General features: G+C 41.5%; 42 protein-coding genes, 2 tRNA genes, 6 pseudogenes and 1 riboswitch. Of the genes and pseudogenes, 41 read left to right on the top strand and 9 right to left on the bottom strand.

Annotated features, from left to right (window positions below):
• The first annotated feature begins 32 nt into the window (after window positions 1–32).
• The 11 genes and pseudogenes from MFLO_RS16020 to MFLO_RS08865 all read left to right on the top strand — a co-directional run bounded on the left by MFLO_RS16020 (window position 33) and on the right by MFLO_RS08865 (window position 8,673).
• The gene (locus MFLO_RS16020) at window positions 33–236 is read left to right on the top strand and encodes a hypothetical protein (RefSeq protein WP_036097583.1); all 204 of its coding nucleotides are present in this window, start codon (window positions 33–35) and stop codon (window positions 234–236) included.
• 218 nt (window positions 237–454) lie between these two features.
• Window positions 455–1,840, top strand: a complete 1,386-nt coding sequence (locus MFLO_RS08825) for an amino acid ABC transporter substrate-binding protein/permease (protein ID WP_241433603.1) — start codon at window positions 455–457, stop codon at window positions 1,838–1,840.
• Entirely contained in the window at window positions 1,837–2,565 is a 729-nt protein-coding gene (locus MFLO_RS08830) for an amino acid ABC transporter ATP-binding protein (protein ID WP_036097585.1), read from the top strand. Before MFLO_RS08825 ends, MFLO_RS08830 begins: the two co-directional genes overlap by 4 nt.
• 223 nt (window positions 2,566–2,788) lie before the next feature.
• Entirely contained in the window at window positions 2,789–2,935 is a 147-nt protein-coding gene (locus tag MFLO_RS15840; RefSeq protein WP_173400578.1) for an Lmo0850 family protein, read from the top strand.
• 172 nt (window positions 2,936–3,107) lie between these two features.
• Window positions 3,108–3,880 (top strand): annotated as a pseudogene (locus tag MFLO_RS08835) (hypothetical protein).
• A gap of 84 nt (window positions 3,881–3,964) precedes the next feature.
• Window positions 3,965–4,523, top strand: a pseudogene (locus MFLO_RS08840) (TetR/AcrR family transcriptional regulator).
• Between the two features lie 14 nt (window positions 4,524–4,537).
• On the top strand, window positions 4,538–4,873 hold the full coding sequence (locus MFLO_RS08845; protein WP_036097587.1) for a DMT family transporter: 336 nt from the start codon (window positions 4,538–4,540) through the stop codon (window positions 4,871–4,873).
• Window positions 4,873–5,193 (top strand): DMT family transporter, encoded by a 321-nt coding sequence (locus MFLO_RS08850; RefSeq protein ID WP_036097588.1) that lies wholly within the window; start codon window positions 4,873–4,875, stop codon window positions 5,191–5,193. Before MFLO_RS08845 ends, MFLO_RS08850 begins: the two co-directional genes overlap by 1 nt.
• 203 nt (window positions 5,194–5,396) lie before the next feature.
• The gene (locus tag MFLO_RS08855; RefSeq protein WP_036097589.1) at window positions 5,397–6,509 is read left to right on the top strand and encodes a D-alanine--D-alanine ligase; all 1,113 of its coding nucleotides are present in this window, start codon (window positions 5,397–5,399) and stop codon (window positions 6,507–6,509) included.
• Window positions 6,510–6,569: 60 nt separating this feature from the next.
• On the top strand, window positions 6,570–7,943 hold the full coding sequence (locus MFLO_RS08860) for a UDP-N-acetylmuramoyl-tripeptide--D-alanyl-D-alanine ligase (RefSeq protein WP_036097591.1): 1,374 nt from the start codon (window positions 6,570–6,572) through the stop codon (window positions 7,941–7,943).
• Window positions 7,944–7,983: 40 nt separating this feature from the next.
• Window positions 7,984–8,673 (top strand): alpha/beta hydrolase, encoded by a 690-nt coding sequence (locus MFLO_RS08865; protein ID WP_036097592.1) that lies wholly within the window; start codon window positions 7,984–7,986, stop codon window positions 8,671–8,673.
• Between the two features lie 45 nt (window positions 8,674–8,718).
• Here MFLO_RS08865 and MFLO_RS08870 read toward each other — a convergent pair whose 3' ends face one another.
• On the bottom strand, window positions 8,719–9,552 hold the full coding sequence (locus tag MFLO_RS08870; protein ID WP_162148152.1) for an ROK family protein: 834 nt from the start codon (window positions 9,550–9,552) through the stop codon (window positions 8,719–8,721).
• A gap of 160 nt (window positions 9,553–9,712) precedes the next feature.
• Between MFLO_RS08870 and MFLO_RS16025 the strand changes: the two genes are divergently transcribed.
• Window positions 9,713–9,985 (top strand): MurR/RpiR family transcriptional regulator, encoded by a 273-nt coding sequence (locus MFLO_RS16025; protein WP_206538326.1) that lies wholly within the window; start codon window positions 9,713–9,715, stop codon window positions 9,983–9,985.
• Window positions 9,966–10,460, top strand: coding sequence for an SIS domain-containing protein (locus MFLO_RS08875; protein WP_206538327.1), 495 nt, complete (start codon window positions 9,966–9,968; stop codon window positions 10,458–10,460). The genes MFLO_RS16025 and MFLO_RS08875 overlap by 20 nt, the downstream gene beginning before the upstream one ends.
• On the opposite strand, the gene MFLO_RS08880 is transcribed toward MFLO_RS08875, so the two are convergent.
• Window positions 10,457–11,812, bottom strand: coding sequence for a PTS sugar transporter subunit IIC (locus MFLO_RS08880; RefSeq protein WP_036097593.1), 1,356 nt, complete (start codon window positions 11,810–11,812; stop codon window positions 10,457–10,459). The two genes, MFLO_RS08875 and MFLO_RS08880, sit on opposite strands and share 4 nt — an antisense overlap.
• Window positions 11,812–13,269: pseudogene (locus tag MFLO_RS08885) on the bottom strand (glycoside hydrolase family 1 protein). The gene MFLO_RS08880 and the pseudogene MFLO_RS08885 overlap by 1 nt, the downstream one beginning before the upstream one ends.
• A gap of 540 nt (window positions 13,270–13,809) precedes the next feature.
• Here MFLO_RS08885 and cshA point away from each other — a divergent pair.
• A complete protein-coding gene (gene cshA / locus MFLO_RS08890) occupies window positions 13,810–15,303 on the top strand; it encodes a degradosome RNA helicase CshA (RefSeq protein ID WP_036097594.1) in 1,494 nt (497 codons plus the stop codon).
• 103 nt (window positions 15,304–15,406) lie between these two features.
• Window positions 15,407–16,802: pseudogene (gad, locus tag MFLO_RS08895) on the top strand (glutamate decarboxylase).
• Between the two features lie 49 nt (window positions 16,803–16,851).
• On the opposite strand, the gene MFLO_RS08900 reads toward gad, so the two are convergent.
• The 4 genes from MFLO_RS08900 to MFLO_RS08910 form a co-directional block, all read right to left on the bottom strand.
• Window positions 16,852–17,580 (bottom strand): DUF981 family protein, encoded by a 729-nt coding sequence (locus tag MFLO_RS08900; protein ID WP_051993576.1) that lies wholly within the window; start codon window positions 17,578–17,580, stop codon window positions 16,852–16,854.
• A 157-nt stretch (window positions 17,581–17,737) separates the two neighbouring features.
• The gene (locus tag MFLO_RS08905; RefSeq protein ID WP_051993577.1) at window positions 17,738–20,128 is read right to left on the bottom strand and encodes a YhgE/Pip domain-containing protein; all 2,391 of its coding nucleotides are present in this window, start codon (window positions 20,126–20,128) and stop codon (window positions 17,738–17,740) included.
• On the bottom strand, window positions 20,061–20,417 hold the full coding sequence (locus MFLO_RS14680) for a YhgE/Pip domain-containing protein (RefSeq protein ID WP_241433604.1): 357 nt from the start codon (window positions 20,415–20,417) through the stop codon (window positions 20,061–20,063). The genes MFLO_RS08905 and MFLO_RS14680 overlap by 68 nt, the downstream gene beginning before the upstream one ends.
• 103 nt (window positions 20,418–20,520) lie before the next feature.
• The gene (locus tag MFLO_RS08910; protein ID WP_241433602.1) at window positions 20,521–20,934 is read right to left on the bottom strand and encodes an RrF2 family transcriptional regulator; all 414 of its coding nucleotides are present in this window, start codon (window positions 20,932–20,934) and stop codon (window positions 20,521–20,523) included.
• Window positions 20,935–21,106: 172 nt separating this feature from the next.
• Window positions 21,107–21,153, top strand: a riboswitch (PreQ1 riboswitch).
• A gap of 7 nt (window positions 21,154–21,160) precedes the next feature.
• Here MFLO_RS08910 and MFLO_RS08915 point away from each other — a divergent pair.
• Window positions 21,161–21,640 carry a QueT transporter family protein gene (locus MFLO_RS08915; RefSeq protein ID WP_036097596.1) on the top strand — a complete coding sequence of 160 codons (480 nt, stop codon included), beginning with the start codon at window positions 21,161–21,163 and terminating at the stop codon, window positions 21,638–21,640.
• Between the two features lie 269 nt (window positions 21,641–21,909).
• Here the strand turns inward: MFLO_RS08915 and MFLO_RS16845 are convergent, their stop codons facing one another.
• A complete protein-coding gene (locus MFLO_RS16845; RefSeq protein WP_149023011.1) occupies window positions 21,910–22,008 on the bottom strand; it encodes a type I toxin-antitoxin system Fst family toxin in 99 nt (32 codons plus the stop codon).
• Between the two features lie 262 nt (window positions 22,009–22,270).
• The gene (locus MFLO_RS08920) at window positions 22,271–22,768 is read right to left on the bottom strand and encodes a hypothetical protein (protein WP_036097597.1); all 498 of its coding nucleotides are present in this window, start codon (window positions 22,766–22,768) and stop codon (window positions 22,271–22,273) included.
• A gap of 120 nt (window positions 22,769–22,888) precedes the next feature.
• Between MFLO_RS08920 and MFLO_RS08925 the strand changes: the two genes are divergently transcribed.
• The 25 genes and pseudogenes from MFLO_RS08925 (at window position 22,889) to MFLO_RS09045 (ending at window position 43,014) form a co-directional block, all read left to right on the top strand.
• Window positions 22,889–23,371, top strand: coding sequence for a PH domain-containing protein (locus MFLO_RS08925; protein WP_036097598.1), 483 nt, complete (start codon window positions 22,889–22,891; stop codon window positions 23,369–23,371).
• Window positions 23,364–24,848, top strand: a complete 1,485-nt coding sequence (locus MFLO_RS08930) for a PH domain-containing protein (RefSeq protein ID WP_036097600.1) — start codon at window positions 23,364–23,366, stop codon at window positions 24,846–24,848. Before MFLO_RS08925 ends, MFLO_RS08930 begins: the two co-directional genes overlap by 8 nt.
• Window positions 24,849–25,086: 238 nt before the next feature.
• Window positions 25,087–25,881, top strand: a complete 795-nt coding sequence (locus MFLO_RS08935) for an amino acid ABC transporter substrate-binding protein (protein WP_036097602.1) — start codon at window positions 25,087–25,089, stop codon at window positions 25,879–25,881.
• Window positions 25,868–26,575: an amino acid ABC transporter permease gene (locus MFLO_RS08940; RefSeq protein WP_077913205.1), complete on the top strand. Its 708-nt coding sequence runs from the start codon at window positions 25,868–25,870 to the stop codon at window positions 26,573–26,575. The genes MFLO_RS08935 and MFLO_RS08940 overlap by 14 nt, the downstream gene beginning before the upstream one ends.
• An 11-nt stretch (window positions 26,576–26,586) precedes the next feature.
• On the top strand, window positions 26,587–27,333 hold the full coding sequence (locus MFLO_RS08945; RefSeq protein WP_036097603.1) for an amino acid ABC transporter ATP-binding protein: 747 nt from the start codon (window positions 26,587–26,589) through the stop codon (window positions 27,331–27,333).
• Between the two features lie 114 nt (window positions 27,334–27,447).
• Window positions 27,448–28,842 (top strand): protoporphyrinogen oxidase, encoded by a 1,395-nt coding sequence (gene hemG / locus MFLO_RS08950; protein ID WP_036097604.1) that lies wholly within the window; start codon window positions 27,448–27,450, stop codon window positions 28,840–28,842.
• The gene (gene acpS, locus MFLO_RS08955; RefSeq protein WP_036097605.1) at window positions 28,835–29,212 is read left to right on the top strand and encodes a holo-ACP synthase; all 378 of its coding nucleotides are present in this window, start codon (window positions 28,835–28,837) and stop codon (window positions 29,210–29,212) included. The genes hemG and acpS overlap by 8 nt, the downstream gene beginning before the upstream one ends.
• A pseudogene (alr, locus tag MFLO_RS08960) lies at window positions 29,212–30,334 on the top strand (alanine racemase). Before acpS ends, alr begins: the two are co-directional and overlap by 1 nt.
• A 215-nt stretch (window positions 30,335–30,549) precedes the next feature.
• A complete protein-coding gene (locus MFLO_RS08965) occupies window positions 30,550–30,828 on the top strand; it encodes a CopG family ribbon-helix-helix protein (protein WP_036097607.1) in 279 nt (92 codons plus the stop codon).
• 4 nt (window positions 30,829–30,832) lie between these two features.
• Complete coding sequence (locus MFLO_RS08970) at window positions 30,833–31,177, top strand: type II toxin-antitoxin system PemK/MazF family toxin (RefSeq protein ID WP_036097608.1); 345 nt, start codon at window positions 30,833–30,835, stop codon at window positions 31,175–31,177.
• A 280-nt stretch (window positions 31,178–31,457) separates the two neighbouring features.
• A complete protein-coding gene (locus tag MFLO_RS08975) occupies window positions 31,458–32,300 on the top strand; it encodes an RsbT co-antagonist protein RsbRA (RefSeq protein WP_036097609.1) in 843 nt (280 codons plus the stop codon).
• Window positions 32,301–32,304: 4 nt separating this feature from the next.
• Entirely contained in the window at window positions 32,305–32,661 is a 357-nt protein-coding gene (locus tag MFLO_RS08980; RefSeq protein WP_036097610.1) for an STAS domain-containing protein, read from the top strand.
• 2 nt (window positions 32,662–32,663) lie between these two features.
• Window positions 32,664–33,074, top strand: coding sequence for an anti-sigma regulatory factor (locus tag MFLO_RS08985; protein WP_036097611.1), 411 nt, complete (start codon window positions 32,664–32,666; stop codon window positions 33,072–33,074).
• Between the two features lie 13 nt (window positions 33,075–33,087).
• Window positions 33,088–34,104, top strand: coding sequence for a PP2C family protein-serine/threonine phosphatase (locus tag MFLO_RS08990; protein WP_036097612.1), 1,017 nt, complete (start codon window positions 33,088–33,090; stop codon window positions 34,102–34,104).
• A 57-nt stretch (window positions 34,105–34,161) separates the two neighbouring features.
• Window positions 34,162–34,506: an STAS domain-containing protein gene (locus MFLO_RS08995; RefSeq protein ID WP_036097613.1), complete on the top strand. Its 345-nt coding sequence runs from the start codon at window positions 34,162–34,164 to the stop codon at window positions 34,504–34,506.
• Window positions 34,490–34,963, top strand: a complete 474-nt coding sequence (rsbW, locus tag MFLO_RS09000) for an anti-sigma B factor RsbW (RefSeq protein WP_036097615.1) — start codon at window positions 34,490–34,492, stop codon at window positions 34,961–34,963. Before MFLO_RS08995 ends, rsbW begins: the two co-directional genes overlap by 17 nt.
• Complete coding sequence (gene sigB / locus MFLO_RS09005) at window positions 34,941–35,723, top strand: RNA polymerase sigma factor SigB (protein ID WP_036097617.1); 783 nt, start codon at window positions 34,941–34,943, stop codon at window positions 35,721–35,723. Before rsbW ends, sigB begins: the two co-directional genes overlap by 23 nt.
• 2 nt (window positions 35,724–35,725) lie before the next feature.
• Window positions 35,726–36,328 carry a PP2C family serine/threonine-protein phosphatase gene (locus MFLO_RS09010; RefSeq protein WP_036097619.1) on the top strand — a complete coding sequence of 201 codons (603 nt, stop codon included), beginning with the start codon at window positions 35,726–35,728 and terminating at the stop codon, window positions 36,326–36,328.
• An 80-nt stretch (window positions 36,329–36,408) separates the two neighbouring features.
• A pseudogene (locus MFLO_RS09015) lies at window positions 36,409–38,584 on the top strand (Tex family protein).
• Window positions 38,574–39,044, top strand: a complete 471-nt coding sequence (locus MFLO_RS09020) for a SprT family protein (RefSeq protein WP_036097620.1) — start codon at window positions 38,574–38,576, stop codon at window positions 39,042–39,044. The pseudogene MFLO_RS09015 and the gene MFLO_RS09020 overlap by 11 nt, the downstream one beginning before the upstream one ends.
• 109 nt (window positions 39,045–39,153) lie before the next feature.
• A tRNA-Asn gene (locus MFLO_RS09025) sits at window positions 39,154–39,229 on the top strand.
• A gap of 9 nt (window positions 39,230–39,238) precedes the next feature.
• Window positions 39,239–39,329 (top strand) — tRNA-Ser (locus MFLO_RS09030).
• Between the two features lie 158 nt (window positions 39,330–39,487).
• Entirely contained in the window at window positions 39,488–40,798 is a 1,311-nt protein-coding gene (gene der / locus MFLO_RS09035) for a ribosome biogenesis GTPase Der (RefSeq protein WP_036097621.1), read from the top strand.
• A 24-nt stretch (window positions 40,799–40,822) separates the two neighbouring features.
• Complete coding sequence (locus MFLO_RS09040; protein ID WP_036097623.1) at window positions 40,823–41,839, top strand: NAD(P)H-dependent glycerol-3-phosphate dehydrogenase; 1,017 nt, start codon at window positions 40,823–40,825, stop codon at window positions 41,837–41,839.
• Window positions 41,840–42,024: 185 nt separating this feature from the next.
• Window positions 42,025–43,014, top strand: coding sequence for a tyrosine-protein phosphatase (locus MFLO_RS09045; protein ID WP_036097625.1), 990 nt, complete (start codon window positions 42,025–42,027; stop codon window positions 43,012–43,014).
• The last annotated feature ends 91 nt before the right edge of the window (window positions 43,015–43,105 follow it).

Genomic DNA, 43,105 nt, shown 5'->3' on the forward strand with positions numbered 1-43,105 from the left:
AGTTGAAGTAGAGAACGCTACTCTCATCAAAAGTGATTGCTGAACGGATTGATAAAGCTTATGAGGAGAAGCAAAAAGCCTTTTATACAGAAGCCAAAAAATATTTGGATACTTTTCTCGGACAATTGATTGAAGAAGAAAACTTTACTGGGCGCCGTTTATTTCAAGTTCAGACAGAAAAAAATCAATTTCAAAAAAAGCTATCAAAACCCATATTCAGTGGAAGCGATGAATAATCGCCATTTTTTGACAGTTACTTCGGTAGCTGTTTTTTTCTACTTTAAAATAGGCATTCGCAAGCGGTTGCAAAAACTTATCGTAAATAATTATGGTCAATAACCTTGCCTTATGGTAAAATGCTAAAGGTGAAGTTTTTGAAACTCACAATGTAATTTTTCTAGATAGAACAGGGGAGAGAATAGTGAAACAATTTAAATTTTTAGTACCATTACTTGTGCTCGCTGCGATTTTGTTAGGCAGTTTCAGTTCGCCTGTAAACGCAGCAGCAAAGCATTATGAAATAGCGACAGACGAAACTTTTGCACCGTTTGAGTTCCAGAACAGTAAGGGTGATTTAATCGGTATCGATATGGATATCTTAAAAGCAATAGCGAAAGATCAAGGCTTTACATATACAGTCAAACCAATGGGTTTCAATGCAGCTGTTCAAGCACTTGAGGGTGGACAAGTTGATGGCGTAATCGCCGGTATGAGTATTACGGATGAACGTAAAAACAAGTTTGACTTTTCAGAGCCTTATTTTGATTCAGGTGTTGTTATGGCGATTAAAAAAGATAATAACAGCATTAAATCATATGAAGACTTAAAAGGTAAAAAAGTGGCTGTAAAAACAGGAACAGAAGGCTATGCATTTGCTGAAAAAAATAAGGATAAATATGGCTATACACTAGTTCCGTTTGATGATTCTGCGAGCATGTATGAAGATGTAAAAGGCGGAAACTCAGCGGCTTGTTTCGATGACTATCCTGTTTTAGCATATGGTGTGAAACAAGGAAATGGGTTAAAAATCGTAACTGAAAAAGAAAGTGGAGGTCAGTACGGTTTCGCGGTTAAAAAAGGTGAAAATAAAGAGCTACGCGAGGCATTTAATAAAGGTCTTGTCAATATCAAAAACAGCGGTGAATATGAAAAAATCTTAGACGAGTATATTGGTTCAGATACGAAGGCAGATACATTTTGGGATACACTAATGGCGAGTATGCCATCACTCCTTCTTGGACTTTGGAATACGATCAAACTGACTGTGATCTCTCTCGTCTTTGCAGCAATTCTCGGACTTTTGTTCGGGTTCCTTAAAGTAAGCCGCAGTAAGTGGCTCCGAGGAATCGCAACCGTTTATGTAGATGTTTTCCGAGGTATTCCACTAATTGTTTTAGCCTTTTTCATCTACTTTGGTATTCCGCAAGCATTCAATTTCCGAATGGATCCAAGTGTGGCGGCAGTTATCACGCTCAGTCTTAATGCAGGAGCCTATATCACTGAAATCATCCGAGGAGGTATCCTTGCGATCGATAAAGGGCAGATGGAAGCGGCGCGCTCGCTAGGTCTCCCGTATGGCACTTCAATGCTGAAAATTATTTTACCACAAGCTGTCCGGGTGATGGTTCCGTCATTTATCAACCAGTTTGTTATTACGCTAAAAGATACATCAATCATGAGCATCATTGGGATTGTAGAGCTCACACAATCTGGAAAAATCATCATTGCTCGTACCTTTGAAACATCCGGCATTTGGCTAGTTGTTGCGATTATGTACCTGATTGTTATCACAGCACTTACAAAACTTTCGAATGTCCTTGAAAGGAGACTCGGCAAATGACAAAATTAAAAGTAGCAAATCTCAAGAAAAATTTTGGCACAAATGAAGTGCTTAAAGACATAAATCTAGAGGTTTCAGAAGGCGAAGTCGTCTGTCTGATCGGTCCGTCCGGCTCTGGGAAAAGTACGTTTTTGCGATGCTTAAATCAGCTCGAGGAGATTACCGCCGGTGAAGTAATTGTTGACGACTACAATTTAACAGACAAAAAAACCAACATCAACAAGGTTAGGGAAAATATTGGAATGGTCTTCCAACACTTTAATCTCTTTCCACACAAAACGGTGCTTGAAAACATTATATTTGCTCCGGTCGAACTAAAAAAGCGCTCAAAAGAGGAAGCTCGTGAACTTGGAATAAAACTTCTTGATCGAGTGGGATTGAAAGAAAAGGCCGACAGCTATCCAAGTGAACTTTCGGGCGGACAAAAGCAACGTGTTGCTATTGCGAGGGCGCTTGCAATGGGACCAGATATCATGTTATTTGACGAACCAACATCTGCTCTTGATCCTGAAATGGTAGGAGAGGTCTTGAATGTAATGAAAGATCTTGTAAAAGAAGGAATGACAATGCTTGTTGTCACACATGAAATGGGATTTGCTCGTGAGGTTGGGGATCGTGTAATCTTTATGGATGGCGGCTACATTGTTGAAGACGGGACGCCAGATGAAATTTTTGACCGTCCAACTCATGAACGAACAAAGAGCTTTTTAGATAAAGTGCTATAAAATTTGACCTGTTTTAGAAAGCAGGTTTTTTTTGTATGTTTAATTGATTTTTGATCAAAAGTAAGGGTTTTCTTTATTCTGAGTTATTTAATCAAGATTAATCAAATAATATGTTAAAAAAAGGTATTTTTATAGTAAGTTTTATGTTAAAGTAAGTGTAAAGAGAGAAAACGCTTCAACAATTGAATGAAAACTAATTTCTTGAAACGGAGTGATTGAGAAGATGAAGGAAAACCGAAATGAGATGGATAAGGTTATTCAAAATCTCAAGTTGGAAGGAATTACTGTTGAAAAGACAAAGTCGCGCAAGGAGATTTGGCAAAAACTTCAGGTTAAGCCAATGCCGAAAGTGGAGCTTAGTCTGCGTTAATAAAACAAAGGGTCTCTGAGGGAGCAAATTGCCTCTGAGGCCTTTTGTTTTGCTTGTCATCAGAAAGTAATTAAGTTTTGATTTTATTGTTATACAATTCAGTACAAAATGGTGTATGATAAAATATATAGCATTTTAAAGCAAAATTTGTGAGAAAAATGAGGCAGAGTTGATGAAAAGAGAACCATTAAATCAAAAGTCGATCTACATTCATATGGATAGCGTGATTAATAATGTCGTGACGAGCGGCATTACTTTTTGCGATTTTATGCAAGGAGTTCCAGCTCCGCCAGATAATATTTTATTAATCAAGCATAAATTCAAGGACACATCTTATAATGCGCACACAGCATTTCACTACTTGGACTCGAGCGATTTAAAAAATGCTTCGAAATGCACCACTTATTAAATTTCAAAATTTTTTGTTGGATTGATTTTGAAGATCTTGAGCTTGTGAATCAGCTGTCTCCTCAAGAAGTGGCAGAATTGCTTTATCTGGCGCACACTGGGAGACATTTACGATCGCCGTTTTATTATAAGCTTCAAAATAACTTTGTCTATTTAACAAAAAAAGACGGACGCTATAATAAAGTTTATTATCGTAATATGAATCATTTCTATACAGTGCTAGGACAGACGATTGCAAGAAAAACAGAAGAATTGATTAACGAAAAATCATTTTTGTCTCTGAATCGTAAAAAAGCAGTTGTTGCACCGCCAAGTGATCTTTTAAAGAAGTTGGCTCCTTATTTTAAAGAAGGTGCATGCATCGCTTTTGCTCATGCTGAGAAAACACGCACTCAAATTAAAGTTCCAATCGGTATTGATCTCGAAGAAGACATGTCGGAACTTGAAATTTCATTGGAAGATTTAGACTATCGTAAGGTTGTTGCCGAACTTATTTATGATTTAAAACAATCTGGGTGGATATACATTGAGAAATAGATCAAAAAAGGCTTTACATTTGATCTATTTTTTGTTATATTTAACCTAACGAACGTTAGTTAATTGATCTGAGGAGGTCATTAGATGTCTAAAGAAAGCTTGAAACAAGCGGCATTGATTTTGTTTTCTGAGAAAGGCTACGATGGAACAGCTTTATCTGAAATTGCGAAACAAGCGGGAATCAAAACCCCTTCAATCTATGCACATTTTGAATCAAAAGAGGCTCTCTACCTGACGATATATCGGGAAGTCATTCAGACTGAATTAGCGAATTTAAAACACAAGAAGCGGGAAGACTACGATACAACTGAAGATTATTTAAAAGCTTTTTTTTATGAAGCAACTGATTTTGAGAAAAATCCTGAAATCCGGCGTTTCTTTCAGAGGTCAATCTATTATCCACCCGTTTCGCTGAAAGAAAAAATGATCGAGGAAATGAAAAATTATGAGCAATTGACATTTGATAAGATTGGTACGTTGCTCGATGAAGTAACGCAAGACGAGACAAAAAAAAACACGCTGGATTAATGTGTTTTACGCTTTACTTGATGGCCTTGGAATTGAACACGATCTCTACGATCTAGCTGAATTTGAAAAAAGAAGAAATTCAGCTTTTGAAACATTAGTTTTACTACTAAAATAAAGGAGAAGATGACAATGGCTTGGTTTTATTTAGTTTTGGCCGGACTTTCAGAAATCGTCTGGGCATTTGGTTTAAAAGAATCGCATGGTTTCACTATTCACAGTTACAGTTTGCTTACAATCGTTTTCTTGATTATTAGTTTTGGTTTGTTCGCAAAAGCAATGAAGGCTATCCCAATTGGAACGGCCTATGCTGTTTTTACTGGAATTGGAGCGGCAGGAACCGCTGTTGTCGGAATAGTATTTTTACATGAACCGGCAGGCTTATTTAAAATTATCTCACTTATTGTACTGGTTTCAGGAATTATTGGATTGAAACTTGCAGATGATGGAAAGGAAGGGGAAAGCTAATGGCTTGGGTATATTTGATTATTGCTGGTCTTTGTGAAATGAGTTTCGTTGTCACAATGAAGCTGTCTCATGGGTTTAAAAAGTTAGGCTATTCAATCATTACGATTTTATTTATGGCCTGTAGTTTCTTCTTATTATCACATGCGCTTAAAACGATCCCGATTGGAACAGGTTACGCGATTTGGACAGGAATAGGGGCGGTTGGAAGTGTTCTGATGGGCATGTTTTTCTTTAAAGAAAAGAAAAGTGTCATGAAAATTTTCTTTATTGCAATGATTGTGGCTGGTGTAGTTGGTTTGAAATTAACTTCTGGTGCTTAATGAAAAGAGCGCGGCAAAAGCAGTTTTGATGTGGGACAAAAAAGTCTCTTCCAAAAAAAGTTTTTGCCACGCTCTTTTTTTGTTCGAATTTCGTTCAAAGCACATATTTTTCTTCAAACCAGATTTTTATATAGAAATTCCTTTTAATCTACTGGAAACATGGTAAAATAGACTACAGAAATGCAAGAATCCGGAGGGATATCATGAAAACTAAATTAGTTTTACTTTACGGCGGAAAATCTGCTGAACACGAAGTTTCGCTTCAAACAGCGCTTTCTGTCATTAATGCACTTGATTTAAATAAATTTGAAGCTCTGCCCGTTTACATAACGAATGACGGTGAGTGGGTTCAAGGCCCAGAAATTACTCATAAATTAGAGTTTGCTGATCAGTTGCGTTTTTCTGCGGAAGATAAATTTCAATTGGCAGAAAAAGTGGAGGAAGTTTCAACTGGTTTTGGAATCAGTCCAGCAGAAGTTACAGAAAACCATGAAAATACAGTGGTATTTCCATTACTTCATGGTCCAAATGGTGAAGATGGAACCGTACAAGGGTTGCTTGAAGTTTTGAATGTGCCTTACGTAGGGAACGGTGTACTTGCTTCGGCTGCTGCGATGGATAAAATTGTGATGAAAAAAGTTTTTGCAGATGCGGGGATTCCGCAATTGCCGGCTGTAGCAGTACGTGCGATTGACTGGCGCAACTATCGCGATGAAATGGTTGCTGATATGGAAACTGCGCTTGAATATCCTATGTTTGTCAAACCGGCAAATCTGGGTTCGAGTGTCGGTATCGGTAAAGCCGAAAATCGGGATGGACTTTATGCGGCTATGGATGAAGCCTTCCTCTATGATCGGCGTGTGGTGGTAGAGCAAGGGGTTGTCGCTCGCGAAATTGAACTTGCTGTACTTGGAAATGATATGCCAGTTTGCTCAGTTCCTGGGGAAATTCTTCCGAAGGGTTCGAAGGCAGTTTTTTATGATTATAAGGCGAAGTACCAAGATAATGATACGACGCTTGTTATTCCGGCTGAGGTTAGTGAAGAAGTGGAAAATAAATTGAAAGAATATGCAGTGCAAGCCTTTTTGGGACTAGATGCAAGCGGTCTTGTTCGTGCAGATTTCTTTGTGACCGATAAGAATGAAATTTATTTGAATGAAGTGAACACGATGCCGGGCTTTACGCCTGTCAGCATGTATCCACTTCTTTGGCAAGCAAGCGGTTTGCCGTATGATAAATTGATTGAACAGCTGGTAGAACTTGGGCTGGAACGTTATGAAGCGAAAAGCCATCTCAAATATCGCTTAGAAGATTAAATACAAGAAAAGTAGTTTGATTCAGTTCAAACTGCTTTTTTCTGGAAAGTAGGAACGAAATTGAAGAAAACGCTTTTGGAAATCGCACAACTCGTTTCCGGTACATTGAATGATGTTTTGTTTGGCGAAACGGAAATTACTGGAGTTTGTTTTGATACGCGTCAGCTTGAAGACGGTGACTTATTTATTCCATTTGTAGGAGAAACGCGGGATGGGCATTCGTTTGTTAGGGGAGCTGTTGATGGGGGCGCGGCTGCAAGTTTTTGGCAAGCCGATATCCCGAATCCGCCAAGCGATATTCCGCTTGTGATTGTTGAAAATAGTGCGCTTGCGTTCGAGACATTTGCTGCAAAATATTTGGCTGAGGTAGCGCCGAAAGTGATTGCGATTACTGGGAGCAACGGGAAAACAACGACGAAGGATATTACACGGGCAATCATTGGAAGTCGCTACAAGGTGCACGCGACAAGTGGAAATTTTAATAATCATATTGGGCTTCCGTACACAATTTTGTCGATGCCAGATGATACTGAGGTTGCGATTCTTGAAATGGGAATGAATCACCGACATGAAATTGAGAAATTGACGCGGATCGCGGAGCCAGACTTGGCGATTATTACGAATATCGGCGAGGCGCATATTGAATACCTTGGTTCAAGAGAGGAAATTGCGAAGGCGAAACTTGAAATTACGCTTGGATTGAAACAAGATGGCATTTTAATTTATCCACAAGATGAGGTGTTGATTGAACGTCATTTGCCAAATGGCGTCAAAACGGAAACTTTTGGAAAAACGGGCGATGCGGATATTTATCCGCTTGAAATTCATACAGAGATTGAAGGGACTCGCTTTATCAGCAGTCTAGATCCAGATACGGAGCTTGTGGTACCGATTATTGGGGAACATAATGTGTATAATACGATGGCAGCGCTGCTTGCAGCGCGTGAGCTGGGTATTGATGTGAAAATGGCAGCTACGGCACTTACGGGAATGGAACGTTCGAAAAATCGGTTAGAATGGCTCAAGGCTCCTCGAGGAACGCGCATTTTAAATGATTCCTACAATTCCAGCCCAACCGCTTTAAAAGCGGTTTTAAACACCTTTATGCATATGGACGCGAAGGGGCAGAAAAAAGTGGCTGTAGTAGCAGATATGCTTGAGCTCGGTAGCGATTCGGAGCGGTATCACCGTGAATCAGGTGCTGTTCTTGAAGCTCGGAGTATAGATGAAGTATTTGCATATGGGGAAGCAATGCACGCTTTTGTGGAAGCGGCAGCAGCAAAAATCGGCGCGGAGCACGTGCACTATTTCAAGACAAAGGACGAGCTTGAAACTGCGCTTTTAAATAATCTAACTGGAAATGAATGGGTTCTTTTTAAAGGTTCTTACGGAATGGGCTTGAAAGATGTCGTAGAAAAACTTATGATAGGGTAATAGCAGTTGATTGATTATAAAACAGGAGTTGACTATCAGAATGGTTGCATGTTTGTGTATACATGGCTATACGGGCACGCCGGATGAAATCAAACCGCTTGCAGACTACTTACGGGCACATACGGATTGGGATGTATTAACGCCGACTCTTCCCGGGCATGATAATCCGCATCATCTTCGTAACGCTACGTATGAAGATTGGATTATTTTCATGGAAAGTATTTTGACGCAATTGCTTAAGGAAGATGAGGAAGTTTATTTGATCGGCTTTTCGATGGGCGGGCTTCTCGCAGGATGGCTGACGCGTCATCATCCTGAAGTGAAAAAACTGGCGCTTTTAAGTACATCTGTCAATTATCTTGACTGGCCGAACCTCGTTGTAAGTAAGGAACAGTTGTTTGTTGAAGTAAAGGATGACAGCTTAGAAAATAGTTCGGTATTTGGACGTTATTTTAAGAAGTTTACGGATGTCCCAAAGCAATCTAAGGCACAGCTTGCGAAAATGGTTGCACAAGCTAAACCTGTTTTTGAACATATTGAAATTCCAACTTTTATCGCACAGGGCGGTATGGATGCAGTTATCCCTCCGAAACAAAGTATTGATTTCTTGATGGATACGATTCCAGCGGCAAAAGAGCTGTTTGTGCTGGAAGAAGCCGGACATTTAATTTGTCAGGATAAGGATAATCAAATTTTGTTTGAAAAATTGTTAGCTTTTTTGAAGGAATAAAGAAACTTTGAAAAAACCGAGCGGGCTAGGATGCCGCTCGGTTTTTTAGTGAGACTGAAAATTTAAGTAGTGGTGGTAAGCACCAAGCAAGTTGGCATTGTTCCCAAGGCTACTAAGTGTCACATTCGGTTGCACGGTTTCAAGCAATTCTTCGAGCGGTTTAAGCGGAGTTGTCAATTTGTTAAGGCTCCTCTGGATATAGTCAAGCAACACAGATTGACTGCTTATTCCCCCGCCGATTACGATTTTTTCAGGGTCAAGAATAGCTTGGATGTTCCAGATTTGTGCAGCAAGCGCATCGGTGAAGTTTTGTAAGATGGTCGAGGCATCGGGATCGTCATTTTGAATCGCTTCGAAAAAGGCTTCGCCGGAAGTCTCATTCAGCGAAATTTGTTTTGCGGCGGCGAAGGGCCGCAAAAGGGCTTCAATGCCATTTTTGACGGCAAGGAAGTCAGGTGTTTCTAAATCTGTACTTGTTTTTATGAGCGATAATTCGCCAGCTGAATGGTGGAAGCCGGATAGAATTTTTCGACCGATCATGACGGCACCGCCAACGCCCGTTCCAAGGACGATCATTGCGGCGCTTTGTTCGGTTTTCAGGTTGCCGCAAAACATTTCTCCGGCAAGTGCCGCTTTGGCATCGTTTTGCACGGCAACGGGCACTCCAAAAAAGGAGCGGTAAAGTTCTAGGACACTTTGACTGCGAATAAAGCGTAGCGAACCGCCGTGAAGCGCAAAGCCGGAAGCTTCATCAATTACTCCAGGCATAGACACGGCAACACCCGCAATTTCATCAATTTGGTTTAGGTAAATTCTAACGAGTTCTTCCTGAAAAGCGTTTAAGGTTTGAGGGGTTTTAATTTTTTTTGACGGGCCCAAGTTCGCCGCCACAGACAACACCATATTTGATAAAAGTGCCGCCGATATCGAATGTGAGAATGTTTGTAGTCATTGGTAGTCCCTCCTTTTGGAACGGTTTACTTCTTTTTGTATTTCCACTATAATGAATGGAGTAATTTTGACAGGAGACGGTTTAAACATGCTTGAAAAAATAGCAACGATTAGAAATTTATCGGATTCTGATGAAGCTTTGCGGAGTTTTGTGTTTAAATATCCGGAAAAGGCATCGACCTGCTCGGCACGCGCGATGGCTGCTGCAATTCCCTGTTCGCCTTCTACGGTAACTCGTTTCGTAAAAAAATGTGGTTTTCATGCGTACCATGATTTTCAGCTGTACATTAAAAATGAAGTGAGTGAAATAATGGAGAGCAGTATGACGGGTCACGTTTTTTTTGGAACGGATTTTTGTTGATCAAGTTTTTGACGGAAATATTTATAAAGATATCGGACGTGTCAATGAAGCCTTTTTAAAAGCGGATTGGATTTGTTGTATTGGAATGGGTTCGTCTGGAATTATAGCGGATTATGCTGCACGTAAATTGAATACAATCGGTTTTAAAGCGATTTCTTCCAACGAACCGTATGCACCGATTTTAAGGCGGCAAATCAATGAGCCGAATAATGTGCTGCTGCTTTTTTCGACATCTGGCGAAACGCGAGAATTGATTGAACTTGTTCGGCTTTTAGAGCCGTATCAAAAGACTGTGATTAGTATGACGAATTCAAAGGAAAATACGCTTGCCAAGCTTTCGACGATTAATTTATCTTACTACACGGCCAAGCAGCGTCTAACGTATAATTTTGATTTGTCTTCGCAAATTCCAGTGGTTGCATTGATTGAATATTTGATTGCTTATTGCTATAATTCGCAAACAGCAGAGGATTAATCCTCTGCTGTTTGTGTGTTTTCGCGGGCAAGTTCTTGTTCGGTTTCATATTCTTTGCGATCTGCAACTTTAAAGAACGGATACCATGTCAGGATATTGATAATCAGCAGCACGATAAAGACTATCAAGAAATTAAAACCGCCTTTTAGGAACATTACGATTGGTGCCGGAGTTGTAAAGGGCATTGCGATCAGCGGATTGTAAGCTGAGAAATCAAGGAACGACATCATTGCCCAAGCAGTTCCGCCCATCAAAATCGGCGAAATAACCATCGGAATGAAGAAATACGGATTCAGCATGAGCGGCATCCCAAATATCAATGGTTCGTTAATGTTGAATAATACGGGCGGACCAGCAAGTTTCAAGAGCTGTTTATAGCGGGCAGATTTGGCTCGGAACATTGAAATTGCAAGTCCATATGTCGCGCCTTGTCCGCCGAACCCATTTCCACAGACGTAAGAAACAATAGCCATTGCCAGGTACGGTAGCTCTTGATGATGCTGAAAAGCTACCATGTTTGCCGTCATATTCGCTGTCAGCATTGGCATGACAACACCATAAACCATGTTCGGATGGATACCGAAGAACCAAAGCAGATTGGCGATTGTAAAAATAAGGATGATCGCAATCGGCGAAGCAGTCAGGTTTTGCAGTGGAAGCTGAACGAGCGTGGAAATAAAGGTGAAGATACTTTCAAACGGTGTGTAAGAGAAAAGAACTCGTACGATGAAAAAGATGGCCAAGATAATGCCTGAAAGTATAGCTGGACTAAGTGATTCTGATACGTTTTTTGGAACGGAGTCTGGCATTTTGATCGTAATATTTTTCTTGACGAGGAAGCAGTACAGGAGGCCAACAATATAGCCGACTAAGATGGCAACGAAGAGACCGGAACCTCCTGTATAAAGGGTTTGAAAAGCTTCGATATTTGTACTGGATTTGATAAGAGCTTTGGCTGGAAATTCGGTGACATTTTTGCCAAGTACAAAAGTTTGAATTGATTGCGGCATGAGTAGGAAAAACGAAGCAATCCCAAGCAAGCCAGCAGGAAGCGGATCACGACCGTCTTTTTTGGCATAGACGTAAGCAAAGTTAAAGGCAACGTAGACGGAAAGTAGATTGATTGTTGCTCCAAGTGCGGCATTGAAATGCGCAGTCAATCCTGTTTTCGCAAGCAAATTAATCCAAGCAGGAATCGGGAAGTTGCCGATAATCATCAAGAGGGCAACGCCAAGTGTGATCGGAGTTGTTCGCATGAAAGCTTCTGCAAGAGCACTGAAAAACTTGCTGCGGTTCATTCGAGAAGCGACTGGGCCAATAAATTTATTTAAAAATCGTTCAAGTGTTTCCATTAGTCATTCTCCTTTTTTGTTAAGCTAGCGCCATTTGTGTCAATTACATGCTGATACCAATAAAAGCTGTCTTTTTTATAGCGGGCGAGTTGTTTTTTTCAGAAGTTTCATCTCGATCCACATAAACGAAACCGTAGCGTTTTTGATAGCCGTTCAGCCAGCTAAGCAGATCGGTAAAGCTCCACGAGCAGTAACCTATGACGCGTACGCCATCTGTGATCGCTTCCTGTACTTGAATCAAGTGTTGTTTTAAATATTCAATCCGGTAAGCGTCATGAATTTCGCCGTCTTCAAGCTTATCATACTCACCAAGTCCGTTTTCGGTAATCAAAACGGGAAGGTTGTAGCGGCTTTCGATAATGCGAAGCGCGTGCCGAATGCCGACTGGGTCGATCGTCCAATCCCAGTTGGTTTGTTCAAGGTATGGATTTTTAACAAACTTGGATATAAATGGGATTTCTAGCTGCTTGCTTGTACCTTTTTTGCCGGAGGTATTCATCTCGACACTCCCTTTTAAAACAGCGTCACTACTTTTTTTTTACGGTTGACGATTGGTAGTAATTGAGCCCGATAAAGTCTGGTTTTCCAGAGGCTAAAAGAGCATTGTCAGCTTCACTCGGATTTTCCATCCTATTTTCTTCAACAAGTCGCTTTAGGACGGTTCGCGGATAGCTTCCTTTTGCATAGACATCAAGCCAGAAGTATGCCATCAGTTCTTCTGTATCCAGTTTTGCAATGTTATTTTCGGGATCAGAATTATAGGCGTAAACGGGACCGAAATTAAAACTTGGACCGATCATTCCTGGGTAATTACCTTCTCGAAAAGTGGCAATGGCTGAAGCATTTGCAAGGTTAGCATGATGGTTTGCGAGAAGCATTCGTTTGCGGTCCTTTACTGCAGGCGGATGAAGGCCAAGCAAGTATCCATGAGTAATGAACACGTTTTGCTCATTTAAAGATACCCAGTATTTTACACGGTCGCTATATGCATCAAACAGCACTTTCGCATATGCTGTAAAATCAGCTATGATGCGGCGTGATTCAAATCCGTTGTATTCGTCTTGCAAGGCTTGCGGCAAGTCCCAATGATAAATCGTTACCACGGGTTCAATGTTGTGTTTCAGCAGTTCGTCAATTAGTTCGCTGTAAAAATCTAAACCGGCTTGGTTCACTTCGCCATTTCCATCTGGAATAATACGCGACCATGCGATCGAAAAACGATAAGCCTTCAAGCCTTGCTCGGCCATTAGCGCTACATCTTCGCGAAAGCGGTGATAGTGATCGACAGCGATATTACCGTTTGTATTTTTGAAAGTTGTGCCTGGTTCTTTGACAAATTCATCCCAAACGGACGAGCCTTTTCCGTCTGCTTCATGTGCGCCTTCAACTTGGTATGCAGCTGAGGCGCTTCCCCAAAGAAAGTCTTGCGGAAAATTGTCCAATTTACTATGTTTCATCGTAATTCCTCACTTCGTTGATTTTTAATACACGTTCATCATAGTCGATAGGGAAGTAAAATGTAAGCGCTTTTCTTGTTTGTGCAACGCGTTTCAGAAAGATGAAACAGTCTTTTGCCGTTTGAATAAATAGAACTCTATTTTTTAAAAAATTAAAGTTTTTGTGGATTTCCGTATGTTTGAATACGCTTTCTTATTTTTATTCGCAAAAACATTCTAAAAATCGGCTTTTCAATTTGAAATCAATTCTTAGTCATGTTATTATGAGTAGTGGATGTTTATTAGGTTTTGATAGCTAGCCTAGTGAGAATGAGGGCTTTTTTTTATTTTATGCGTCGGAATTGTGAGTTTCATTACGATTTTGGAAGATGCACATTGGTGAGTGGTTCGCGTGCGAACTGCAATTTATTAGCCAAATAAAATGAAAGTGACGAATTCATTTTCATTTTTTATTAGGTCATTAAAGATTCATTATGAAAGCGTATGATGAAGAATAAAGCTCTCCTGCCAAAACTTTTAAAGAATAAAGGAGAAATGACATTGACAAAGTTTTCAGAGTTTGGTCTGGACGAAAAAATTGTAAAATCAGTTAAACGAATGGGGTTTGAAGAGGCAACACCAATTCAAGAAAAAACGATTCCGATCGGTCTTGAAGGAAAAGACTTAATCGGGCAAGCACAAACTGGTACTGGTAAAACTGCTGCTTTTGGATTGCCGATGATTCAAAAAATTGATCAAAAAAATCAAAACGTGCAAGGCTTAATTATTGCACCAACACGTGAGTTAGCCATTCAAGTTTCAGAAGAACTTTACAAATTAAGTTATGACAAGCATGTTCGCGTGCTTGCAGTTTACGGCGGATCTGATATTAGTCGTCAAATTCGTTCGCTTAAGAAAAAACCACAAATTGTTGTAGGTACACCAGGACGAATTCTTGATCATATTAATCGCCGTACGTTGAAACTCGATCATGTTGAAACGCTTGTACTTGACGAAGCGGATGAAATGCTTAACATGGGCTTCATTGACGATATTGAATCAATCTTGAAGGAAGTTCCTGATGAGCGTCAAACATTGCTGTTTTCAGCGACAATGCCTGATCCGATTCGTCGCATTGGTGAACGTTTCATGCACAATCCAGAACTCATCCGGATTAAAGCAAAAGAAATGACGGCTCTTCTAATTGAACAATTCTTCATTAAAGTTCATGAAAAAGAAAAATTTGATGTATTAAGCCGTTTGCTTGATGTACAATCCCCAGAGCTTGCAATTGTATTTGGACGGACAAAACGTCGTGTTGATGAGCTTTCACGAGCTCTTGATATGCGCGGATATGTTGCAGAAGGAATTCACGGTGACTTGACACAAGCGAAACGGATGAGTGTACTGCGTAAGTTTAAAGAAGGAAAAATTGATGTTCTTGTAGCAACTGATGTTGCTGCGCGTGGACTTGATATTTCTGGTGTGACACACGTATATAACTATGATATTCCACAAGATCCTGAAAGTTATGTTCACCGAATCGGTCGTACAGGACGTGCAGGAAAAGAAGGCATGGCAATTACTTTTGTCCAACCGCGCGAAATGGGATACTTGCGTACTGTTGAACAAACAACGAAGAAAAGAATGCAGCCGCTTAAGCCGCCGACTTGGGATGAAGCTTTTGCTGGACAACTGCGTGTTGCAACAGAAAAAATCACTGAAATTATTACAGAAGAAAATCTAGCTGATTATAAAGCGGTGGCAAGTGAGCTGCTTGAAAATTATGATGCATCGGATATTGCAGCAGCAATGCTTAAGATGCTTGCAAAAGAACCGGATCAAACACCAGTTCATATCACAGAAGAACGTCCGCTTCCTGCGCGTTACGGCGGTAAAGGAAAAGGCGGCGGTGGCGGCAACTATCGTGGTGGAAAAGGCGGCGGATACCGTGATCGCAACAATAGTGGCAAAGGTCGCCGCGGTTCTGGCAGCGGTTCGAGAGATCGTCGCGGAAATGGCGGAAAAGGCAACTATTCGAAGAAATCGAAATAAGTATGGTGAAAAACCGTTCCAACTTTAGTTGGGAGGGTTTTTTTTGTTTGGAAGAACGTACAAATGGGGTAAGGAATGCTAGATATAGAAAGAAGGGGATTTTATGCTTTATGGAGAAAATGATAAGAAAACTAGCCAAAACTACTCGGTTCCAATTTTCGGTTCAGCAGAAGAAAACCGCGATATTCCTAAATATCGACTAGGAGAAACATCCGTCGAACCACGAATTGCTTATCAGCTGTTAAAAGACCAGCTGATGGATGAAGGGAATGCCCGGCAAAACCTAGCTACTTTTTGCCAGACATACATGGAACCAGAAGCGCGGCGTTTGATGGAAGAAACACTTGAAAAAAAATGCAATCGACAAATCGGAATATCCGCAAACAGCTGAAATTGAAAATCGTTGTGTGAATATTCTAGCGGATCTATGGCATGCGAAGGAAAATTATATCGGAACCTCAACGGTTGGATCAAGTGAGGCTTGTATGCTTAGCGGGATGGCACTCAAGTTTAGATGGCGTCATTTAGCGGAAGCGAGGGGAATCAATGTAAACAAGCAAAAACCAAATCTTGTGATTTCATCGGGTTATCAAGTGTGTTGGGAGAAATTTGCCGTCTATTTTGATGTTGAGTTACGGGAAGTGCCAGTTGATCCGAGACACTTAAGTTTGAATCTAGAAAAGGTTTTGGATTTCGTGGATGAATACACGATCGGAATTGTTGGGATACTGGGTATTACATATACTGGGAAATTTGATGATATTAAAGCGTTAGACCGTTTGGCTGCAGATTATAATGCTCAGCACGAGCATCAGCTCGTGATCCATGTGGATGCAGCAAGTGGGGGAATGTTTGCACCGTTTACGAATCCCGAGCTCGAATGGGATTTCAGGCTCGAAAATGTAGTTTCCATTAATACTTCTGGACATAAATACGGACTGGTTTATCCAGGCGTCGGTTGGGTGGTTTTTCGGGACACCAAATTTTTACCGCAAGAATTGGTTTTCAAGGTGAGCTATCTCGGAGGCGAAATGCCGACAATGGCCATCAATTTTTCACGCAGTGCCAGTCAAATTATTGGGCAGTATTATAATTTTATTCGGTTCGGGAAGGCCGGGTACAGAGAAATTCATGAACGGACGAGGAGTGTGGCACTGTTTCTTGCGGAGGAATTGCGGAAAACAGGATTGTTTGAGGTCTTGAATGATGGCGAAAACTTGCCGATCGTTTGCTATAAGCTGAAAGAGACGAGCCATGTTAAATGGACGCTTTATGACCTTTCGGACCGTCTTTTAATGCGAGGCTGGCAAGTTCCGGCCTATCCGCTTCCGCATGATATGGAAGAGGTCGTGATTCAGCGCTACGTGTGCCGAGCAGATCTCGGACACAATATGTCGAGCGAGTTTGTTGCGGATTTGCATGAAGCGATTAAGGAACTTGACCAAGCGCATATTTTATTCCATGATGGGGATGTAAAAACATATGGATTTACACATTGATAAAAAGCAGCATTCGGAGGTTTAGAAAAACTTCCGGATGCTGCTTTTATTAGTTCATTGTATGAACGATCAAACCGATATGAGTAAAGTAATTCATCACGCCGAATAGAACAAAGATGATTCCAGCAATCAACCACAGTATTTTGACCGTTTTTACAAGGCCTAGTGGTGGTGATTTTTTGAGAATGAACGGGAAAAGTGTAGCTCCGATACCGGTTATGGCATAGAGCAAGGAAATGAAGCTTGCTTCGACCATTGGATAGTCGGCGAGGAGACCGGAAATCGGTTCTTCTTTAGGTGCAGCGAAGAGCTGGAAGGTAACGCCTGCGATACCAATTGCGATCAAAGCAAGTCCCATCGCGGCACCGAAATAGGAAATCGGTTTAAGCAGCCCAGGTAAATCTTGGCTGAGACGTTCGGAAATCAATTTCTCGTTTTTAACATCGAGTTTTTCTTCTCGCAGATAAAAGCTATTGCGGCGGTGAAGCAAGTAAGCAGCGGCAAGAAGCAGGATACCGAAGGCGAGAACGGGTTCGCCAAAAATAATATCGTCGAACGGGAAGCCAATTTTTGAAAGCGGCCAAGTAAGCGTCATATGAGCGCCGGTTAATGTCAAAATAATCCCCGGAATAGCGAAGCCGACAACCCAGCTATCTAAATACCCAATTTCTCCTTTTTGTAATTTTTTACCAAACTGCAGAATCAAAAGAAGTGCAATCCCTGTTGCAACAGACATGATCGTATTGTAGACGGCTGTATGAGACCAATCAATTGTCATTTCTGTGAATCCCCCTTTTTCATGTATTCGCTTACAACTATAGCACCGTCTGTGAGAAAAAGCTGTGCTTCTGTTTTGAGAAGGCAAATTAGTTGAAATGAAAAACGACCCGATTCGGCTTTTCTTACCAAATCGGGTCGTGAAATTTGATTTCGTTTTATTCGCTAATCAGCGTTTGATTATCGACTTTGAAGCGTTTGTTGCGACGCAGATACATCGTTCCGATCAAGAGTCCGTTAACAACCACGAAGATCAAGAAGAGAATGAGTGAGCTATGCGTGTAAACAGAAGTTCCGATACCAGATGAGATTGCTTCTCTAAATCCGTAAACCGAATAGCTCATCGGCAAGAACGGATGAAGCGCGTTAAAGAAGCTGTTTGTAAGAGGCATTGGGAATGTTCCTCCTGCTCCGCCGAGTTGCAAGACGAGCAGAACCATTGCGATGAAACGGCCTGGGTTTCCAAAGCTCATGGCAAGGAACATGACGATGAACATGTAGGCGAGCGATGTCAGGATGGAAATCAAGATGAATTCAGCCATGTGATCGACACCAAGTCCTAATAGAAGCATGATTCCGTCAAGGATGAGAGCTTGGAGCACTGCTGCGACAAATCCGATTGAGAATTTGCTGAACCACCAAGCAAGTCCGCTTGTCGGCGTCATCGAAGGACGGCGAATTGGGAAGATGAAGTTGAATACAAGAGCACCCACATAAAGACCAAGTGAAAGCACATAAGGAGCTAAACCATGCCCGTAGTTAGGGACTTCGCTCAATTTTTCTTCCGAGAGCTTCGTTGGACTTGCGAACATCTCATATGTCTTGTCCGAAGCTTTTGTATCGTTCACTTGATCCGCTCCGTCTTTTAGTTTACCGGAAAGTTCATTTGCTCCGTCATTAACTTTTTCAAGACCTGTTCCAAGTGTAGTTGAGCCATCAGCCAGTTGTGATGCTCCGTCGCTGATTTGACCAGCTCCGTTAGCAAGAGCAGGTGCGCTACCGTTTAATGTACTTAAGCCATTTGCAAGCGCATTTGTACCGCTACTTAACTGTGGCAACTTACCAGCAAGTTGATTTAGTCCGCCATTTACTTGAGCGGCACCATTTGCAAGTTTACTGCTTGCTCCGTTTAACGCATTGTTATTTCCAGAAAGCGTTTGGAGTCCGCCGTTTAAGCCGGTAAGTCCATTGCTTACTTGTTTTGAACCATCATAAAGTGCACCGACACCGCTTGAAAGAGCAGGAACAGAAGCTTTTAGCTGACCTGAACCAGCAAGCAGTTTGCTACTTCCGCTTTGAAGCTCGCCGAGTGCCGCAGAAATTTGATTGAATTTTGTCAAAGTAGCTCCAGTTTTATCGATTAGCGTGTTCGTACCATCCGCAAGAGCAGGTACTCCAGCATTAAGCTCGAAAATAGCAGCAGCAACATTGTTTGTACTTGCTTTCAGTTGTGTAATACCAGCTGTAATTTGATCAAATGCAGCCGTTTGCTTGTCACTGACTTGTTTTGCTCCGCCTTTCGCACCAGCCTTAGCGACCGCAATAATTTGTTGTGCTTCCTGAGAAGATGTATTGATTCCGGCTTGTTTTATTGCTGCATCAACGCCGGCATCAATTGCTTGGTCATAAGACGCATTGCTTGCTTCTAATGCTGAAACACCTTTTTGTAAACTTTGCAGTCCTTGAGTTAAGTTGTTTTGATCAATATTTTGTGTTGAAGTTACAGAAGAGTTCACCTTGCTGTTAAGCTCGTTTAGTGAAGACTCTACCTTGTTAATACCATCTCTTAGATCTTTCAAATTTTTCTGTTGCTGAGGAGTACTGCTTTCTTTAATACCGGCATCAACGCTTGCTTTCAATTGTTTAAGGCCAGAATCCAACTGTGAAAGCCCGCCGTTAAGCTGAGTTACCCCCGATGAAAGCGCAGGAACTTTACTTTGAACAGCCGCAAGACCTTCTGTCACTTGACTAGATCCCGGAGCAAGTTTTGAAGCTCCATCAGCAGCTGAACTTACACCGTTTGTATAAGTTTGCAGTTTCGAGTTGAACAAATTTTCACCGCTGCTTAATGTCGCAGTACCGCTCGCAAGTTGGTTCGTTCCCGAAACAGCCTGACCGACAGCTACATTAATTTCAGAAGCACCGTTGTCGAGCTTGCCGATAGCATCTGTAGCCGTTTTTGCACCGTCTTTAAATGTTAATGTGCTGGATGCAAGTTTGTTAAGACCTTCTGAGATCGTCGTATTTCCATCTTGCAGTTTTTTCGTTCCATCGTCGAGTTGTTTTGCACCGTTTGCTGCTGTAGTCATTCCTTTACCGACTTCTTTTATTTGTGAAAAGACCGTCTTCGCGTATTCTTGTGTCACACTGGTTGCCACTTGCGATTTTAGTTTGTCGGCACCTTGCTGTGTAACCACCTCACCGATGTAGTTTTGTGAAGGGTTGATTTTGTAGGATAAATTCATTTTTTTCGGATTGGTGTCAAGCAGAGTTGAAGCGTTTTTTCGAAAAGTCTTTTGGAATTGTAACGACCATGAAATATTTTCCATCGTCAAGTCCTTTTTCCGCATCGCTTGCTTTTACAAAATGCCAATCTAAATCTTTATTTTCCTTCAGGTTTGAAACAAGTTCATTCCCAACATCAAGCGTTTTTCCGGAGTAATCGACTTTTTCATCTTGATTAACGACAGCAACAGGAAGATCTCCTGTTTTGCCATAAGGATCCCATACCGATTTTAAGAAAAATGCTCCATATAAAATCGGAATAAATAAAATAACAATCGAAGAAATCAGCAGGATTTTATTATGTGCCAACCGTTTCCATTCGTTTTTTAGCATGTTCACTGTTTAATCATCACCAATCTAAAAATGTATTTCTGGATGAGCTTCATTCCAGTTTGTAAGCGGAAGCTCATCTTGACCGAGCGTCTCAAGAAGCAGATCAGCCACAGTCTGTTTTTTTAAGTATTTTTTTCCAAGCATTATCAGCCTCAGAAAAAGCATTGTTTACAATTTTCTCTCCCTTTGAAGCCATGCTGCCTTCGTGAATATCCGCGAAGACTGTTCTAATCAACCCCGTGTTTGGGTATGACGCCAGATCGCTTTCGACCGCTTCGACAATTTCAAGCAGGGTAATGTCTTTAGGATTTTTGGCAAGAGAGAACCCGCCATTGTTGCCTGAAACCGACCGAATAATGTTTTGCACAACTAATTTGCGCATAATCTTCTTAAGGTAAGAAGAAGAGACTTGAAGGCGCTGGCTAATCGCATCTGAGGCAAGTGGTGCCATATTGTCTTGCGTCGAAAGCAGCGTAATAATACATACAGCTTGTTCCAAACTCCTAGTCAGTTTCATCCAATTCACCTCGCTTTTATGACTAGCGTTTTCTTTAGAGATAGCAATTATCTATTATGGACATTTATTGTCTATGTTGATTATAAACCTATTTCATGAAAATGCAAGAAAAAAAATTTCAACAAAGAGACTTTTCTTTCTGAGTAAACTAAGCTATAATAATATGATTTTAAAAAACGTAGTTCGAAACCATCCTACGTAAAAAAAAACTAGGGAGAGATTAATAATGAAAATGAAATGGATTACAGTGAATGCTATTGTAGCAGCGCTTTATGTGATTCTTGGCTTTTTAGTGCAGCCGATAGCTTTTAGTGCAATACAATTTCGCATTCCAGAACTTTTTAACCATCTGATTGTCTTTAACAAAAAATACTTTTGGGGCATTATTCTTGGCGTTTTTATCACAAACTTATTTTCGCCGCTCGGCTGGTATGACCTTGTATTCGGTGTAGCGCAGTCCGCTGTGTCAATTGCCATTATGTTTGTTGTAATGCGCTATGTGAAGGGAACCATACCACGCATGATTGCCAATACGCTTGTGTTCTCGCTAACGATGTTCATTATCGCTTACGAACTTCATCTTGCTTTCGGATTGCCATTTTTCCTCAGTTGGCTGACTTGTGCTATAGGAGAAGTCGTAGTGATGGGAGTTGGCATTCCAATTATGTATGCGATCAATAAACGTTTAAAGCTTGATTCAATATAATAAGTACGAGCAGGAATCCGAGAAGAGGATTTCTGCTTTTTAGTTTGACACTTTTCGCTTGATGAAGAAAAAATGCATCGTTATAAAATTGGGAAATATTGTCGCTTCTGAATATGCCTTTAAGAAAACCAACGACTTTCCCATTTCAGTTGCCTTTCCTCCTCCCAACTGTTATAATGTAACTAGGAATATTAATCAATTTGACGCAAGAAAGCCCCGAGTCCGCTCAAGAATCTCGGGGCTTTTATTATGGTTAGAAATGATGTCGTCTAATTTTTATTGCTGCGATTTTCTAACCAGTACTTGTAAGTAACTAAAATAGTGCCGACAAGAATCGGAGCAATAAGGCTGGAATAAAGTATAATCAATTTGACACACCTCCCCTCATACTAGAACGATACAAATCATTCCTCTGAGGCTTGACGACATGCTAAGTATAACAGGCGAAAATAGGGGAGTAAACAAGAATCGGCAAAATAGTATTTTTCTCATATTTAAAGGATTTTGAAGACGTAATCAAGGAAATATCTATCTAAAAGCTACTTTAACGTGAAAAAATTAACCGAGCATTTGAAATAATCGTTTTACATCAAAAAAGCAGAATTCTATCATTAGAATCCTGCTTTAAACTTAGTCGTTATCGGTTTGTTTAATATCACGAATTGGTGCTAAAACTTTGAGCCGCACGTGTGAAATTTTTTTTTGAGGCTTTCCGGGATGAAGGCCTGATACTGTGATGATTAGTGATACTGTTGTTTTATGTCCACTTTCATCAATGGCTACTAGCCTCAATGAGTTTTCACCATTTGAAAGGTCGTCCAAAAAGATTCGGTGTTGTTCACTATAATCTGTTTGATGCGCTTTTCCATTCGAAGCTGTATAGTAGATTGAGCTCATTGTGCTTGTTTCAAAAGAAAGTTCAACTTGGTTGTGTTCGTTCACAACGACAAGTGGTGTTGAGATAGTATAGTCATCAAGCAAAAACAAACCTGATAAATCATCTGAATCTTGATTCGTACTCACAACTTCTATTTCAGGTGTAGCACTTGCAAAAGCAAGTGGCACTAGCAGATTTGATGCTGCTAAAATCAGCATCGCAACGATTAGTTTAATCCATTTTTCTCGCATTTAACCGCCTCCGCACTTCTTATTAATTCTATCTTACCACGAAATTATGAACAAAAGATGAACTGAAACCATTTTCTTCTGCAAAAAAATAAAGTATGATAAATGAAAAAGGAGGACATTATGGAACTTACAAATTTAGAAAAGAAACTCCCTGAAAAAATCAAAATTGTTTGGCGGATTTCTTACGGTATTACTGGATTGATACTCCTTTTGTTTGCAATCGGTCTTGCGATCACCTTTGCAGTAACAAAAGTCAGCTTATGGTTTAGTACAATTGGTTTTGCGCTCGTATTAGTCTATTTTATCTTTATATATGCCTTTATTATTCCATTTCGTTGGAAGCGTTGGAGCTATCAAATCCGTCATGATGAAATTGAAATCCAGCATGGTATTATTTTCAGGAGTCGCGTGTTAATCCCGATGATTCGCATCCAACATATCGAAACTTCGCAAGGACCGTTATTAAGACGTCAGAATCTCGTAGAACTTTCGATCACGACTGCGGCTGGCGCGAAAGTGATTGAAGCCGTTGAGGCCACGGAATCCGATGAACTGCGTGAACATATTCTTGAGCTTGTAAAGGTGGCGAAAGAAGATGTATGAAGAACGTAAACTTCACCCGATCGCTTTAGTCAAAGAGATCGTTGTCAATTTTCGCAAAAATGTGATTCCGATAATCGTTGTGTTGTTTTCGATTTTTCAAGGCTTGCGACAAAGTGCGATGCTCGGAATGTGGCTTTTGCCGATTTTGGTTGCGTTGTTAATTTTGCTGATCCTTGCACCAGCAGTAATTAAGTACTTGACGTACCGCTATAAACTTGATGAAAAAGGGCTGCGTGTAAAATACGGCTTATTTTTCCGTAAAAATATCTACATACCATATGAGCGTATCCAAACCGTGCAGCAAAAACAATGGTTTTTCTATGTACCGTTTCACGTTGTTCAAATCTTGGTTGAAACCGCAGGAACAAGCGGAAAAGCCGAAGCCGATCTTAGTGCTGTTCCAACGAGTACGGCTAAAGAACTTAAAGACTTGCGAGATGGAAAAAAAGCCGAGATTGAAAAAACGTCTGAACCAGACTTGGCGAAATCGGACCCGTTTGCTGTTCCGAAAAAAGACGAAGATGCTATCCGAACGATCGAGTTGAAAACAAAAGAGCTGCTTTTAATGGCTGTCACATCGGGCGGAGTATTCGGTGGTTTTATCATCCTGATAGGTGTCTTGTCGCAATATCAAGAGGCAATTCCGCGTGAATGGCTTGAAGAAGGAATCAATCAAGCCATCCGCCTTGGCATCGTGTTATTCGTAATCGCCGCAATCCTGCTTCTCCTCATTCTATGGGGTATCTCGATTCTTGCGACATTATTCCGCTTTTTCCAGTTCAAGCTGAAGCAATTCGATGACCACCTTGTGATTGAAAAAGGGCTGTTTGAACGCAATACGACGACAATCAAATTCGATCGCATCCAAGGCGTCGTTTTGATAGAATCGCCATTTCGCCAAATGTTGAAACTAGCGAGTATCAAGCTGATCACTGCTGGGAGCTCAGGCGACAGAGAACAATCAGGCGACATTCTCCTGATTCCAATCATGAAAAAACAAGCAGCCATCGAAACATTGCATCAAATCTTACCGAACTATCACTTCGAAAGAGAAACGATCCAGTCACTGCCCAAAAAGAATCGAGCCAGATTTCTTTTCATCTACTTGGTGTGGACAGTCTTGCCATTTCTTGCCGCTACGCTTTTATTTTTCCCATATGGTTTAATTGCTGTCATTTTGCCGATTTTAGGGGGATTGAAAGCTGTAGCAAGCTTTCGTGCAACAGGTTACAGTTTTAGCGAACAAACACTCCTGCTGCGTTCGCGTCCTGCTTTTTCAAAGACTACCTATTTAATTCGGAAAGAACGAATCCAGTCAATGAATGTGAAGCGAAGCATTTGGATGGAGCGTACGAAAACCAACCACCTTCATGTGGCTTTGAAATCTGGAAACTCCAGTTCCACACCATTTTTACGCTATTTAACCGGATCGGGAGCGAAAGAGTTATATGATTGGTATCGGCCGAATCACGATTAACTGTCTGCAACTGCAGGCAGTTTTTTTGTCTTCGCAAAAATAAAAAATAGTGCGAATATAGTGACTTACCCAAAGTAAGCATGTTGCTTGCAAAAAAACAGCTTCTCCCCTAAAATAGACAAAGCATAGCAGGTGCAGCAAAATTCACATGTTGCGGCTATTAATCCTTCTTAATTCATCGGAATAATGCGTTTTGGTGGGTTTTGAGGAAAAAACGAAATAAAAGGAGAACAAAAACATGAAAAAGATACTAGCTCTTTTACTGACGTCGGTGATCGCGGTGGTGCTTGCGGCCTGCTCGAGCGGAGATTCAAGCTCATCTAAAGAGAATGAGATGACGAAAATTGAAAAATCAGGAACGATTACGGTTGGGACAGAAGGTACCTACCGCCCGTTCACATTTCATGATGAAGATACGAATAAATTGACAGGGTTTGATGTAGATGTTGTTACAGAAATTGCAAAACGCCTTGATTTGAAAGTTAAATTTGAAGAAACACAATGGGATTCAATGTTTGCAGGGCTGAATGCCTCTCGCTTTGATGTGATTGCCAATCAAGTTGGAATTAACAGTGAACGTGAAAAGAAATATGATCTCTCGGAACCATATTCTACAAGTACAGCTGTCATTGTAACGGCAAAAGACAATGATAAGATCAAAACGATGGCGGACTTGAAAGGCGTAAAGGTTGCACAAAGTTTGACAAGCAACTACGGGAAAATCGCCCAAGAAGCAGGGGCTGATATTCAATCGGTTGACGGTTTGTCACAATCACTTACGCTCATTAAACAAGGACGGATCGACGCAACGGTGAACGACAAACTTGCGGTACTTGATTATATGAAGGAAACGGGCGATACAAGTGTTAAAATTGCAGCTGAACTGGATAAAGAAACAAGTAGTAGCGCATTTGCTTTCAGAAAAGATACAGGAATTAAAGCGAAGTTTGATAAAGAATTGACAGCAATGAAAAAAGACGGGACGCTGAAGAAAATTTCCGAAAAATGGTTCGGACAAGATGTTTCTAAATAATTCTCTTTTAATCGGCGCGGTTTCATTTAATAATTTGAACTATGATGTGCTGAAAGAAGCGTTTTGGCCCATGGTGAAAGGCGGGATCATGTATACGATCCCGCTTACACTTTTATCCTTTGTTATCGGGATGGTGATTGCGCTTGTGATTGCACTTTTCCGTCTTTCAAGTTCAAAAATTGTGCGTGGAATCGGCCGCTTTTATGTTTCGATTATTCGCGGGACACCTCTTATTGTGCAGCTATTTGTGATTTTTTATGGGCTTCCAACGATCGGACTTAAATTTGATCCGTTTCCGGCAGCGGTGATTGCCTTCTCGCTTAATGTAGGTGGTTATGCAGCTGAAATTGTACGGGGATCGATTCAATCGGTGCCAAAAGGACAATGGGAGGCTGGCTATACGATCGGGATGAATTATTCGCAGGTCTTGTTTCGGATTATTTTACCGCAAGCAGCACGGGTTTCAGTTCCGCCGCTTTCTAATACGTTCATCAGTTTGATCAAAGATACATCGCTTGCCTCGCTTGTGCTCGTTTCTGAACTCTTTCGGAAAGCACAGGAAATCGCGGCTACAAGTTATGAGTTTTTGCTTGTTTATGTGGAAGCAGGGCTCTTATACTGGCTTGTCTGCATGCTGCTTTCGGCTGTTCAAGGACGGCTTGAACGGAGACTGGATCGCTACATTGCGAAGTAAGGAGGAAAATCATGTATCTTGAAGCAAAAAATATTCAAAAAACCTTTGACGGGAACCATGTGCTAAAGGGCATTGATTTACAAGTGGAAAAAGGGACAGTAACTGTAATCATCGGACCATCTGGTTCAGGAAAAACGACGTTCCTTCGTTCTCTAAACGCGCTTGAACTTCCAGAAGCCGGTAGCTTAAATTTTGATGATCTTGAAATTGATTTCGCAAAACAAATCACGAAAAAACAAATTGCGGCACTGCGGAAAGAATCGACCATGGTTTTCCAAAACTACAATTTGTTTCCGCATAAAACGGCGCTTGAAAATGTGATGGAAGGTCCGGTTCAGGTGCTTAAAATGCCGAAAGAAAAAGCGCGTCAAGAAGCGCTTGAACTGCTTCGGAAAGTGAATCTCGGCGAGCAGAGCGAGCTTTATCCGTATCAGCTTTCCGGCGGGCAGGAGCAGCGTGTTGGGATCGCGAGAGCACTTGCAATGAAGCCGAAATTAATTTTGTTTGACGAGCCTACTTCGGCGCTTGATCCGGAGCTTGTCGGCGAAGTGCTAAAAGTAATGAAGGACCTTGCAGCTGAAGGCTGGACGATGATCGTTGTGACGCACGAATTGAAATTTGCCGAGCAGGTGGCGGATGAAGTCATTTTTATGGATGACGGCACGGTCTGCGAATCTGGCAAACCAGAACAAATTTTTACAGCACCTAAGGAAGAACGAACAAAGCAATTTTTAGAACGAATTTTGGACCCGATTTGATGCAAAAAGAATCATGCGGCGGCAGGAAAGCTGAACTTTTTTCTGTTTCTGTAGGATTCTTTTTTTTGTGCTAAAATGGAACTACGAAATGGGACAAGGAGAGGAGCTTCAACTGTGAAACGAATACTAATTATCGGTGGTGGACTTTCAGGTCTTGCTGCTGCTTACACACTTCATAAACGTGCAGCAAATGACATTCAATTTGATCTTTATGAAAGCGAAGCAGATTTTACTGGGAAGTTTAATACGATAAAGCGCGATGGGTTTTTAATTGAAAAGGGTCCGGATTCTTTTCTTGCGAGAAAAACGGCAGGTATTGATCTGATCGCAGAACTGGGGCTCACAGATCAGCTTGTGGCGAATGCGACTGGGCGCTCTTATATTTATAATAACGGCGGGCTTTTCCCAATCCCAGAAGGATCAGTCATGGGAATTCCAACCGACGAACAAGCCCTTCTTGCGAGCAAATTGATTTCAGAAGCAGGGAAAGAGCGAGCGGTTTTGGAGAAAACACTGCCCTATCATGCCTATAAGAACGATGTTTCGCTTGGCGAATTTTTTGAGGCTCGTTTTGGTCTTGAACTTGTCAAAGGTTTGATTGAGCCACTTTTGTCGGGGATTTATGCCGGAGATATCTATAAGATGAGTTTGCGCGCTACTTTTCCGCAGTTTGAAAAAGCGGCAGAACAGGCGGGAAGTTTAATGCAAGGTCTTGCTATCCCTAGTCAAGTCAACATGCAAACCACAGGTACCAAAAATACAATCGGCGCTTTCCGTACGCTTCAAAATGGTCTATCCGAGTTTCCAAAAGCAATTGCGGCAGCTCTTCCACTTGAACGACTTCACGCAGGAAAACGAGCTATGACGATTCAAAAACATGGATTCACCTATCAAGTTAAATTTGCAGACGGAACAACGGAAGAAGCGGATGCCGTCTTAATTGCCGCCGCGCATGATACAGCGGTTCAGTTGCTGGATAAGGGTACGGCGGCTCCCTTTAGAGACCGGCCACTTTCTACACTTGCTACCGTCTCCTTAGCTTATGAAGATGCCGAACGTGCCAACTTGCCTGAAGGAACCGGCTATCTCGTTGCACGAACGAAAAACTACCGGACAACGGCCTGCACTTGGGTGCATAAAAAATGGCCACATATGGTTCCAGAAGGAAAAATGCTTTTGCGCGGCTTTGTCGGCAAAGCAGGTGAAAACTGGATTGAGCAGAAATCGGATGAAGAAATAACTGAAATCGTGTTAAAAGATTACAAAGAAATGATGGGACTATCTGAAACACCGCTTTTTGCTGAAGTAAGCCGAATGCCGAATGCCATGCCGCAATACGATGTCGGGCATCTCGAACGGCTTCAAGTGTTTCGAGCAAATTTACATGCGGACTATCCACGCGTTCAAGCAGTCGGAATGAGTTATGAAGGCGTAGGAATACCTGATTGCATCCGAACAGCAAGAGTTGCTGCTGAAAAGCTTATAAGTGAGGTGAGGGCTCTTGATTAAAGGGATTGGGTTAGATATGATCGACCTTGGCCGAGTCAAACAAGTACTTCTCCGAAATCCGCGATTTATTGACCGCATTTTAACACCAGATGAGCAAAAACTTTTTGCGAAATATCACGGTAGCCGCCAAGTGGAATTTTTGGCAGGACGTTTTTCGGCAAAAGAAGCATATGCCAAGGCGAGCGGTACGGGCTTTGGACAAGCCCTAAGCTTTACCGACGTTGAAATTTTGACCGGCAAAAGCGGCGAGCCACATTTTGTAAAACCGATCAGACCAGGCGAAACGGTTTTTGTCAGCATCACCCACACGGGTCGCTCCGCCGCCGCCCAAGTCATCATCGAAACTTATGAAAAGGAGAATGAAGTATGATGAAACTTGAAACTTATACGGGAGCACATCGCCCTACGTGGATTGAAGTGGACTTAAATGCTATCCGCGCGAATATCAGAAATGAAAAAGCGATTTTGCCTGATACGGCTGAACTATTCGCAGTTGTAAAAGCAAACGCATACGGCCACGGCATTCTTAAAGTAGCGAGAGCAGCAATTGAAGCAGATGCGACGGGGCTTTGCGTTGCTATGCTTGATGAAGCTCTTTATTTGCGCGATGCAGGTTTCACATGTCCGATACTTGTTCTCGGAGCCACTTTACCTGAAGATGCTCATTTAGCGGCTTCAAAAAAAAATCTCTTTGACCGTATTCAACGATGAGTTCCTAGAAGCCCTTGAACTTTCAAGCGATACAGCACTTTGTCTTCATATCAAAGTGGATACTGGCATGGGAAGGCTCGGCTATCGTGAAGCGAAAGATGTGCTGCGTGCCGCAGCACAGATTGAATCCCATCCAAGTTTGGTTTTTGAAGGAATATATACACATTTTGCCACTGCTGATCAAAAGGATACCAGTTATTTCGAGGTTCAGCTGAACAAATTCCGTGAGGTTCTCTCCCAGTTAAACGAACACCCGCGTTACGTCCATGCGGCTAATTCAGCGTCTTCACTTCTTCACGATCAAGCGGACTTCAATATGATTCGCTTTGGCGTTGCGATGTATGGTATGCCGCCATCCGAAGAAATTATCGACATTCTACCTTATAAACTTAAGCCGGCGCTTTCGCTTTATACAAAAATAACACAAGTAAAAATGCTCCATCCAGGTGATCATGTCAGCTACGGAGCGACTTATGAAGCTGTTAAGCCGGAATGGGTTGCGACGCTTCCGATTGGTTATGCAGATGGGTGGATTCGCCATTTTAGCGGTTATGAAGTGTTAGTTGATGGGTATCCTTGCGAAATTATCGGACGGATCTGTATGGATCAAATTATTATCCGCTTGCCGAAGCGATATGAGGTTGGAACAACTGTCACTCTGATCGGGAATAGCGGGGTAGCAGAAAAAACCGCGACAGAAGCAGCGGCTTATCTTGATACAATCAATTATGAAGTGACTTGTCAGCTTTCAAGTCGGGTGCCAAGAAAATATCTTCATTAAATCCGCTTTGCGTGCTTTTCTTATGAAAGACGTTTATAATAAAGATGCAATTCAAATTAACTACTTCTAGGACGTTTGGGTCGCAGCTCCTCTAGGTCTAAAAGCTAAATTCTGCTTTTTTGCTTGGAAATGAAAGGAAAACTCTTTTCTAAAATGCCGCTGAATGGTACCATATAAATAATACATGAATGCATGCAGCTTTGGGGGTGTAAGATGTGTTAGAAAGAAAACAGCTTAAGGAAATTTCTATAACCCTAACACAAGATTTGCTTGACGAACTTGATTCATTTGTACAAAAGGAAAAAGTGGAGCGGAGTGAAGTAATCATGGAAGCGGCACAAGAGTTCTTAAAGCGCAAAAGAGCACGTGACTTGCGTGATGAAATGGAGCGAGGCTACATTGAGATGGCAAAAATTAATTTTGCAATCGCTTGTGAGTGTACCCATGTCGAGTCAGAAGCGGAGAATCGGAATATCGAAGTATTAGGAGGTTAGGCCGGTGGTTAAGCGTGGTGATGTATACTACGCAGATCTTTCCCCCGTGGTCGGAAGCGAGCAAGGGGGAATAAGGCCTGTTCTCATCATTCAAAACGACATTGGTAATCGTTTTAGTCCAACTGTCATCGTCGCTGCAATTACAGCGAAAATTCAAAAAGCTAAACTACCTACGCATATTGAAGCGACGACGAAAGATGGGTTTGACCGCAATTCTGTTATTTTGCTTGAGCAGATTAGAACGATCGACAAGCAGCGTTTAACAGATAAAATTACGCATTTGGATGATGAATTAATGGGAAAAGTAAATCATGCTCTTGAAATTAGCTTGGGCATGGTTGAGTTTTAAGAATTATCTATCCATTTATCATCTAATAGGTAAAAAGTTGCGGACGAGAATGGTGAAGAAGAGGAATCAGATTTTGCGTAATCAATCATTTGGAGATGGCAGGTTTTAGGTGTTATAACTAATACATATTTTTTTTATTCGCTAACATAATTTTAATGTCTGATTTACCTGGCATAGGAAACAATGAACTTATCAAGTTCTGATGAGCTGTTTTCTTATGGCAGGTTTTTTTAGACAGCGAGCAAAAAAAACAAAGAAAGAGAGGCATTACCGAGAAATAATGTATAAAGATTTTGCACATTTTATTCGTGAAAATCGAGCTGCTTTACTTGAAGCTTGGATTGCTGAAATGAAAGAACACGTTGATCCTCGCACGGCGAATGTAGTTACAGAAGCGGTTTATGAAGGAACAAGCCGTGATTTTATTGACTTGATTGTCACGCGGGCAGCTGAAACAGCTAAAGAAGAAGGGTTCTATGAAAAACTGGATGATTTTGCTGAAAAGATTATCTTGCTCGGTTGGCCGATTCAATTTATTACAAAAGGCATTCAAACTTTTGGATTATTGGCTTATAAGGCAATGCGAGATGAAGATATTTTATTTGGGAAAGAAAAAAGGGCTGAAGATGACGCGTTCTATCGCTTTGAAAAATGGCTGTCTTCGCTTTATAATCAAATAATAACAGCCTATGCAGATACATGGGAAAAAACAGTTTCCCAACAAAAATTAGCGTTACAAGAATTGTCTGCTCCACTTTTACCAATTTTTGATAATATTTCTGTGATGCCACTTATTGGAACAATTGACACAGAACGAGCACAGCAAATTATGGAGAATCTTTTAATGGGGGTTGTAAAAAACCGCTCCGAAGTGGTTTTAATTGATATTACAGGTGTTCCTGTAGTCGATACAATGGTTGCCCATCATATTATCCAAGCATCCGAAGCAGTGCGCTTAGTCGGCTCTAAACCAATGCTTGTCGGAATTCGACCAGAAATTGCTCAAACGATCGTTAATCTTGGAATAGATCTTGATCAAGTGATTACTACAAATACACTAAAAAAAGGAATGGAGCGTGCACTTGCTTTAACAAATAGAGAAATAACGGAAAAAGAGGGGTGAAACTGTGGGGATTCCAATTTTAAAATTAGGTGAGTGCTTACTTATCTCAATTCAAAGCGAACTAGATGATCATACAGCTGTTGAGTTTCAAGAAGATCTCTTGTCCAAAATCCATGAAACATCAGCAAGAGGCGTTGTAATTGACATTACTTCAATTGATTTTATTGATTCTTTCATAGCAAAGATTTTGGGGGATGTCGTCAGTATGTCGCGGCTTATGGGGGCGCGCGTTGTTGTAACTGGCATTCAACCAGCCGTTGCGATTACACTTATTGAACTTGGGATTACGTTTGAAGGAGTTCTTTCAGCCATGGATCTAGAAAGTGGACTAGAAAAATTAAAACAGGAATTGGGGGAATGAAGATGACATTCCAATCCTGTGTAAAGATAACAGATGAGTGGGACATTGTTTCTGCAAGGCAATTAGGAAGGAAAATTTCAAAGGAAATTGGTTTCGGGACAGTAGATCAAGCACGGATTACAACGGCGATCAGTGAGCTGGCTCGTAATATCTTTCTTTATGCCGGGACAGGTGAAATTTGCATTGATAAGGTTAATGAAGCTGGAAAACAAGGTCTTAAGGTCATGGCAAAAGATCAAGGACCGGGAATTATTGATATCCGTAAAGTTATGCAGGACGGATATACGACATCGGGTGGCCTTGGAGCGGGACTTCCTGGTGTGAAACGTTTAATGGACAGCTTTGATATTGAATCAAAAACAGATGGTGCAGAAAAAGGCACGACTATTACAGCGATGAAATGGGTACGATAGGGGGCCTTAGGACATGAACGAGCAGTTTGAGGCAAAGTATAATGAAATACTGATGAATTATTTGGAACATCAAGATGAAGAAATTCTCTATAACTGTGAAAAATTGACAAAAGAGGCGATGGAAAATAATATTCCGCCTGAAGAAATTGTCAATATTCATCGTTCGTCCCTTGAAAAATATGATGCGGATATGCCAGATTATATCAAAAAATCGTTTGATGTTTTACTTGAAACGATGGTCGGGTATGGTTTGGCATATTTAGAACATATCAGCTTACGAACGGAACAGCGCGCATTGCGGACTGAGATTGAACAAGCGGAAACGATGCAAAAAACATTGATGCATGCGGATATGCCTGTTGGTACCGGACTTGATCTTGGGGTTGTGAGTGTTGCTGCTCGACAAATGAGCGGAGATTACTATGCCTTTTTGAACGCAGGCAAAAGCGGGAATGAAATCGGTATTGCGCTTGCGGATGTTATTGGAAAAGGAATTCCGGCTGCATTCAGCATTTCGATGATCAAATATGCTCTTTCTGGGATTGCGGAAGAAAGTTCAAATCCAAGCCGTGTACTTGAAGACTTGAATGAAGTCGCTGAGGAAAACATTAATGACAATATGTTTATCACAATGTTTTATGGCGTGTATCATAAACAGACACACTTATTTCGCTATGCCTCAGCTGGTCATGAAGTCGGGATATTTTATCAGGCTGAGTCGCAGAGCTTTTCAGATCTATACGCAAGGGGGTTACCGCTTGGTGTGAATAAAGATGTGCATTACCGTGAGTTTGAGAAAAACGTAGACCCGGAGGATATTATTTTTATTATGTCTGACGGTGTGACGGAAGCGCGTACGGAAGAAGGTTTCATCGAGCGTTCTGAGTTGCTCGCGATCTTTGAAAAGTATCGAGATCTGGATGCGCAAAAAATGGTTGAAGCGATTTATGAACATTTGCTGAAATTGCAAAACTTCACATTACGCGATGATTTTACACTAATTGTAATAAAACGCGAGAAAGATGTTTGAAAAAAGATCGGTGAGGGTAAATTCCATCGGTATACCAAATTTTAACGAGGTGGCAAAATGAATATCAATATCGAGGTCAAAGAAAGCAACGCTCAACAGACGGAAGCTTTTGTTTCTGGTGAAATAGATGCGTATACAGCACCTAAATTAAAGGAAACGCTTGAAGTTTATCAAGCTAAACCCGAATTTACGCTCAAAGTGGATTTATCCGATGTTGGTTATATGGACAGCACTGGCTTAGGTGTTTTTGTCGGGCTTTTCAAAAATTTGCGTGCGCATGATAGTGAGCTAATTTTAGTCGGACTTTCAGATCGCTTGTATCGTCTCTTTGAAATTACAGGATTATCTGACATTATTGAAATTAAAGATGTAGAAGGTGAAAAGTATGGCAACAACTTATGATCGAATCGAGCTCTCAGTCCCTGCTAAACCGGAATTTGTAAGTCTTGGAAGGTTAACGCTCTCCGGAATTGCAAGTCAAATTGGCTTTTCCTATGAAGTCATTGAAGATTTGAAAATTGCAGTAAGTGAAGCGATCACAAATTCAATTCGCCACGGTTTTAAAGATGTACCAGATGGCAAAGTTAAAGTGGAGTTTCACGTTTATGCCGATAAATTAGATGTGATTGTAAGCGACAAGGGAAAGAGTTTTGATCCCGAAGCGAAGAAAAAAGAAATCGGCCCGTATGAAGCGGGTGACGAAACAGATGTAATGCGAATTGGCGGTTTAGGACTATTTTTAATTGAAACTTTGATGGATGATGTGAAATTATACTTGGAAGATGGGGTTTCAGTGTTAATGACCAAATATATCAATGAAAAGCAGGTGGAGGAGAATGCAGAGAGTGTCTCAACCTGATAAGGATAAAGCTAAGGAAAAAGTGTACGAGTGGATTGATGCGTACCAAAAAACGGGTGACGAAGAAGCTCAGTATCAGCTGGTCGTCCATTACAAGAACCTTGTTGAGTCAATTGCGCGAAAATATTCGCAGGGAAAGTCCTTTCACGAGGACTTGGTTCAAGTCGGCAACATTGGTTTGTTAGGTGCGATTAGGCGGTATGATCCAGAGTTTGGAAAGAGTTTTGAAGCCTTCGCAGTTCCAACAATTGTTGGAGAAATTAAAAGATTTTTGCGCGACAAAACGTGGAGTGTTCATGTGCCGAGACGTATTAAAGAACTTGGTCCTAAAATTAAAAATGCGGTTGAAGAGCTGACGCGAGAAATGCAGAATTCACCGCAAATTTCTGATATCGCTCGCTATATCGAAGTTTCGGAAGAAGAAGTCTTAGAAGCGATGGAAATGGGCAAAAGTTATCAAGCACTTTCCGTGGACCATTCCATTGAGGCGGATTCAGATGGAAGTACGATTACGCTACTTGATGTCGTCGGAAATGAAGATGATGGCTTTGAACAGGTTAATCAGCGTATGCTACTTGAAAAAGTTTTGCCGGTGTTAGACAGCCGTGAACAAAAGATCTTACAGTATACCTTTATTGAAAATCGCAGTCAAAAAGAAACGGGAGAACTGCTCAATATATCGCAAATGCATGTTTCAAGAATTCAGCGCCAAGCGATTAAGAAACTACGTGAGGCTTTGCAAAATGAGGAAGTGGAATAATCATGCCGAGTCTATCCAAATCGCATGTGGAACTTTTTACTTTTCAGCGTACGAAGGCATTACAACAATACTCTGGCGATATGTATTTTGTAACTGAAAAAAAGGGGCTTTTTTTATGTGTTCTTGCTGACGGGCTCGGAAGCGGAATTGAAGCGCATCGTTCTGCCAAAGCAGTTATTGAAACGGTTAAATTAAATCCGGAAGGAGAGCTTCCGGATTTAATGGAGCAGGCCAATCAAGCTGTTTCAGGACTTAGAGGAGCTGCAGTTGCGATGATTCGGGCAGATCTTGAACACCGTAAACTTACATATACGGGAACCGGAAATATTCGTTTTTATTTTGTGGAACCGGGCGGGAAAGTTGGGTTTCCATTATCAACCATGGGTTTTCTATCCGGTAGAAAACAGCTTTTTAAAGTGAAAACGTTTGATTTTAAGTCTGACAGCAAATTTTTGATTCACTCAGATGGTCTTGTCTTAAAAAAAGCGCGTAGCTTTTTGACAAGTCCGCTTGATGTAATCAAAACGGGGCACAGTATTGAACGGCAAATCGCAAGCATCCCGGAAGATGATGTCAGCTTTGTGCTTGGGAAATTCCCACAGTGAAGCAAAAACTGCCATATGAAGATGTGGCAGTTTTTGCTTATTCTTCTGAAAAAATGAGACAGAAAAAGGAGTTTACTACTATGGAAAAAACAATTATGCCTTTTATTTACCAAAAATTAAGCTATAAAAAAACACAAATAGATGCGGTAATTAAGCTCTTAGAAGACGGAAATACAGTTCCTTTTATCGCCCGTTACCGAAAAGAAAACACTGGCAGTTTAGATGAAGTTGCCATTCGTGATATTGAGGAAACCTATGAATACGTAACAAAACTTGAAGTGCGTAAGGAAGAAGTACTGCGGCTGATTGAAGAACAAGGGAAGTTGACAGAAGAGCTAAAACAAGCCATTCAGCAGGCTGATCAGCAACAAAAGCTCGAAGATTTATACCGGCCGTATAAGCAAAAAAAAACGGACGAAAGCAACGATTGCAAAAGAACAAGGACTCGAACCACTTGCGAGCTGGCTAGAGACCTTTCCAGACAGCAATCTGGCTGATGAAGCGGCGAAATATCTTTCTGCTGAAAAAGAAATTCCTGACGTGGAAACGGCGCTTAAAGGCGCGCATGAGATTATTGCTGAAAAAATTAGCGATCACCCTGAATTCCGCGCCTGGATTCGTAATTTTACAAGAAAATTCGGGATGGTTCATTCAGAGAAAAAGAAAGATGCGGATGATGAAAAAGCAGTTTATGAAATGTATTATGATTATCAAGAAATGATTCAAAAAACGGCACCGCATCGAGTTTTAGCGTTTAATCGCGGTGAAAAAGAAGGTGTACTTCGCGTTTCAATCGAAATTGATCCGACAAAGATTCACACTTATTTACAAGAAAAAATATTGCCGAGTAAGGAAAACATGGCTGTTTCTTTTGTGAGAGATGCGATATTTGATGCCTATAAGCGCTTCATCGGGCCTGCTGTTCAGCGGGAGATTCGTGCGGAACTGACGGAGACTGCGGAAGATCACGCCATTGAAGTATTTTCGCTTAACTTGCGCAAATTATTGCTCCAATCACCGCTCAAAGGAAAAGTAGTACTCGGTGTTGACCCTGCTTTTCGGACTGGCTGCAAACTTGCCGTACTTGACCCGACAGGGAAGGTGCTCGAAATTGGTGTGATTTATCCGCATACTGGAAAAGGGAGAATTCCTGAAGCAAAAGAAAAAACAGCTGATCTTTTGAGGCGCTATCAAGTGGAGGTTATCGCGATCGGAAATGGAACGGCTTCAAGAGAGACCGAACAGTTTATTGCAGATTTGCTTCATGAAACGAAAAGTACGGCGCGCTATACCATTGTCAGTGAAGCCGGCGCGAGTGTATATTCGGCGAGTGACATTGCTCGGGAAGAGTTTCCGGATTATCAAGTGGAAGAACGGAGCGCGGTTTCGATTGGGCGCCGGCCTCAAGATCCGCTTGCAGAACTCGTTAAAATTGATCCGAAATCTGTCGGTGTCGGTCAATATCAACATGATGTAGCACAGAAAAAATTAAGCGAGACGCTGACGTTTGTTGTCGAAACATCTGTTAACCAAGTCGGTGTCAATGTAAATACGGCTTCTGCTTCACTTCTGCAATATGTCGCAGGTCTCAATAAAACAGTGGCTGGCAATATTCGTAAATACCGCGAGGAAAACGGTCCTTTTACCTCACGAACAGAGTTGAAGAAAGTACCTCGGCTCGGTGCGAAATCTTATGAGCAAAGTATTGGTTTCATTCGAATTTTGGAAGGGAAAAACCCGCTCGATAAGACGGCGATTCACCCAGAAAGTTATCCAGTGGCAAAACAGCTGATTGAAAAATTGGGGTATAGCCTTGATCAAATCGGTTCAGCTGAATTAAAAACTGCGTTACAAAAATTAGATCCCGTAGCAGTTGCGGTAGAAATGGAAGTCGGAAAAGAAACGCTCGCAGATATTATCCAAAATTTAATAGCTCCAGGGCGTGATATGCGTGATGCGCTCCCACAACCAATGCTCCGCCAAGACGTTATCAAGATGGAAGACTTAAAGCCTGGCATGGAACTTGAGGGAACAGTCCGTAATGTCGTTGATTTTGGTGCATTCGTAGACATTGGTGTGAAGCAAGACGGACTTGTGCATATTTCAAAACTTAGCGATTCGTTCGTGAAAAACCCGATGGATGTTGTATCGATTGGGGATATCGTAACGGTTTGGGTCGATGAAGTTGATGTGAAGAAAAGTCGGATTGCTTTATCAATGGTAGCCCCGAAAGTAGCGAAATCAAGTGGAAAATAAAGAACTTCAAGCATTGATGGAAATGGTTTCTGAACGCTATTTTCGGAAACCATTTCGTCATCAAGCGCGCTTTAATGCCCGTCTTAAAACGACAGGAGGTCGCTATTTGCTGGCATCACATGACATTGAAATGAATCCGCATTATCTTAAGGTATTCGGAAAAGTTGAGCTGATAGAAATCATGAAACACGAACTATGCCATTACCATCTTCATCTTGAAAAACGTGGCTATAAACATCGGGATGCAGATTTTCGCAAGCTACTGGAAGAAGTAGGAGCACCTCGTTTTTGTAAACCACTTGAAGCGGCTGTTCGTCTGCATGAATATACATGCGAGGATTGCAGCACTCACTTCATGCGTAAGCGCAGGATGAATCCAGATCGCTATCGCTGCGGGAAATGTGGCGGTCGGATTCGTTACAGGAGGCAGAGGGAAGTTATGCAAAGGGATGTCAATTGATAAAGTGGAAAAAGCAGAAAAAAGGGGTTGAAGCGGGTTGTCCTTCCTGAAAAAATTATTTCTTTCTTGCTTTTTTTTCTATTCATTATTATAATTAAAGGTATAGCATTCCACAGTAGCTCAGTTGGTAGAGCAATCGGCTGTTAACCGATCGGTCGCAGGTTCGAGTCCTGCCTGTGGAGCCATATTTATGTGGAGAAATACTCAAGTGGCTGAAGAGGCGCCCCTGCTAAGGGTGTAGGTCGTTCACGCGGCGCGAGGGTTCAAATCCCTCTTTCTCCGCCATGTTAACATGTATATTTCAAGCAAGCCTTTGCCAGAATGCGGCAAGGCTTTTTGTATGTTTGAATAAAGTTTGAAGTTTTACGTTGCGACACATTGAAATTACTGATACACTAAAGAAAGTTTGATAGATTAGGAATGGAAAAAAGAAGGTGAAATAAATGGTTAAACCAGTAGTAGCAATCGTAGGTCGGCCAAATGTCGGCAAATCAACCATTTTCAACCGTATTGTTGGTGAACGGGTATCGATCGTGGAAGATGTTCCCGGTGTTACAAGAGACCGGATTTACAATACGGCCGAATGGCTTGGAAAAGATTTTAATATTATTGATACAGGCGGAATTGATCTTGGGGACGAACCTTTCCTTGAACAAATTCGTGCACAAGCAGAAATTGCGATTGATGAAGCAGATGTGATCATTTTCATCACGAACGGACGCGAAGGCGTAACAGATGCAGATGAGCAAGTTGCAAAAATTTTATATCGTTCTAAAAAACCAGTTGTACTTGCAGTTAATAAAGTAGATAATCCAGAAATGCGCGATCAAATTTATGATTTTTATGCGCTTGGATTTGGCGATCCATTTCCCATTTCAGGTTCACATGGCCTAGGGCTTGGCGATTTGCTCGATGAAGTTCGTAAACACTTTCCAAATGAGGAAGATGCCGACTACGATGATGATGTTATCAAGTTCTCGCTGATCGGACGACCGAATGTTGGAAAATCGTCACTTGTTAATGCTTTCCTTGGCGAAGATCGTGTAATCGTATCGGATGTTGCCGGTACAACACGTGATGCCATTGATACAAGCTATATCGTTGAGGATCAAGAATATGTCATGATCGACACAGCAGGAATGCGCAAAAAAGGAAAAGTCTATGAAAATACCGAGAAATATAGTGTGCTTCGTGCTATGCGGGCAATTGAACGCTCCGATGTCGTCTTAGTCGTTTTAAACGCTGAAGAAGGGATTCGCGAGCAGGATAAACGCATTGCCGGATATGCACATGATGCAGGCCGAGCAATCATTATCGTTGTCAATAAATGGGATGCCATTGAAAAAGATGAAAAAACAATGAATGCTTTTACTGAAGACATTCGCGAGCAATTTCAATTCTTAGACTATGCACCAATCGTCTTTGTTTCTGCAAAAACGAAGCAGCGGCTCACAAATATTTTTCCGCTAATCAATCAAGTCAGTGAAAATCATGCACTTCGAGTTCAGTCGAGCATGCTGAATGATGTGATTAGCGATGCAGTTGCGATGAACCCTGCACCGATGGACAAAGGCAAGCGGCTTAAAATTTTCTATACCACACAAGTTGCTGTTAAACCGCCTGCATTTGTTGTTTTTGTAAATGAACCAGAATTAATGCATTTTTCATATGAGCGCTTTTTGGAAAATCGAATCCGCGAAGCCTTCCCGTTTGAAGGAACACCGATTCGAGTTATTCCTCGAAAACGCAAGTAGTACGCTTTAGGAGGAGGATTTTTTGTGACAAAACAAAAAGTAGCCATTCTTGGTGCTGGAAGCTGGGGAACAGCGCTTGCGATGGTACTTGCCGACAACAATCAAGATGTTGTGATTTGGGGTAACCGCGAAGATATCGTGGAGGAGATCAACCAAGAACACCGAAACTCGCACTATTTAAAAGAAACCATTCTTCCAGAAGGAATACGCGCCACATTATCACTTTCTGATGCGCTAGCAGCTGCCGAATTTGTTGTGCTTGCCGTTCCAACAAGCGCGATGAGAGAAGTGGCGAAACAAGTCAGCGAGACCCTTAGCGAGCCGCGTATTATTGTTCATGTCAGCAAAGGTATCGAACCAGATACTAATATGCGGATGTCAGAAGTCATTGAAGCAGAGATTGCCCCAGAGAAACGAAGCGGTATCGTTGTACTTTCTGGGCCAAGCCATGCGGAAGAAGTGGCACTGCGTCATCCGACGACCCTTTGTGCAAGCTGCTCAGATCACCATTTAGCGAAAGAAGTCCAAGATGTATTTATCAACAATAACTTGCGGATTTACACAAATGAAGATGTCATCGGAGCGGAAATTGGCGGCGCGCTCAAGAATATCATTGCCCTCGGTGCCGGGATCTCGGACGGCTTAGGATACGGTGATAACGCGAAAGCAGCTTTGATGACGCGCGGAATGGCTGAAATTACCCGCCTTGGGGTTGCAGTCGGTTCTGACCCGCAAACCTTTTATGGCTTGACCGGTATTGGCGATTTAATTGTGACCTGTACGAGCGTCCATTCACGCAACTGGAATGCTGGAAACATGCTCGGAAAAGGGCAGCAGCTTGATGAAGTCCTTAGCAACATGGGAATGGTTGTTGAAGGCGTTCGAACAGCGAAAGCCGTTCATGGATGGGCACAAGAACTTGGCATCGATATGCCGATTTCAGAAGCCATCTATGAAGTTCTTTTCAGCGGCAAAGATCCAGCAGATGCGGTGGATCACTTGATGGGCCGAAAGAAAAAAGAAGAAAAAGAAACCTTTTAAATCAAAAACCTTTTGGGGCTGTAAAATATCAACCCTGAAAGGTTTTTTTGCTTTGTGAAAGTTTGTCAAATCTGTGTCGCTTCATCTGTCAAGCTGGCTTTTTTAGAAGCTTAAGGTGAGGAAATCCATGAAACTGCCGAATGACTATGCTAGAATGAAGGGGTGGATAAAGGAGGCAGTTACGAATGAAAGTGACACGAGAAAATAACAGCTATCAAATTTCATGGGACAAAAGCGAAGCTCCAGAGGGAAGTATCCTTTATGTAAGCGAAAAGCCCGAACAAGATTCAAAAGAAGTGGAAGTCATGCAAATTCGCCAAGGAAACCATTATGCTGAGTATCCAGTTCAAGCGGAATATCCACACCCTTTTTTTATCATCAAAAAACCAACCGGAGAAAAATTAACAGCGGCAGAACGCATCTTGACGGTTCCAGGAGTTTTCAATTTCCGCGATCTTGGGGGCTATTTAAGCCGCACTGGAAAACGAGTAAAATGGGGCAAACTTTTCCGCTCCGGCAGCCTTGGCGCCATCAAACCTGAAGGCGAAAAAGTTATCCATGACCTTAACATCCGCTGGATATGCGATCTTAGAAGCGCTGCTGAAGTCAAGGTGCAGCAAACCCCGCCGATGGACGGCATTCTCAATCGCAACATTCCGATCGGCGCCGCTAAAAATCAGCTAGACGGCCCAAAAAACATTGATATTCCAAGTGATCATAGTGTTTATGAACCGCTTATGGGCGACAGTTATAAAGTATTCATCCAATCAACAGCGGAATACAAACAAATATTTGAGGACTTGCTTCAAAAGGACGGAATTCCGTTTTTATTTCATTGTACAGCTGGTAAAGACCGAACTGGTATCCTCGCAGCTCTTACGCTCTATTTACTTGATGTTCCGGAACAAACAATTTTTGAAGATTATGAGCTGACCAACCAGTTTACCGATCAAATTTTGAATGAAGTAGGTAGTTTGGCGAACTCATTTTCCAACCAAGCAGATCAAATTCCGCTCGAGACATTCCGACCGATGGCAGAAGCACGTCCTGCTTATCTGAAAATTGCTTTTCAAGAAATGCGCAAATCTGCTGGGTCAATTGATGCTTTTCTTGAAGAAAGGGTCGGCATTGATGCAAAAATGAAAGAGCAGCTGCAAGCGTTATTGTTAGAATAAAATAGGTGCTGAAACCTAGATTTTTCAGGCAATGAGCTCAATTTTAAACTTAATTTTTTTATGAAAAAAGTAACCATTTTTTTGATGAAAA

It is taken from the genome of Listeria floridensis FSL S10-1187, from assembly GCF_000525875.1.
Classification (GTDB): domain Bacteria; phylum Bacillota; class Bacilli; order Lactobacillales; family Listeriaceae; genus Listeria; species Listeria floridensis.

What these genes read in the sequence shown, in the direction of transcription:
- MFLO_RS09010 (WP_036097619.1), top strand. Translation starts at nt 35,726, where the DNA reads ATGCCGAGTCTATCCAAATCGCATGTGGAACTTTTTACTTTTCAGCGT.
- MFLO_RS08975 (WP_036097609.1), top strand. Translation starts at nt 31,458, where the DNA reads ATGTATAAAGATTTTGCACATTTTATTCGTGAAAATCGAGCTGCTTTA.
- sigB (WP_036097617.1), top strand. Translation starts at nt 34,941, where the DNA reads ATGCAGAGAGTGTCTCAACCTGATAAGGATAAAGCTAAGGAAAAAGTG.
- MFLO_RS09045 (WP_036097625.1), top strand. Translation starts at nt 42,025, where the DNA reads ATGAAAGTGACACGAGAAAATAACAGCTATCAAATTTCATGGGACAAA.
- MFLO_RS16025 (WP_206538326.1), top strand. Translation starts at nt 9,713, where the DNA reads ATGCTTGAAAAAATAGCAACGATTAGAAATTTATCGGATTCTGATGAA.
- MFLO_RS08900 (WP_051993576.1), bottom strand. Translation starts at nt 17,580, where the DNA reads ATGACAATTGATTGGTCTCATACAGCCGTCTACAATACGATCATGTCT.
- MFLO_RS08845 (WP_036097587.1), top strand. Translation starts at nt 4,538, where the DNA reads ATGGCTTGGTTTTATTTAGTTTTGGCCGGACTTTCAGAAATCGTCTGG.
- MFLO_RS15840 (WP_173400578.1), top strand. Translation starts at nt 2,789, where the DNA reads ATGAAGGAAAACCGAAATGAGATGGATAAGGTTATTCAAAATCTCAAG.
- MFLO_RS08880 (WP_036097593.1), bottom strand. Translation starts at nt 11,812, where the DNA reads ATGGAAACACTTGAACGATTTTTAAATAAATTTATTGGCCCAGTCGCT.
- MFLO_RS08915 (WP_036097596.1), top strand. Translation starts at nt 21,161, where the DNA reads ATGAAAATGAAATGGATTACAGTGAATGCTATTGTAGCAGCGCTTTAT.
- MFLO_RS08985 (WP_036097611.1), top strand. Translation starts at nt 32,664, where the DNA reads ATGACATTCCAATCCTGTGTAAAGATAACAGATGAGTGGGACATTGTT.
- MFLO_RS08850 (WP_036097588.1), top strand. Translation starts at nt 4,873, where the DNA reads ATGGCTTGGGTATATTTGATTATTGCTGGTCTTTGTGAAATGAGTTTC.
- rsbW (WP_036097615.1), top strand. Translation starts at nt 34,490, where the DNA reads ATGGCAACAACTTATGATCGAATCGAGCTCTCAGTCCCTGCTAAACCG.
- MFLO_RS08990 (WP_036097612.1), top strand. Translation starts at nt 33,088, where the DNA reads ATGAACGAGCAGTTTGAGGCAAAGTATAATGAAATACTGATGAATTAT.
- MFLO_RS08925 (WP_036097598.1), top strand. Translation starts at nt 22,889, where the DNA reads ATGGAACTTACAAATTTAGAAAAGAAACTCCCTGAAAAAATCAAAATT.
- MFLO_RS08935 (WP_036097602.1), top strand. Translation starts at nt 25,087, where the DNA reads ATGAAAAAGATACTAGCTCTTTTACTGACGTCGGTGATCGCGGTGGTG.
- MFLO_RS08830 (WP_036097585.1), top strand. Translation starts at nt 1,837, where the DNA reads ATGACAAAATTAAAAGTAGCAAATCTCAAGAAAAATTTTGGCACAAAT.
- MFLO_RS08865 (WP_036097592.1), top strand. Translation starts at nt 7,984, where the DNA reads ATGGTTGCATGTTTGTGTATACATGGCTATACGGGCACGCCGGATGAA.
- MFLO_RS08905 (WP_051993577.1), bottom strand. Translation starts at nt 20,128, where the DNA reads ATGGAAAATATTTCATGGTCGTTACAATTCCAAAAGACTTTTCGAAAA.
- MFLO_RS08930 (WP_036097600.1), top strand. Translation starts at nt 23,364, where the DNA reads ATGTATGAAGAACGTAAACTTCACCCGATCGCTTTAGTCAAAGAGATC.
- MFLO_RS08945 (WP_036097603.1), top strand. Translation starts at nt 26,587, where the DNA reads ATGTATCTTGAAGCAAAAAATATTCAAAAAACCTTTGACGGGAACCAT.
- MFLO_RS08940 (WP_077913205.1), top strand. Translation starts at nt 25,868, where the DNA reads ATGTTTCTAAATAATTCTCTTTTAATCGGCGCGGTTTCATTTAATAAT.
- MFLO_RS08910 (WP_241433602.1), bottom strand. Translation starts at nt 20,934, where the DNA reads ATGAAACTGACTAGGAGTTTGGAACAAGCTGTATGTATTATTACGCTG.
- MFLO_RS08920 (WP_036097597.1), bottom strand. Translation starts at nt 22,768, where the DNA reads ATGCGAGAAAAATGGATTAAACTAATCGTTGCGATGCTGATTTTAGCA.
- MFLO_RS14680 (WP_241433604.1), bottom strand. Translation starts at nt 20,417, where the DNA reads ATGCTAAAAAACGAATGGAAACGGTTGGCACATAATAAAATCCTGCTG.
- MFLO_RS08855 (WP_036097589.1), top strand. Translation starts at nt 5,397, where the DNA reads ATGAAAACTAAATTAGTTTTACTTTACGGCGGAAAATCTGCTGAACAC.
- der (WP_036097621.1), top strand. Translation starts at nt 39,488, where the DNA reads ATGGTTAAACCAGTAGTAGCAATCGTAGGTCGGCCAAATGTCGGCAAA.
- MFLO_RS08995 (WP_036097613.1), top strand. Translation starts at nt 34,162, where the DNA reads ATGAATATCAATATCGAGGTCAAAGAAAGCAACGCTCAACAGACGGAA.